Consider the following 57,671-nt stretch of genomic DNA (forward strand, 5'->3'; position numbering starts at 1 on the left):
CGTTAAACTAAAAGGATTAGAACTTTTACAAATGTTACTGGAAACACCGTCTTATGGGGAAAGACAAAACCAAGAAAAGTTTAACCTACAAGATTTTCGACTTCTTACTTTTAATTCCAACCCTCTTTTAACTAATACTATTTTTCAGGCTAATATCTACAGTTTTGGGGGATTCGTATTGCTTCTATTTATTCGGACTCAATTTAGTTAAATACAAACATTTTTTGAGTTAATAATCTTTTAATAGATGAATTTAAATTTTAGTTGCGACCAATTTATCAAGTTAGGCTTAACTTAATAAAGACTTACAAAGAATATGGCATCGATTCTTGATTTTTTTATTTTCAAATACTTAATTAATACTTTTAAAGTATTATGGAAATCCCTAGCTCCTTCCCGTGCTTATTCTTGGAAAACGTTTATTTATCTCAGTTTCTTTTCTTGGGTGATGTCATTTTTTGCAACTGACTTAGTACATGATATTATCACTCATTGCGGTTGGTTATTTTTAATTATTGGAGTGAGCTGGGCTACAACAGAGAATCCAATAAAAATTTGGGGTATTCCGATTGGTCCTTGGATTACGGGTGCCTTAATCTGTATGTTTTTATTTGGCGATTGGACTGGGAGTATCCCACCGATCGCTTTAATAGTTTGGCCTACGCTTTCATCAGTGATTGCTGTGTTTCCAACCTTTTTTGATGAAAGATTTAGATTAAAAGTACCGGCGCTGCAATTTCGTCAAAAAAGTGTTATTTTGATTGGCAGCAATATGGTAATTAGCTGCTGGATTCAATTTTATTTTATTAGTCAAGATTGGTTAGAACAATATCCTACCTTGCTGTCGGATCATTTTGGGAAAACCACGATGGTATCCCAATCAGCATCTCAATCAACAAGGACTCTTAGAGGTACGGTTATTTTAGAATTTATGGAACCCTTGATCGTACAAGAATTAGAAAATAAACCTTGGTCGGAAGTGGAGCGATGGCTGCTAGAACCACAACCGCGTATAGAAGCAATTCGGGCAGAAGCCGCAAAAAAAATTCCGCTTGTGGAAGAAGATTTTTGGTGGCGTTATACCTATAATATTGGTTCGGTTAACTCAGGATACAATTTACAATTACGCGCAATTTGGCAAGGTCCTCGTTCGCAAACCGAAGCATATTATGTTGAAAAAAACTGTCAAATTACTCAAAGTTATCAACCAATAGTAACTGGAGCAAGGACGACGCCTAGCCAGACAGCAGCACAAAATATTGCGGTTGCACAAGTCAATTGTCAGCCTATCAGCGAACTAAAAAGCTATGAATGATGAAGACTCTCTCTAAAAGTTATCAATAGAGCTAGGAAGTGGCTGCTCGTGGAAGATAGTTGATCGCATAAAGAATTAACTATTAGTAACAAAAAAGTTATTTTGTATTTGTGCAAAGGATAAAATATAAATCGTTGAGAGAAATCATCAATGATGATTTAGAAGGACGATGAGTTTAAGCACAGTAAAATCGAGGAAAATAAATGTGTTTCGGGCAGCAATCGAGAGTTTAAAGAGAATTTGGGCGATCGCAGTGAATGGGTTTCGGGAAGTCATCCGCGATCGCGTTCTCTATATCATCGGTTTGTTTGCGCTGTTAATGGTGGTGGCGTGGCGACTGTTGCCAGAAGTGGCAGCAACAACAGAAGATAAAATTCTTAAAGATGTTGGATTAGCAGCAATGGATGTACTGGGAACCATTGTTGCTGTATTTGTCGGGACTGGATTGATTAACAAAGAAATCGAAAAGCGCACTGTCTTAGTGTTAATTCCCAAACCGCTCAGTCGCGCCGAATTTATTATTGGCAAACATCTGGGGCTATCAGCCGTTTTAGGCGTCTCGATCGCTGCTATGACGGCAATTTATCTTGGCATCCTCAGTTTAAGTAAGATTTCTTACCCGCTAGGTAGCATTCTGATTTCGGCGCTGTACTTGTTTTTTAAGCTATCTTTACTGACTGCTGTCGCGTTGATGTTTGGCGTCTTTACAAGTTCGCTGTTAGCGACCTTGTTTACATTTGCAGTGTATTTGATGGGACATTCCAGCCGAGATTTAGTAGAGCTGGGAAAATTAAGTCGGAATGTAGACATCGAACGGATCGTAAATGCTTTATATGTGGTACTGCCAGATTTATCTCGGCTAGACCTCAAAAATCAGGCGGTTTATGGTCTTTTGCCTTCTTCCTCGGCGCTTTTAACCGATGCTTTGTATGGTTTGGTGTATACCGTCCTCCTCTTAGCGATCGCTATCATAATTTTTTCGCGACGTGAGTTTTGAGCTGCCTCGCGATACAAACTAGCTAGAAGAAGCGCGAAAGTAAAAGAAGCAAACCCGTCCCTAATCCTTCGTCCGTTACTCCTTGTTTCCAGCTCGTACTTCGCCTCGTGATGCCACAACTGCAACAAGCTCCGTCCCCAGATGCCCTCCGCCTCTTGATCGTGATAGCTTCAAGGGCGGATGTCGGGCTGATTACAAATCCACTGCGGGAAGCAGATATTGATTTTACTTACGAAATTGCCGCTACATCTGCCGCTTGTCGAGAACAATTGCAGCAAAACACCTACGATGCAGTGTTGTCAGTGCAGCGGAGCGGGGATGCTAGCTCAATGACAGATAGGAAGGCTGGGAGGCAGGGAAAACTAGAAAATTCCCCTTCTCACCCCCTCACAGATGCCCCAAGCTCCTTAGAAGCATTGGAGTTAGTCCAACAATCCGGGCAGTTTATTCCTTTGATAGCGATCGCGCCGGAAGCTGAAATCGCCGATGCTGGCTCAGAACAGATGAAACATCTGCCAGAGATTTTGATGCGATCGCTCCACGAATTTGAACAACACCGAATCGAGCGCGATCGCATTGTCAAAATTCAGCAGCAAGCTCAGCGAGAGGCAATTATCAACCGCATTGTGCAAGCAATGCGAGAAACGCTGGTTCTGGAGGAAGTGCTGCAAACCACCGTCAATTTGCTGCACGAAGCGCTCAACCTCAGTCGGTGTCTAATTTTTCTGCCCGATCCCAATCAACAAATGCAGGCTTGCCTTGCTAGCGAATCTACCCCTCAAAGGCAGAGCCTGATTGGCGTCTATTGCGGCTTCTACTCCTATTACCATTCCTCCCTTGCTCAAGGTGAGCCGCTGATATTCAACCAAATTGACGACCGCATCCCACTCAAACTGCAAGAATTAGCCAGAGAGTATGAAGTTTGCTCCATGCTGACGATGCCGATGTTGTATCAGCAATCCTTAGTGGGGGGGATTAGCCTGCATCAATGTGTTAGCGAACGGCAATGGACAGAAGATGAAATCGCTTTGGTAAGTGCGATCGCGAATCAATGCGCGATCGCCATCCACCAAGCGCAGCTGTTCGCTCAAGTTCAACAACAAGCAACGCGGGAGCGATTGTTAAATAATATCTGTCAGAGCTTAAATTCCAGCCTCGATCCACAATATATTTTGCAGGAAATTGTGAATCTAACTGGAGAGTTCTTCGGCGTTGAGCGAGTCGCTATCTTTGCCTTAGAACCAGAGGAAATTAAGATTCTCAAAGAATGGCGAGTCAGCGAACAAGTGGTTTCCGTCTTGAACCTCAAATTTCCTAGATCGGAAAACCCCGATGTATTAGCTCCTTCCTCTAACTATTCGGTTCATCAAGTTTTTCATGCCCCCAAAATTGCAGACATCCCCTCTTCTCCCAACCGCGAAGAGCAAATTCGGCAGCTACAAATCCTGTCTATGGTAAGAGTGCCAATTTTTATTCGCGGTCAGATTTTTGGTGGCATTTCGTTACAATCCACGACCCGTTACCGAACTTTCACCGAAGACGAAATTCACCTTCTCGAAAGAATTGCTGACCAAGTGGCGATCGCGCTTTACAATGCCCAAAGCTATGAAGCAAGCGAGCAACTTGTCAAAGAACGTACCCAACAATTAGAGCAAGAAAAACAACTCTCAGAAGCCGCGAATCGTGCCAAAAGCGAATTTATCGCTACGATGAGCCACGAACTGCGAACCCCTCTAACTAGCATTTTGGGGCTTTCTCGCTTGCTAGTCGATCAAATCGTGGGACCGCTCAATGACAAACAGCAAGAATACCTCACTTCCATTACATCCGGTGGCGAACATTTATTGGAATTGATTAACGACCTTTTAGATTTATCCATGATTGATGCCGGTCGAGAAGAATTCAGCCTAGAAATCCTGTTAGTGGAGGAAGTTTGTCAGGCGTCCGTTTCCGCCGTGCGCGAACAGGCGCAAAAGAAAGGATTGCAATTAATTGTAGATATTGCCCCAGACATCGCCACCTGCCTAGGCGACCATCACCGCTTGAGGCAGATTTTAGTCAACCTGCTCTCTAATGCGGTGAAATTTACACACTTTGGCTCAGTTACGCTAAAAGTGGAAAAAACCGCAGACACTATCTTATTTTCAGTGATTGACACCGGAATTGGCATCGCCAAAGCCAATCATGCCACCCTCTTTGAACCGTTCCTACAGATAGATAGTGGTTTAAATCGTCAATATGAAGGAACGGGTCTCGGCTTAGCTTTATCCCGCAAACTGGCATTCCTTCATGGCGGCAATATCACCGTAGATTCAGAACTGGGACAAGGCAGCTGCTTTACTTTACACTTACCGATCCAGCCACCAGACGAATTGAATCAACCCTAAAATTCGTTACGATCTGGAGAGTGCTGAGGACTTAGGACTGAGGACTGAGGGAAGGATGAAAAACTTCTCCTCATCTCTTCTGCACCATTTGGAGAGTGCTGAGGACTTAGGACTGAGGACTGGGGGAAGGATGAAAAACTTCTCCCCATCTCCTCTGCACCGGAAGCGCCTGAAACACCTGAAGCACCTTTGCGTCCTCTGTGATTCGATTTAAAAAAAACCATGATAAAGCAGAAACTTGAGCAACTAAAAACCCTCTTTGCAGAAATGGATCGGGCATTAATTGCCTATTCTGGGGGCGTCGATAGTACCTTGGTTGCCAAGATAGCTTACGACGTTTTGGGCGATCGCGCTTTAGCCGTTACCGCCGTTTCTCCCTCCCTCCTCCCGGAAGAACTCGAAGACGCCCAAATCCAAGCAGCCGCGATTGGAATTGCCCATCAAGTGATACAGACGCACGAAATGGACAATCCTAATTACACCTCGAATCCTGTCAACCGCTGCTATTTTTGTAAAAGCGAACTTCACGACAACCTTAAACCCCTGGCACTTCAACTGGGTTATCCCTATGTTGTAGATGGCGTGAACGCCGACGATTTGGGGGATTATCGTCCGGGAATTCAAGCGGCAAAAGAGAGGGGTGCGCGATCGCCTTTAGCAGAATTAGGCATTACCAAAGCTGAAGTCCGCCAACTTTCTCAACACCTCGGACTTTCCTGGTGGGATAAACCCGCCCAACCTTGCCTAAGTTCCCGCTTCCCCTACGGCGAAGAAATCACCGTCAGCAAACTGCAACGAGTCGGACGAGCAGAAATCTATCTGCGTAAATTAGGATTAAAAAATCTCCGCGTTCGTTCCGAAGGTGATACCGCCAGAATCGAGTTACCGTCAGAACAAATTAAAGAATTTGTTCTTACCACCGATTTATCCACCCTGGTTTCCGCCTTTCAAGAATTCGGCTTTATTTACGTCACCCTCGATTTAGAAGGCTACCGCAGTGGCAAACTCAATCAGGTGTTACCGCTGGCAGTAAAAGCCTAAAATTCTGGCGTTGTACAAAGTTAAGTTGTACAAAGTTAAATAGATTCTAGGGGATGGGGACGTGTCTACCCCCTCAACGCCGATCGAGATTACGATCCCCCATCCTCTCAAAAGTTGCGATCGCTTCTAGCAACTAAATTAGGTTTTAATACAAATCCATCAACAATAATCACTCATGCCATAAGATAGTAGTTTTCTCGCAGCATGGGCACGACGCCTAAGAGTGCGAACAAATGGCATGAAAGCTTCGGCTTTGTCTACATCATCTTCGATCGAGAACGAGCGATCGCTCTGGCAAGCAGAATCAGCTTGTAATCGGGAAGTATTGTACGTCAAAGTCTGACTTCTCAATTTACAACTCAACCAAAAAGTAGGGGTACCTGATTGACGTACCCTTAAAATTGAAATATACGAGGCGAAGTGCGGCGACGATACTACCCGATTATAAGCTTAGGCAAAAAGGCAATTCCAGCCAAACAACGATTCCTCATGAGTTAGCTGTGTGGCAACCAATGGAGGGCAAGGCTAGGGCAATGCATAAACTTTCAGAAATGGTATATTCGACTGTATTTTGGTTAATTTCCGGCTTACTTGTGTGGCTGGTAGTTCTGCCCGCAGCACTCATTACTTTTCCCATTATCTTACTGGGAAAAGTAGTCGAACAGCTACTTTTCAAGATACCTCAACAAAATCTGACAGAGGTCGAAATCCCATTAGAAAATCACTCCGAACAGAAACCTAAAAATGCAGGAGAATCGCTTTTGACTTCGTTGCTCATGACAACGCTTGTGGGAGTGCCTGCTCTACTCGCATCAGCCATTTCTTTGCAGCCAATGAGAGTTATTAAAAGACAACCAGAACTTGCCCCTAAGCCTACGCTACAGCCAACAACAGCACAGACAACCTCATGGATAGAGACTGAGGAAAGTGAAACTTAAACCAACCAGAAAGGCATCAGTGACATTGCCAGACACAGAAAAAATGCTAGTCATCTTATAAATTGGAAAGTCCAGTGTGAGGTACGGAACCCGGCATTTCCTGTATGAGGATGGCACAAAAACGATCTACTCAAAATCTCTTATATTTATTAAAATTTTGTGCAGCAAATTTAAATAACTTACTCAACTATCTAACCATCACCAAGTCAATTTTCCATCTTAGTTGGTTGATTACAGAGCCTTCAGTCATTTTATAATCAGCCAAGGAAAGTATGCGATCGCTCGAAAAAATGGGATTAAAACTTGAAAGCGTCATTCCTTGGGGACGTTCCCTGGCAGAATACATCAGGATGTTCAACTTAACGCCTGACGACCTCCAGTTAAAAATTCTAGATTGTGGCGGTGGCCCTGCCAGCTTCAATATTGAGATGACACGCTTAGGCTACAACGTCATCTCTTGCGATCCGGTGTATCAGTTTTCCAACCACGAAATTCGAGAACGTATCCAGAAAACCTATCAAAAAGTGATTGATGGACTCCAAGCCAACCTCGATAGCTACGTTTGGCAGGAGATCCAGTCACCAGAGGATTTGGGGCAAATCCGGATGTCAGCCATGCAGCAATTTTTAGAAGATTTTCCACAAGGAATTCAACAAGGACGCTATTTAACCGCTGAGTTACCTGTTTTACCCTTCAAGACTCAGCAGTTCGATTTAGCCTTATGCAGTCACTTGTTGTTCACCTATTCGGATTTCTTCTCAGAAGATTTCCACCTCGCCTCCATTGTGGAATTGTGCCGCGTTGCTGCTGCGGTACGGATTTTTCCTCTCTTAAATATTTCTGGAGAGGTGTCGCCAGTCCTTCAGCCAGTAATGGAGAAATTAAAAGCGCAAGGCTACAGTGTAGAAATCCAGCCCGTACCCTACGAATTCCAAAAAGACGGCAATCAAATGTTGCAGATAAAGTCAGTCGTGTAAATATGTACTGCAATCTGTCGCTCCTTTGAACCTAGATGATTCAAGAAGGCGAAATCCCCGACTTCTTAAAGAAGTCGGGAATCTGAAGGGCTAGTATTTCACAATTTAAATAGGATTGCTGTATATGCCTGCTACACATCATGCAGGTTAGCGGTAATGGATAAAAGGTCATACGATAACGTGAAATGGCATAAGAAACACTTTTTTCTCTAATTACCTATTCCCAAAAACCTATAAGTCGCGCATTTAGAGAGAAATACTCAAAAGGAGATACTATTTTTTCAAAAAAAAAGTTTCAGGGTGTTCTTATTGAAAAGAACACCCTGAATTAGGTTAATTATTTATTTAGCAGCCTTTGATATATCAAATAAAGCTGCTACACCACTATGCAAGCGAGATAATACAAAAAACTAACTCTAGCCGGTTAACTTTAGCTCAAACCTAGCTCAGCGAGGCACCGCTGCGGTCGTAGCTAGAGCGGAAGCTTGGGTGTGGTTGTCCTTGAATGTGATTCCAGTATTCAGATGATTCAACATCTAGACCCACTTCAGCAGCGGCGCGACCCAGCATAGACTGCTGACGGTTCTTGATGAGGTGATGATGACGCATCATGAGGGCGCGAGCTTGTTCTTGAGTAGACATACCAGGTTTCTCCGTACTGCTTCAGTGATGTTTGACTAACTTATTTTCTCTTACCTATTTAATATAACAGAAAATTCTGTATCTAAATTTACAAAATGCTTTTAAAAACAAAACTTTACAAAAAAATTAAGGTTAGGTGCGGCACTCATCCGATAGAGCGATTCTAAATGAGGAAAAAATCGGAATTGCTGATTCCAATTTTGCATAGGGGATAATAGCCAGACGCAGAAACTGTAAAATTTGACAAACATCCTGAAAGTTTAAACGGCTACATCCCCCAAAAGTGTGATTTAGTAGTTGCCTTGGGCAGGCTAAAAGCATCATGGATGATGTGGAGTTCGTGCGCCAATCAAAAACCAAAAGAGACAGCCGACCAGGAGATAAAAAAATGGCTACCCCCTGTCACATTCTTGTAGAAGGCAACCCGGTCATCATCTATGCTTCCCGGAATGGCAGCCCTAAAAAAGTTTTGCCTATCCTCAATCGCTTTTTAGAGAAGTTTTGGCAAGAGAGAGAAACCTGCGGAGAATACTGCGATACACCTGGGTGCTTAGTGGCTCAGATTCTGGTTCGCTTTGGCTACGAGATATGCGAAGATGATTTTTCTAACCTGCGAGTGGGAGTGAATTTTGACTCAGCGGTGGAATACATCTACTGGGTTTCTTTGGATTACAAAGTGAGTATCTGGGTTCCAGAGGTGTCCTACCGCAATAATCCCTCTTTGGGACTGCAAGGCTGTCGCCAGGATCTCGTTTTGAGTACTCTCTAAATACTGCGTGCGCGATCGCACATTTTGTTTGCATTTTATTATTTGCACTCCTCACCCCCATTCCTGACCTGGCTGCACGCCAGATAACAGCGAAAACGACTAATCTGTATACAGATGGATAAGACCCACAAACTCACAAATGTGGGCTTTCTTCAGCCGATTTTGATAAGCAGATAACTATCTAGCCGCCTAAAAGATACACATATTATGTTCGACGCACTTGCTGAACGCTTAGAATCTGCCTGGAAAAGCCTGCGGGGTCAGGACAAAATTTCCCAATCCAACATTCAAGATGCCCTGAAGGAGGTGCGTCGCGCTTTATTGGAGGCGGATGTCAATCTCCAGGTCGTCAAAGATTTTATTGCCGATGTTGAAACCAAGGCACAGGGAGCCGAGGTCGTTTCTGGGGTGCGCCCCGACCAGCAGTTCATCAAAATTGTCTACGATGAGCTAGTCCAGGTGATGGGGGAAACTAACGTCCCCCTGGCTTCAGTAGATAAGCCTCCCACGATTGTACTGATGGCTGGGTTGCAGGGAACGGGTAAAACCACAGCTACAGCAAAGCTAGCTTTGTACCTACGCAAGCAAAATCGCAGTACCTTGCTAGTAGCAACCGACATCTATCGCCCAGCCGCCATCGATCAGCTGGTGACGCTGGGACAGCAAATTGAGGTGCCAGTGTTTGAACTCGGCACCAATGCTAACCCGGTAGAGATTGCGCGGCAAGGGGTTGAGCGAGCCAAGGCAGACGGCATCGATACAGTCATTATTGATACTGCCGGACGCCTCCAGATTGACCAGGACATGATGGCGGAATTAGCCCGCATCAAACAAACCGTCCAGCCGCACGAGACGCTGCTGGTGGTCGATGCCATGACCGGGCAAGAAGCGGCAAATCTCACCCGAACTTTCCACGAACAAATCGGGATCACGGGTGCCATTTTGACGAAGCTGGATGGCGATAGTCGCGGCGGTGCAGCGCTATCAGTGCGACGGATTTCCGGTCAGCCGATTAAATTTGTCGGCGTTGGAGAAAAAGTCGAGGCGCTGCAACCGTTTTATCCAGAGCGCATGGCTTCCCGAATTCTGGGTATGGGAGACGTGATCTCCTTTGTGGAAAAAGCCCAGGAGGAAATAGACCTGGCAGATGCCGAGAAGATGCAGGAAAAAATGCTCTCGGCTAAGTTTGACTTCAGCGATTTTCTCAAGCAGATGCGGCTGCTGAAGAATATGGGTTCTCTGGGGGGAATCCTGAAGATGATTCCAGGGATGAATAAGATTTCTGACGAACAGCTGCGCCAAGGAGAAACCCAGCTAAAGCGGGCTGAGGCGATGATTAATTCCATGACGAAGGAAGAACGCCAAAACCCAGACTTATTAGCGAAGTCTCCCAGTCGTCGTCGCCGGATTGCTCGCGGTGCTGGCTATCAGGAGACGGATGTCAGCAAGCTGGTAACTGATTTCACAAAAATGAGAACCGTCATGCAGCAAATGGGTCAAGGCGGTTTCCCCGGTATGCCCGGAATGGGCGGTATGCCCGGAATGGGTGGTGGCAATCGTCCTTCTCAAGCCGGTTGGCGGGGCTACGCCCAAGGAAGTCCCGGCAAGAAAAAGAAAAAGGAGAAAAAGAAGAAAGGCTTCGGCACTCTCTAGCTGGAACCGTTAATCCAATTAGCTTTTAGCTTGGAGGGGTAGAACTTGATGCCAAAAAATGGTACAATCAATGACTCTGCGTCTAAAGTCTAAAAGCTAATCGCTAAAGAGCTGATAGCTTAAAATCCAAACAGGAACATTCTTCATCAACATGATCAAACTGCGATTAAAGAGATACGGCAAAAAGCGGGAAGCTAGCTACCGGATTGTGGTAATGCAAAGCACTTCCCGCCGCGATGGGCGTCCTTTGGAAGAACTGGGCTTTTACAACCCCAGAACCGATGAAGTCAGACTAAAGGTGCCAGAAATCCAACTGCGCCTCCAACAGGGAGCGCAACCTACGCCAACGGTGCGCCGGATTCTTCAAAAAGCTAATGTCTTGGAACAAGTCAGTGCCCCAACTACCGCATGAGTCCGAGTTGGATTCCCCAGATTCAACCAGCCAGCCTGTAAGGTCATCCCACGGGAGTTCCCTACCGGATTATGCTGCTCTGGTGAAATTTTTGGTGCAGCCGTTTTTAGAATCACCAAAATTGCTGAGCGTGGACTGCGAAATGTCGCAGGGAAATACTAAAGCGTGGGTGCGGCTGGCTTTTGAAGGCGAAGATAAGGGACGAGTTTTTGGTCGGGGAGGACGTAATATTCAGGCAATTCGGACGGTGATTGAAGCGGCTGCGAAAGCTGCCAATCAATCTGTCTACCTGGACATCTATGGGAGTTCGGCGCGATCGCTTGAAAGTACGTCAGGAAGTCCAGAAGTTGCGAAAAAAGATCCACCCCGCCGGTCTTCCCCAGTATCTGCTCCCAAATTCCGCTCCCGTTAAAACTTTAGACGGTTAGCATTGAGGAGGTGATGGATCGCCTCCGATTATGAATATCTCCTAAGTAAATCGCCTGTTATCTTTGGCAAAGGGGGCTATCAGTTTAGTATTGGCACTAACCAAAAGCTAGGGTTGATGGTTAACTTAAGCAAAAAACAGCGAGTGGCTGCAAGTCCGTTTGGTTGAACACAAGTTGATTAACTCGGCGAGAAGATGCAATCAACCAGAAAATCTAGCGATGCGGAATTTTCTGGGGTTAAATCTTGCCAACGGTACGAAAAGCCGAGTATTCGTCGAAAGCGGAAGCCTCCCGTCAGCGCCTACGCTCTCATTGAGGATCTGTAGCCAATTAAATTGGGACGCCTGAGCTGTTATGGAAAGTCATATATCGGGCGTCTTTTCGCATCAAAGGGACGGATTTTACTAATTAATTCCGTCCTCTCACCGACGAATGCTGTAAACTCGCCCATAATATTACGATGACCGAGGCATTTAAAACAATACATCTACCAAATGCTAATAGCGCGATCGCTTTAGCAGGCGATCGCGAAGAAAACCTCAAAACCCTGGCAAAAACGACTGGCGCAGTTCTAGTGTTGCGGGGTCAAGAACTGATGGTTTCTGGGACTCCTAAACAAGTAGACCGCACCAACGATCTGGTGAACGCCCTCAAACCTTTCTGGAAAGACGGGAAGCGGATCTCCAAAGTAGATATCCGCACGGCTTGCCAAGCCCTGGATACGGGACGCCAGGTGGAATGGCAAGCAATGCAAGAGGAAGTTCTAGCACGAAACCGTCGCGGCGAAGAAATTCGAGCTAAAACATTTCCTCAGTTGCAGTATATCCAAGCAGTACGCACCCACGACCTCACCTTCTGCATTGGCCCAGCAGGTACCGGCAAAACCTACCTAGCAGCCGTTCTGGCAGTTCAGGCGCTGCTTTCCGATCAGTACGAACGACTGATTCTCACCCGTCCAGCAGTGGAAGCTGGGGAAAAATTGGGCTTTTTGCCTGGGGACTTACAGCAGAAAATTGACCCGTTTCTGCGTCCCCTTTATGACGCGCTCTATGAATTTATCGATACAGATAAAATTCCTAGTTTGATGGAACGCGGGGTGATTGAAGTTGCTCCCCTGGCTTATATGCGGGGTCGAACTCTCAACAACTCCTTTGTAATTGTGGATGAAGCCCAGAACACCACCCCAGCACAGATGAAAATGGTGCTGACTCGCCTAGGGTTTCGTTCTCGCATGGTTGTCACGGGTGACATTACCCAGACCGATTTACCACTCAACCAACAATCTGGGTTAGCCGTTGCCCAAAAAATTCTCCAACGGGTTGAAGGCATTGCCTTCTGCAATCTCTCCAAAACTGATGTTGTCCGCAATCCGTTAGTTGAGCGAATTGTAGCGGCATACGAAAATGATGCGTTGTGAGGGATGAGTGAGGAGAACTCTTCGGATTTTCTAACCAGGAGAATGTCGGTTCGCAAACTATTTGAAAATTTGCTCGCAGTTCTCTACCCAAACAATCAGGGAAGAAGTTCTCGAATGCGTGCGTCGAGACTAAAGATAAAACTAGAAAATTTTGCCTTTTTCAGCAGCTGATAGAGGTAAAAAAAGTAAAAGAATGAACGATACCACAGTGCTATTTCGTCCGGTGGGTCAAAAAGAGCTAGATTTAATCGGAGAAAGCGGCTACACTGCCTTTCCACCTCGGCTTCCCTACCAACCGATATTTTATCCAGTGCTAACTGAGGCGTATGCCGTGCAGATTGCTAGAGATTGGAATACGAAAGATGAAGCTTCTGGCTATGTAGGTTATGTCACCCGCTTTTATGTCAAAACGGAATTTCTAGCACAGTATGACGTGCAGACGGTGGGTAGTTCTCAACACCAAGAGTATTGGATACCGGCGGAGGATTTAGCCGAGTTCAACCGGAATATTGTTGGGAAGATAGAAGCGATCGCTAAATTTCAACCCAAACCAGAAACCGCATCATAAAATGTTTTTGTCTTAGCAGATACGACCTCGCTTCCCTGCGGCTGAGTGACCCACAGGGTTGCTCCCCACCCATCTTTCATCCACAGGTTCCGAAGCTAGCTGATAACGGCTATCTGAAGAAAGCCGAATTTGCTGGGAGTGGTTATCTAAGCTGGCATGAATTGTAAACATACCGAAAATCAAAACATCTCCAGCTTTGAAATCGGCGGTTAGCCAACGTCCTCCGTATTTTTTTCGCAGAGAAACTGGTTTTTTTGATAACGCCCCATTCCACCACTTTTCACCCGATGCATACAATTGGGCAGTCTTTCGGTTGGAACAATAATTATCTACATCCTTGCGCCCATAATCGTTTTTAATCCTTTCCAGACGATGCGAGTTTTCTAAAATTATCAACCCTCCCATCTCCAGAGATACGTCGCCCAACGGTGTCCAAGTTGTGTAAAGGTCATGAGTTCCCCGTCCCATGTATACGATATCGCAATGGGCATAAGTACCATGACCGGGGGCAACTGCCCTTAACCAGGTGTAATCAAAAGGTCGAACATCTCTGCCTAAAAAAACTTGATAAAATTCCATCATTCGACCCGAATAAAGCAGTTTTTTAATTGCCTGACTTTGGGCTGCTAAATCGGGTCTAAAATGCATTTTCAATCCCGGCTTTGCCACGCATTCTAGAATCGGGTGTCCGGGTTTGAGACAATCTTCTGCGGCTAAGAGTTCGGCAATTTCCTGACGACTTTGCCAAACTTCTTGGGAATTTAGAAGTGCCGGAAGGTATAAGTAGCCGTCCTGTAGCATCCGCAGGCGCAGTTCATCGGGCTGATTGAGTAAATTTGAAGAATCGATTAAATAACCAAAAGCTTCGCTGCTGCAATCGAGTTCGTAACCTAAAGAAGTGAGGACGGTTTTCTCAGGTAAGAGGATCATCACTCAGTATTTAAAGTTGCTATTCTCACATCTTATTCTCGTTATCAGGCAGCAGCCCAGGAACGAGAGATGCGAGGCTACTGCCGCCCCAGCGCCAGCGCTCAGACGAACGTTATCAAATCACATAATTGGACAACCCACTTGCTTGAAGGATTGTATTGCTATCCTGTAAGTTAGTTGCCCTGCGCTTGAATCGCCCACTCACTAGAACCATGACCCAGCAACCTACACGCATTTGTATCCTCGGTGGCGGCTTTGGCGGTCTTTACACTGCCCTGCGCTTGAGCCAGTTGCCTTGGGAAAAATCGGAACGTCCGGAAATTGTCCTGGTGGATCGAGATGACCGCTTTTTGTTCACGCCGCTGCTGTATGAACTACTCACCGGGGAACTGCAAACTTGGGAAATTGCTCCACCGTTTCAAGAGATTTTAGCGAACACGGGTGTGCGCTTCTGTCAGGGTGTTGTGGCTGGAATAGATATTCAGGAAAAACTGGTACATTTGCATGATGGCCCTGCCTTCTCCTACGATCGCTTGGTGTTAGCCCTGGGTGGAGAGACGCCCCTAGATATGGTGCCGGGGGCGGCTGAATATGCGTTTCCTTTCCGGACGATTGCTCACGCCTACCGCTTGGAAGAACGGCTGAGAATTTTGGAAGAGTCGGAAACGGATAAGATTCGCATCGCCATTGTGGGGGCGGGTTATTGTGGGGTTGAATTGGCTTGCAAGTTGGCGGATCGCCTTGGCGAACGAGGTCGCATCCGGTTAATTGAACAAGCTGATATGATTCTCCGGACATCGCCAGATTTTAACCGGGAAGCGGCGCGAAAAGCTTTGGAAGAAAGGGGCGTGTGGATTGATTTGGACACGGCAGTGGAGTCGATGTCACCGACTACGATCTCGCTAGTGTACAAAGCACAGGTAGACCCAATCCCAGTGGATTTGGTGCTGTGGACGGTGGGAACCCAAATGGCAGAGGCGGTGCGATCGCTCGAACTCAAACACAATCAACGCGGTCAAATTACCACTACGCCGACTCTACAAGTGGTTGACTATCCAGAAATCTTTGCCCTTGGCGACCTTTCGGACGCTCGCGACGCTGACGGTCAGCAAATACCGGCAACTGCCCAGTCTGCCTTCCAGCAATCAGATTATACTGCCTGGAATATCTGGGCGTCGCTAACCGGGCGTCCTTTGCTTCCCTTCCGCTATCAGAGTTTCGGCGAAATCATGACCTTGGGGACGGATAACGCCACTTTCACCGGCATGGGAGTAAAGCTGGATGGTTCCCTTGCCTATCTCTTCCGGCGTCTGGCATATCTGTATCGGATGCCAACGCTCAACCATCAGTTGAAAGTCGGATTCAATTGGATTGCCCAACCTTTGTTGGAAATGTTCTCGAAGTAATCCGGAATGAGGGGTCATCGGCTTGGAGTCAAAGGTGGGCAATGCCCACTTATACAGTTTCACTATATTTATCTCTTAGATTCTCATGTAGGGGCGCGAGGCTTTGTCTCGTGCCCTTACGTTTAGGAAGGAATTGAGGAAGGAATTGACACTCCCACGGCTTTAGGGAAGTAGAGCGGTGGGAGCATCAATACTGAGATAGGATTTATGACATGATGATGAATCTAATCGGTGGTTTTGTTGGGTTTGCGATCTTGAGATGGAACGCTAAGGTAGCATGAAGCGCCCCAAAGTTATTTTTCTCGATGCCGTGGGCACCATGTTTGGTGTAAGAGGTAGTGTAGGAGAGGCGTATAGCGCGATCGCTAGTCGGTTTGGCGTTCAAGTCTCTGCTGAGGTGGTGAATCCAGCCTTTTACCAAAGCTTTAAAGCCGCACCGCCGCCAGTTTTTCCAAGCGCAGAACCCCAAGAAATCCCGGATCGGGAATTTGAGTGGTGGAAAGCGATCGCGCTTTCTACATTTGGACAAGTTGGCGTCTTGCCCAAATTTTCTAACTTTCCGAGTTTTTTTAACGAACTCTACGCCTACTTTTCCACTGCTGAACCTTGGTTTGTTTATCCCGATGTTCTTACAGCTTTGGAAAAATGGCGGGAAATGGAGATTGAGCTGGGTGTATTGTCAAATTTCGATTCCCGCATCTACTCGGTTTTGCAATCACTGAATTTAATTGAATTTTTTACCTCTGTCACCATTTCCTCGGAAATCGGTGCTGCCAAACCCAATCCCAAAATTTTTGCCGCTGCGTTGGAGAAACATAACTGTTCGCCTGAGGAAGCATGGCACATTGGCGACAGTCATAAAGAGGACTATCAAGGAGCAAAAGCAGCTGGACTCAAGGGCATTTTTTTAAAGCGCACTGAGTAGAGGGTTGGGACATGATGTAACAGTGTAGTTGTGGCAGCGAAAAGCCACGTATAGCGCGATACGGCCAGCGATCGTTTCTCTCAAGTGCTACTGCCTGTAGTTTCACCATCGTGACTCAAGAGCAACTGTGCTAATCGAGCCATGCTACTGCATCATTTCTACTTGCTTGGAGCGATCGCGTAACTCGTCAACAAGGAGTCATAGATGTCTTTTCTACCTTATGAAAATTTCACTATTACAACTAATCTAGATGCAGAGCAAGTCAAGAGAATATTGGCTGATGTCATTGAACCGCCTAAGACGTTTAGAAATTCTTGGTCTTCGGCATCAAGATCGCATAAACCCTATGAAGGTAAAATTTATGATGATAGTTTCCAAATATCTAGAATTATCCATACCCGAAATTCATTTTTACCAATTATTAAAGGCAAAATTTCCCCTCAAGTTATTGGTTGCTCAATTAATATAACGATGAAATTGCATATTTTTGTATTAATATTTATGGGCTACTGGTTGAGTATGACTGGCAGCATCGGAGTAGGATTTCTATTGGCATTGCTATCAGATAGTCGAATGGGCATAGCTGGTTTGATGCCCCTTGGGATGTTTGTATTTGGTTGTCTTTTATGCATAATTCCTTTTAAAATTGAAGCCAAAAAATCTAAGGAGTTTTTATACAAGCTGTTCAGCGCTTAGTTTTCATAAAAATCACACGACAAAAGCATCTAAGAAAAATCCTTCGTTCCATTTGACTAGGAAGAAAGAGCATCGACCAACATTAAAGCAGTTTGATGGGAGCGATCGCGCTAATTTTGTAGTCTTACTAGAACTTGATTTCTTGCGGGTGTTGCTTAAATGGTGCAAGGCTGACTGTTGCACTGCTGGATATAAAGTTGATCCACATAAGGTTTCTGCCACTTTAAGGGAATCTCTAGTAAATCTCGCGTACCAGTCATGCTTTGTCCTACAAACATTAAGAGTGCAATGCAGCTCAAAATGATGTGAATGGTGCGCCAGCGATTTAACCGATCTTTGTAGATATCTTCAATAATTGCTAACGAAAAAATCATCAGCATTGCCGCTGCGATGCCGATGTAGTAGTGAAACACCAACCACTCATTGTCTCGACGATAAACGCCTTCTTGGAAGCTGAGAATAATTAAACCTGCGCCGGTTAAAGTTGCAAAAACGCCGCGCCAGAGCCGTTGTTTGGCTTTGTAGAGCAATACTAAGGAGCCAATGGTAGCCGCAAACATTAGGACGATAAAGACAACTTGAAAAGGTTTCTGGCTCCAGATTTGCTTGCTCAAAATATGCTCAAAAATTGGATAAGCAAGTCCGATAAGGGTAACTCCAACAATGGCACCAGAAAGCCATTTGCCTAATTGGACGTGTTCTTGCCCAACTACTAGCGGAATTTTACTTTTGCCTTCTAAATTTTGCAAGCGGCGTTGGCGAGTCTGCCAAGCGCGGTTGACGACAATGCCAATCAGAGGGAAGACGACTGCAATTGCGATCGCAGGATGAATTAAAGCCGCCAAATCTGCAATTTCCATAACAACCTCAGTATGCGTTGATTTTTTAACTACTGAAAGGGGCAAAGCCAAAGGTAGGGTTGAATAAGCGACACCAAATCACCACCGATTCAAACTCTGCTGGATTGACACTAGCAGGAATAGCATAGCGTTGAACACCACTTATTTTTTGCAAGCGACCGATACTTGCATAATCTTTCTCTTTAATGCCATTTGTTGGAGGTTTTTCAGAACGATACAGAATGACGAATAAATCCAGGCCATTGTCAGTTTTGAAAGCTCGATCTAACTCCAGATAGCGTTTTCCATTTTCTGTCACCAAGCGCACAGTTCCTTGGGTATGATGTTCTGATCCCTGAAAAGTCCCAGATTTTGTAGGCGTCTGTGCTACCGATGTAGCAGATGAGCCAGTTAATGGTGCAGGCTGAACATTTGGCTGATTAAAATTGGCTTCTATTGTATTACCTTTTAGCTTCAATGATTACTAAGCTTATCTGGTGTTTAAACAGTCTTATTAACCCTTAGTAATTAAGTAAAACTTTAGAGCATAGATAAAAGTTGTAATTACTATAAAAAACGATATTACGTATTATCTAATATTTTTTTAATTTGTGTTTAATTGGAAATTAGTATATTACTATTAATTTCAATGAAACCTAAAATTAACTGATTATCAAACAACTTTGAATTAGGAAAGTACAGCGATGACGACTTCATACATTAAAAATAAAATCTCAAAGCTTCAAGTCCTAAAACGAATTTTCCGCCTTCGGATGGCAACGCTGCTCATGGTAGGAATTGTTGTCTTCGCAGCTGCGATCGCTACTGCGTGGTTTGCTGGTGAAGGGAAAATTAGTCAGATATTTGCCGAACTCAATACTTTACAAGAGAATCCACCCATGTGGCTGCAAGCGCCCATGAAGAGTGAATACTTGCTAGTTCCTACGGTTGCTCTGCTAGTAATTGTTTTGATAGTAATGAAAATCTCTCCAAAAACCGACGCTTGGTCTCGGTTTCTTGTAGTGGGGATTTTGCTGGGGTTAACGGGTCGATATATTGTATGGCGATCGCTCTCTACTCTGAATGTTGCTGACCCTCTAAATGGTGTTTTCAGCTTGGGATTATTTTTCCTGGAAATGTTGATGTTAAGTAGTAGTACGATCCAGCTTTTTTTGATGCTAAACGTAAAGGAGCGACATCGTGAAGCAGACCAGATGGCAAAAAGTGTGATTGATGGCAGCTTTATGCCAACCGTTGATATTTTTATTCCCACTTACAATGAATCTGTATTTATTGTTAAACGCGCAATTATTGGTTGCCAAGCTTTAGATTATCCCAATAAAACAGTTTATTTACTGGATGATACAAGACGCCCAGAAATGCGAACTTTGGCTGAAAGTTTAGGCTGCGAATATAAAACAAGACTTGATAATAGACAGGCAAAAGCCGGGAATTTAAATCATGCATTTCCTCAAACGAAGGGGGAATTAATTGTTGTATTTGATGCAGACTTTATTCCGACCAAAAACTTTCTCACTCGCACTGTAGGTTTTTTTCAAGATGAAACCGTTGCTCTGGTACAGACACCCCAAAGCTTTTATAACTCCGATCCAATTGCCTACAATTTAGGATTAGAAAACGTCCTAACGCCAGAAGAAGAAGTGTTTTACCGGCAAATTCAACCGATTCGGGATGCAGCGGGTAGTGTTATTTGTTCTGGAACTTCTTTCATTGTTAGGCGTAGTGCTTTAGAAGCAGCGGGTGGCTTTGCCACCGATTCCTTGAGCGAAGATTACTTCACTGGTATTTGTTTATCAGCCCAAGGCTACCGATTAATTTACCTAGATGAAAAGTTAAGTGCTGGATTAGCCGCAGAAAATATTGCCGCTTATGCTACTCAGCGGCTACGGTGGGCACAAGGCACTTTACAAGCATTCTTTATTAAGGAAAATCCGTTAACAATTCCGGGACTTAGCCCTTTGCAAAGACTGGCTCATTTAGAAGGATTATTACATTGGTTTACCAGTTTGTCGCGGGTTTATTTCCTGTTTATACCCTTGGCTTATTCGTTTTTCGGTGTTATTCCTATTCGGGCAATGACTGGTGAATTATTATATTATTTTTTCCCTTACTATGTCGTGCAAATTTCAGTTTTTTCCTGGTTAAATTATCGTTCTCGATCAGCTTTGCTCACGGATGTTTACACGTTGGTGCTTTGCATTCCTTTAGCACTAACTGTACTTCAAGCAATGCTGAAGCCTTTTTCTAAAGAGTTTAAGGTAACGCCTAAGGGAACATCACGCGATCGTTTTTCTTTTAACTGGAATTTAGCATGGCCTTTGATTATTTTGTTTATAGCAAGTGCTGTCAGTTTGTGGCGAAATTTAGGAATGTGCATAATAACGGGTAATTGGCAAAGGCTAGAAGCTTACGGAGCAACTGAAGTGTATAAAGGTATCGGTTTGGGTTGGATTTGGAGCGGTTATAACTTGTTAATGATTGGCATTGCGTTGTTAATTTTATTAGATGTCCCTAAACCAGATATTTATGAATGGTTTGATTTACGAAGGGTAATCCGCCTGAATGTTGCTGGGCAGAAGTTTTGGGGCATTACCACAATAATTTCGGAAGCAGGTGCCCAAATTGCCTTAACCAACGGAGGCCTAGCGAATGATACCAGTGAAATGTTGCCAGTGACATTAGAAATTATGGAAGAAAAATTAGAATTGCAAGGCAAAATTATCCACACAGGATTTAGAGATGAGTATCCAACGGTGCAAGTGGCTTTTGAGAAATTAAACCTCAAACAATATCGGCGTCTGGTAGAAATGCTATTTTGCCGCCCAGGTCAATGGAAACGCCGGGAGACTCCTGGAGAATTTGGTTCTTTGTTGCTGATTTTCAAGATTTTACTTCGTCCACGAGTTTTGTTTGATAGGGAGGGAGAAGTAAAAGCGATCGCGGTTTCTAAAATATAAATATTTGCTAATTTCAGAAGCGAGAGAGGGCTGTCCTCATAAACTCCCTCGCTCTTGATTAAAGGACTCAATGAAAACACAGTAGAGACACGATTAATCTTGTCTTTACAATCGTTAATAACTTGGGGGATATTCTTCGACCTATCTTACTTTAAAAGGTGAAGTGCATTCGTGGATCGAAAAGGGCGATCGCTATCGACCTTTCTGTATCTGATAAAAGGATATGCGAAATTAATTACACATTAAATGCTATTAAAAACCTTATGTAGCAAGATAAAGGTATGTAATTATTTCTGTACAGGCACTTACGATTCTGTTACTGGCAAGTCTACTGGCCAGATATCTATAAAACAAAAGAGATTTGTCCTAAAAATTGATAGGAGCAATCAAATATGCCAATGGAACATAAGGCGTTTGTATTTAACTATGATGCTTTTGTAGATGAATTGGGTAATATTCTAGAAAACGCCCTGCTGACTAATAATAATGAAAGGCTAGTGAACTTTATTAAGCAAAATCTAAATTTCCTAAAAGACCCCTATGAGGGTGAAGCTCTAAGCACTTCGTGGGAAACTATGGTGGAACCGAAAGATCCTCACCAGTATGGCGACTTCGCACTCACGAAGTTCTATGACCCTCAAGATGACATTGGTCTTGGAGCGATGTGGGAAAATATCCAAAATATTCTCAAAAGAGAATGCGGAAAAGATTTTGCCATTTTAGGTACTCCTTTTGGCCCTAAAGGTAATTATTTTGATGCCGGAAAAATGGGAGCTTATTTCCAGTCAACAAGGCAAGTTCAAGACAACTTACAATTACTAACAAAAATGCTTGAGATAAGACCGGCTCTTTTTTGTGAATTGAATGAGTCGTTAAAAATGATTTGGAAAGCTGCGGAGGCAGAAAAAGGCCTTTACATAACCTTTTGATCTGACCTACCAACCAGTTATTAGGAAGATAAAGAAAAACTTTTAATAATTAACTGTGCAAAATTAATTCAACAATCAGAGGCGAACGCTATGGCGAAGAGGAAGAAGTTCACTTGGCTAGCGTTGATTTTAGGTGCGCGATCGCAACCTTGTATGAAGATGTATTAGCGCTTGGTTGATCGCTGAGTTACCCGCCCGGTTAGCGATAAATTGATTAATTGGCTAACTCATCCAGCGCAGCCTCTTGCCAGCGCTAAGATCGTTAAGCACTGTTTCGCTCTGCCCTCATGTCTGACCGTGTCAATCTTTCGGATGCTTTACCAACTGAGTCCTCAAATGGGCACCATTCCACGGGTGTAAATCAAAACAGCCAGAACGCGATTCGCATTCGCGGCGCTAGGCAGCACAACCTGAAGAATATCGATCTGGAACTACCGCGCGATCGCTTAATTGTCTTTACTGGCGTCTCTGGTTCCGGCAAGTCTTCCCTCGCCTTTGATACCATCTTTGCAGAAGGACAGCGGCGCTACGTGGAGTCCCTGAGTGCCTATGCGCGGCAATTCTTGGGGCAGTTGGATAAGCCAGATGTGGATGCGATTGAGGGACTGAGTCCGGCAATTTCAATTGACCAAAAATCAACCTCTCACAACCCCCGCTCAACGGTTGGCACGGTAACTGAGATTTACGACTATTTGCGGCTGCTGTTTGGACGCGCGGGTGAGCCTCACTGCCCTCTGTGCGATCGCTCGATTGCACCTCAGACGATTGATGAAATGTGCGATCGCATCCTGGAACTGCCCGATGGCACCCGTTTCCAAATCTTAGCGCCTGTGGTGCGCGGCAAAAAGGGCACCCATCAAAAATTGCTCTCCAGCCTGGTTTCTGAAGGATTTGCTCGCGTCAGAGTTGATGGAGAGGTGTTTCAACTGTCGGATTCTATTGAATTAGATAAAAATTATACACACACGATTGAAATTGTCGTTGACCGACTGATTAAGAAACCCGGTATTCAGGAGCGTCTAACCGATTCTCTCAGCACTTGTCTGCGTCATGCCAGTGGAATTGCGGTCATTGAGGTATTAAATGATACATCAACACCAAAAGAATCCGACAAGTTAAATAATTCTTATGTAGAAAATACCACAAAAAACGAAACTGGGCAAGAAAATTCTCCAAAGGCTGATAATTCCTATCAAGAAAGCTCCAATGAATTAGTCTTTTCAGAAAACTTTGCTTGCCCGGAACATGGGGCGGTGATGGATGAACTTTCTCCGCGATTGTTCTCCTTTAACTCCCCTTATGGTGCTTGTCCTCAGTGTCACGGATTGGGTAGCTTGCGGACATTTTCACCAGAGTTATTGGTACCTTTTCCGGAGTCGCCGGTGTATGCTGCGATCGCGCCTTGGTCAGAAAAGGATAATTCTTACTATCTCTCCCTTCTATACAATGTCGGACAAGCGTATGGCTTTGAAATTCAGACACCTTGGAATCAGCTAACAGCAGAACAGCAGCACATCATTATGCATGGTGCTGACAAATCAATCTGGAACGAAAGTCGAAATGATTTTAGACGGTATGCAGGCGTTATTGCTATCCTCCAGAAACAATACGATGAAACCAGTTCCGAACTCATTAAACAAAAAATGGAGCAATATCTCGTCGAGCAGCCGTGTGAAGTGTGCGCCGGAAAGCGATTGAAACCGGAAGCCTTGGCTGTGCGATTGGGACAGTATCGGATGCTCGACTTGACAAGTGTTGATATTGGGGAAAGTCGAGAACGAATTAATAATTTGAAATTAAGCGATCGCCAGTTTCAAATAGGCGATTTGGTACTTAGAGAAATTAAAGCTAGGCTGCAATTTCTCCTCGATGTTGGCTTAGATTATCTGACGCTTGACCGTCCGGCAATGACACTTTCGGGCGGAGAAGCGCAACGAATTCGCCTTGCAACCCAAATTGGTTCGGGTTTAACCGGCGTCCTCTACGTGTTAGATGAACCGAGTATCGGACTGCATCAGCGAGATAATGGACGCTTGCTGCAAACTTTAATTAAACTCCGAGATTTGGGCAATACATTAATTGTGGTCGAGCATGATGAAGAAACGATTCGTGCGGCTGACCACATTGTTGATATTGGTCCTAGTGCGGGCGTTCATGGCGGAAGAATTGTTTCTCAAGGTGACTTGGAGACCTTGTTAGCAGCAGAAGATTCTCTAACAGGTGCTTATTTGTCGGGACGGCAGGTAATTGAAACCCCTGCACAGAGGAGAGAGGGAAATGGGCGATCGCTAATTCTCAAAAATGCCTACCGCAACAACTTACAAAATATAGATGTCGAAATTCCACTGGGTAAACTTGTCTGCATCACCGGCGTTTCTGGTTCCGGCAAATCTACTCTAATTAACGAATTACTTTACCCAGCCTTACAACACCACCTCACCCGCAAAGTTCCCTTCCCGAAACATTTGGAAGCCATCAAGGGATTGAACGCAATTGATAAAGCAATTGTCATCGACCAATCTCCAATTGGACGCACCCCTCGTTCTAATCCAGCTACCTATACGGGTATCTTTGATGCAATTCGAGATGTGTTTTCCCAAACAATAGAAGCAAAAGCGAGAGGGTACAAACCGGGGCAATTTTCTTTCAATGTTAAAGGTGGGCGCTGCGAAGCTTGTGGCGGACAAGGCGTGAATGTGATTGAGATGAATTTCCTGCCTGATGTATACGTGCAGTGCGAAGTTTGTAAAGGCGATCGCTACAACCGAGAAACTTTACAAGTCAAGTACAAAAACAAGTCGATTTCTGATGTTCTCAACATGACCGTAGAAGAAGCTTTGGAATTTTTTATAAATATCCCTAAAGCATCAACACGGTTGCAAACTTTAGTAGATGTGGGACTCGGTTATATCCGCTTAGGGCAAACTGCACCTACTCTTTCCGGTGGTGAAGCGCAACGAGTGAAGTTAGCCTCAGAACTCTCTCGTCGTGCTACCGGGAAGACGCTTTATTTAATCGATGAACCGACAACGGGTTTATCTTTTTACGATGTCCACAAGTTGCTAGATGTGTTACAGAGATTGGTAGATAAAGGCAATTCAATTTTAGTCATCGAACACAATTTAGATGTAATTCGTTGCGCCGATTGGCTTATCGATTTGGGACCGGAAGGCGGAAATAAAGGTGGAGAGTTAATTGCGGTGGGAACGCCAGAAAAAGTGGCAGAGAATCCGAGGTCTTATACCGGGCAATATTTGAAACAAGTGTTGCAGCAGCATCCCCCAAAATGACAACTTTTAATTTGTCAATCTACTAACCGCAATCGCGCAATACCAGTCTAAAAATTGACAGATTTTTAATGCTGGCTTTTCGCCAGATGCCTGTCTGGAAAAAGGTGAATTTTCTTAAGGAAGTAACTAAAGGAATTCAGCAATGGGCTTTGATAGCTGAAAATCTAAAACTTGCGTTGGTTGTTTTTTTTCCTTAACCCAAAACACATAAACAATGGTTGGGTTTCACCGTTGTTTAACCCAACCTACTCGCTAACATTTCGCTAACATTCGGTAGGGGCTTTTGATTGCCATACCCCTACAGATGTACCGCACCCAACCGAGAACTGCAATATTGAAAGCAAAGTAAGTCAAGTTTTTCTGCCAATTAGAAGATAAGTTGTCATCTCACCTTTGCCTTTGACATGGATAAGACCCCGTTCCTCAAAAACATATTCGTCTCGTAATAACTCATAGGTAGTGGCAGTGACTTGAATTCGACCCGCAAGACCGTGAGATTCCATCCGAGAAGCTGTATTTACCGTATCGCCCCACAAATCATAGATAAACTTTTTGATACCAATGACGCCAGCAACGACGGGTCCCGTACTAATGCCGACTCGAATCTGAAAATTTTTCGCATTTTTGAGGTTAAATAGCGCGATCGCATCTTGCATATCCAGCGCCATGTCAGCTATCGCCTGGGCATGATCGTTGTGGGGCATTGGCAAACCGCCGACAACCATATAGGCATCCCCAATTGTCTTTATTTTCTCCAAACCATGCAGTTCGGATAGGCGATCGAACGCAGAAAATATCTTGTTGAGTAATTCGACGAGTTCGGTGGGTGATGTATCGGCAGAAAGTTGGGTAAAGCCAACAATATCAGCAAACAAAACGGTAACTTCGGCAAAGCTATCGGCAATTGTGCTTTCCTGAAGTTTTAATCGCTCGGCAATCGGGGCAGGTAAGATATTGAGCAGCAGCAGTTCCGATTGTTCCTGTTGATAGCGCAGTGCTTCTTCTGCGACCTTGCGATTGGTAATATCTTGGACAGTGCCTTCGTAGTAAAGGATTCTCCCTTGAGAATTCTTAACCGTGCGGGCGGTTTCCAAAATCCAGATAGTGCTGCCGTCCTGGCGGTAAATTTGAGACTCAAACCGAGATACAGAATCATACTTTTGCATGGCAGCAATAAATTCCGTCCGTCGGTTTGGATCAACATAAAGTTGCCGCTCAACGCTCGTCACATTGGCGATTAATTCCTCCGGGGACGAGTAGCCATAAAGGCGTGCGAGGGCAGGATTCGCACTGATGAAGCGTCCATCCGGTGTCGTTTGAAAAATGCCTTCAACTGCGTTTTCAAAGATGCTGCGATATCGTTCTTCGGCTTGCCGAAGTGCGCCTTCCACTTGCTTGCGCTCGGTAATGTCGCGGGAATTAACAACGATGCCTGCCACGAAGGGATCGGCTAGCAAATTGCTCCCAGTTGATTCTAGAAAACACCAGGAGCCGTCTTTTCGGGGAAAACGATATTCGATGGAAAAAACACTCTGAGGGTTGTTAAGCGCCTCATGGAAAGCTTCTAAAACGCGGCGACGATCCTCTGGGTGAATCATGCCTAAGGTGTGTACCCCGGTCAATTCCTCTGGTTGGTAGCCCAAAATACTCACAATCGAAGGACTTTGATAGCGGGTAATGCCATCTGCGTCATAAATGGCGATCAGATCCGAACTGTTGAGAATCAGCGAGCGAAATTTCGCTTCACTGTTAGCGAGGGCGGTTTCTGCTTGTTTGCGATCGCTCGCTTCCATTGCCAAAGCAGCCATATACGCTAAATAAGTCGCAAAGTTCTGATCCTCCAACGCCCACTGCCTTTGCGTACTCATGTGTTCCAGACAAAGCACCCCCATCGTCCGTCCACCTACCCGAATCGGGACATCCAACATCGAAGCAATGCCTAAAGGAGCTAAATAAGCCGCGGAAAACTCCTTCGTCCGAGGATCGGTATGGGCATCAGAAGCCGCGATCGCGCGTTCCTCTTCTAGTGCTTGGAAATAGCCCGGATAGTCTACTCGGTACAGCTCCATGCCCCAGCTATGCCGCTCCTGAGTGACTTCGTACAAGTCAACACAGAGCAATTTTGGATTGGGTTGGGATGTGGTAGAAGCCGGTTCCTGAGTCTCAACGATTTCTTGTTGATAAAGCCAGATACTTGCTCGTGCGACGCCCAGTGTGTTTGTGGCTGTCTCGGTAATCTCCTGCCAAGCCGCGCTCAAATCGCCCGTGTATAAAGCCTGACACGTAGCCAGTTCCATCAGCGCCCGCTGCTGTCTGCAAAGCCGAGTCTCGCTTTCTTGGAGTGCGGCTTCCGTCTGCTTGCGCTGAATGACGGAAGCCAGCTGAGCCGCAACGCCCGATACTAGCTCCACCATCTGCCGGTCTTCTTCCTGGCTGTCGAAGCTGAAGAAAACCAGAACAGCTAGCACTTGTGGCTGCTGTAGGGGCACCCCAGCGCTTTGCCCGTCCTGAATCGGCAGGGGGGACGATTCCCAAAACGTTGCCGCAATAATCGGAATGGCGAAACTTGCTTTCAATCCGCTTTCTCGTGCAATTGCGACACGATCAAAAACGGCTGGTGGCTGAATTGAAACATCATCAATCCACTCTGGCTGCTGCGATGACCAAACTCGTCCCGGCAATCCGTTCCAGGATGCAAAAGTGAGCTTCTGGCTGAAGTGTCTGAATTTCTTCAAGGCGGGGGATACTTTCTCCTTACCGCCATACCAACCCCGACTGCATTCGAGAAAGTCACCCGTTGGGTGGGGAATCCAAGCTTCCCCAAAACTCCAGCCGATTGTCTCGCAAACCTTGCCCAGCGTGACTTGCAAAGCTGAGTGAAAATCTGAGGCATCCGCGATCGCTTGCGTCGTCGTCTGCAACAAACGGATTTCTTCTTGGGCTTGTTTGCGATCGCTAATATCTCGAACCACGCCACACACGACCTCTCTGCCACCATAGGAAATCGAGTTGGCACTCACTTCCACATCCACCAGCGTTCCATCTTTACGCCGGTAGCGTCGTTCGCCTAGGTAGTGCTGTTTATCAGCTAGGATTTGGTTGATATTTAAGTCAGCGCTGTCTTGGGTGTGGGGAATGAGATCGTAAAGGGTCAGCTGTAGAATTTCTTCATGGCTGTAACCGAGCAAGCGATTAAAGGCAGTATTGGCTTCCAGAATTTGAGAAGAGCGAGCATCAATCAGAACAATCCCTTCTGAAGCTTGCTCAACCACGGCGCGGTGACGTTCTTCGCTTTCAATGCGATCGCGTCCAGATTTTTCCAACGCTTCTAGCATCCCATTAATCGTCAGTGCCAAGCTGGACAATTCATCCTTTCCGGGAGTCGATACCCGCAGCGAAAGATCGCTACTCGCGCCAATTTTCCGAACTTCCCCACTCAAAGCTGCCAACCGAGATAGCACCAATCGCTCTATCAGCAGCAGCGTCACTCCACCAAATACCAGTCCTACTACCAACAGACACAAGATGAGATAGACTAGGCGAATCTTTCCTTGCCTGTAGATTTCTCTGGGGACATCCACCCGCAACAGCAAAGCCGGTTTGCCATAAATGTCTTTAATCCGGGCGTATCCAGAAATCGTGTCTTCATTGCGCGATCGCACCAGAATTGGGCGTTGTTCTGAAAAAGCAGAACGCACGGCTTGAAAGTCAGCAGGCATTTGAGAATCGTTCATCCCGTACATCATCACGGGCAAACGGTTAATTCTTGCCAACTTCTCGATCGTTCGATCGTCTATATAGCGCCCGAAGATCAAAGTTCCTCGGATAGAACCTTTGCCATTTGAAGGCAAAATCGGCTGCGAACTAACCAGCATTGGCCCTTCCGGAAGCAGAATGATTCCCGACAGGATGCGATGAGAATTGGGACGCTCTAAAAGCTGGTCGTTGAGAGCCAGGTGTTCTTTGAGGGCCGGTGGAATCGGTGTTTTTTTCTGACTTTTCAGATCGAACCCAGTCCCAAAGACAATTTCACCGCTGTTATTGATATACAGCACCAAGTTGATCTGCAAGTTGTAGAGCGATTCTGGATTTAGATTCGACTCCCGATAAGCTTGGTTTGGGTTGTTAATAAAGTTGTAGGTGTCATCCCACGCCGACCAATCGAGAAATCCAGAACTAAAGTCATCGCCAGTTTGGGCAAAAACATTCAGAACTGCCTTAACCATCTGACGGGTATTTTGATCCTCAGCGTGCTTGAGGCTCCGCAACAAAACGATGGAAGAGGTAGCATATAGCACCCCTACCAGACCGACGAGTGTCGCGCCAATGACCATTAGTGTCTTCGTTCGCAGTCTCATGCTTTAGTGCTGAGTCCGTCCTGTAAAGGCGGGTTGACCCGTCCTAGCTAAGTGTTGAGAGGGGAAGTCAAATTATCTCCTTTATTGTTCCTCGTAAACTCGGCATTCGATACGATTTCTGCCAAAATCTACCTCCAGACGTTTGACGAAAAGCGGGATCGCTAAATACTGCGTCAACAAGCTGTGTTCGAGAAGCACCCTGGATGGCGAAAACCCCGAAACCCAACAGGAGGAAGGTTAGGGTTGGATGCCAACATCCTAGCTGCGTTCAGAACGACAGCTACAGTCTCTAATCAATAACAACGAGAAACTACTTGACGATCCGGACGCGATCGCTCACTCTAAGTTGTTAACTGTAGGACTTCTCCTAGAGTTTTCTCTAGACGGAATCGATGAACGCTAAAGCTAGATATACCAATAGTGTAGTAATGGCTTGAAGGCGTAAGTCCTAAACTAACAGGTGTGAGTGAGTGAGGAGTGAGTCTAATGCTAAGTTGGGAGCCGACTCCTGTCGGGATGCCTTCCTCTGGGTACCCCAATCTTTCCCAAATACAGCGAGAAAATTTTACAGCGCTCAAGGAACGGGCTTGGGTAGAAATTGATTTAGCCGCTTTAGCTCATAATGTGCGGCAGCTGAGGCGTTTTCTCTCCCCAAAAACGGCACTAATGGCGGTGGTGAAGGCGGATGCTTATGGTCATGGTGCGATTACGGTTGCCGAGATTGCTTGCCAAGCCGGTGCAAGTTGGCTGGGTGTTGCCACGATTCCAGAGGGAATTCAACTGCGAGAAGCCGGGATTCAGGCACCGATTTTGATTTTAGGTGCCAGTAATACGTCTGAGCAAGTGCAAGCGATCGCTCACTGGGATTTGCAGCCGACTCTCTGCACGCCTCAGCAAGCTTTAGTCTTTTCCGAGACACTGGGCACTTTAAATCGTTCTTTAGCGGTTCATGTAAAATTAGATACCGGGATGTCTCGCCTAGGCACTCCCTGGCAGCAAGCAGCGGAGTTTGTCTCCTTGGTGCAGCGATTGCCCTATCTCAAAATTGCCAGTATTTATTCTCATCTAGCAACGGCTGACAGTCCAGATCCCACGGGAATGAGACAGCAACAAGACAGATTTGAGGAAGCGATCGCTCTTATCAAAACGACTGGAATGACGCCTCCCCGTCTGCACCTCGCCAACTCAGCTGCCGCTTTAAGCGACCCAAGCTTACACTACGACATGGTGCGAGTGGGTTTAGCAACCTACGGTCTTTACCCCGCGCCCCATCTAAAGTCTGTCATCGACCTCAAACCCGTCATGAAAGTAAAAGCACGGGTAACGCAAGTAAAAAATATTTCAGCAGGTACGGGAGTAAGCTACGGACATCAGTTCGTTGCTAGCCGGGATATGCGCCTCGCCGCGATCGCCATTGGCTACGCCGACGGGGTTCCCCGCAATCTCTCCAACAAAATGCAAGTTTTGCTCCGAGGTCAGCAGGTGCCGCAAATCGGCGCGATTACAATGGATCAGCTAATGCTGGATGTCAGCGCAATCCCCGATTTACAAACTGGCGAAGTCGTCACTCTGCTGGGGCAAGAAGGAAACGCCGAAATTTCTGCGGATGACTGGGCGGCGACTTTAGGCACGATTTCCTGGGAAATTCTCTGCGGCTTCAAGCATCGCCTCCCTCGCGTGGCAGTTGGTCAACCCCTGGAATCAGAACAGGCTACACCGTCTTGACGCAACTTGACAACTCGCAAGTCGTTCCTTCTAGATGTAGGGGTACGGCACTGCCGTACCCCTACCGAGAATAAGAATAGCCGAGAATAAGAATAGTGGCAGACAAAAATTCATTTCCTCTGCCCATTTTTATTCGTTAAGCTGGTCAAGATATGGTCTTGCCATTCACCTTGAATAAATAAATATTCTCTAGCATATCCTTCAACAACAAATTCTAATTTTTTCAGTAAATTAGCACTCCGGTGATTGTGGGGTAGATAATTTGCCATCACCCGGTGCATATCTAATTGTGCAAAGACATCATTTATGGCAAAGTGCAATGCTTCCGTCATATACCCTTTACCTTGTTCAAATTCTGCTAAATTATAGCCCAAATAACAAAATTGGGCAGCACCCCGCATAAACCCGTGAAAACTAACATTGCCAATAATTTCTGAGAAATTCCCATTCTTGAAAATAAATAATTTTAAAGAGCGATCGCATTCAAATTCTTTAATGTTTTTCTCAACTTGCTCTTGCCAAAACTCATGGGTTAAAAAATTATCAGGCCAAAAAGGTTGCCAGGGAGATAGATGCCCTTGATTATTCCGGTAAAATTTGACAATCTCAGGCACATCTTCTTGAGTTCCCATCCGTAATAACAATCTAGGCGTATAAATTAGCTTAAATTCCGAATTCATTCCAGTATTCTTATAAAAAAAGATATATTAATTGGAAGTGAAAAACGATTGAAAATGGATATTATTTCTGTTGAAGCTGCATCGCAGTTATGGAACTACCTGATTGGCCAAGCGTATTTTAAGATTCTACAGAACCTTCTCTGGGCAGCGACAATTCTGCTGCTCACCCGATTAGCTGTAGGTTGGGTAGGAGGTCTTACTCGCAAAGCGCTAAGTCGCACAGAGCCAACCTTACGCAAGTTCTTGATTCAGGTAGCCGAGATTTTCACGCTGGTCGTCGGGATGGTCGCCGTTCTCAACAGGTTGGGAATCGAGACGACCAGCGTTGTCGCGGTAGTGGGGGCGGCTGGTTTAGCAATCGGCTTAGCATTGCAGAATACCTTATCTCACTTTGCCGCTGGTGTGATGCTGATTAGTTTGCGCCCGTTTGAGGTAGGGGATTTTATTGAAGGGGCGGGGGCTGCTGGGGTAGTGGATGCCATCGGCATTTTCTCGACTACGCTAGTAACGCGAGACAACGTAGTAATTACAGTGCCGAACGGGCAATTATTCAGCGGGACGCTGAAAAATACCACCGTACTCGGCAAGCGACGAGTCGATTTAGACATTGATATTGGCGATCGCCCGATCGAACCGACTATCACCCTACTTTTGTCTTTAATTCAACCCCATCCCTTAGTTTTGGAAGAACCAAAAACGACCTGTCACGTTGCTTCCATCTCAGCAACCGGAACAATTTTATATCTCCGTCCTTGGTGTGCATCTGAAGCCTACGATCACGTCCGTTCCGAAGTACAACAGCTGGTGAAAGAAGCTCTGCGAGAGCCAGAATTGTCACTGTAGTCTTCTGCCTACTCCTGAAGGACGCGGGATCATTCTTGCTCCTTCATCTTCATTATTTTCCCGTGAATCGGCAGTTCAATCCGAAACTCTGTTCCTTGTCCTGGTTCAGACAGACACTTCAGTACCCCGCCATGCTTCTCAACGATAATCTGGTAGCTAATCGACAATCCGATTCCCGTGCCTTTCCCTAAAGGCTTCGTCGTGAAAAATGGATCGAATATCTTTGCCCTAATCTCTTCCGGTATGCCAGGGCCATTATCCGCAATGCGAATTACTACATGAGATCGGTCAGAAGAAAGGCTGGTGCTAATGCGAAGCCAAGCACTGCTAGTGGGTAGAGACACGATTAATCGTGTCTCTAGGTCAGTTGTTGTTTCACGAATGATTGACGGCTGACTATTGACCATTGACAACTCTAGAGCATCCACCGCATTACTCAAGATATTCATAAATACCTGGTTCAAGGGACCTGCGTAGCACTCAACGGGTGGAAGGACTCCGTACTCTTTAATCACTTCAATGCCGAGATTTTGGGCTGTGGGTTTAAGCCGATGCTGAAGGATTAAAAGCGTGCTATTAATCCCTTCGTGGATATCAACTCGTCTCATCTCGGCTTCATCCAATCGGGAGAAGTTTCGCAACGAAAAAACAATTTGATGGATTCGGTCAGTACCCACTTTCATAGAAGCCAAAGTTTTTGGTAAATCTTCTACTAGAAAGTTCACATCAATTGTTTCTGCTTTTTTTTGAATCTCGCCATCGGGATGGGGATATTGCTTTTTGTAGAGGTTTAGCAAATCGAGGAGATCCCGAACATAGGCACTAACATAGGGCAGGTTGCCGTGAATAAAGTTGACAGGGTTGTTAATTTCATGGGCGACACCAGCAACCAATTGACCCAAACTCGACATTTTTTCGCTCTGAATCAGTTGGGCTTGAGTATTTCGTAATGTCTTGAGGGTTTGCAACAGTCGTTGATTACTGCGGCGGAGTGCTTGCTCTACTCGCCGACTCTTGCTGACAGTCCGTTCTAATTTATCCAGATTAATCCGTAACTCCATCTGGCTGACCACTTGACGCCCCAACGCCCGCAGTGCCTCCATCTGTTCGGGGGTGAGATGACGTGGAATCCGGTCAATCGCGCAGAGGGTGCCGACAGCATAGCCATCAGATGTTACCAAAGGGGTACCCGCATAAAACCGGAGATTAGTGTCTGAGGTCACGAGCGGGTTGTTGGAAAACCGCCGATCTTCTAAGGCATTGGGCACAATCAACAACTCATCTGGTTGCACCAAGGCATGGGCGCAGAATGCCACGTCTCTTGGCGTTTCCGTTGCTTCTAGACCGATTTTTGATTTGAACCACTGCCGATTAGAATCGACGAGGCTGACTAAAGCAATGGGAGTGCCACAAATATAGGCTGCCAGAGCCGTCAAATCGTCAAATGCTTCTTCAGGAGCAGTATCAAGAATCTTGTAGCGATTCAGCGCTTTGAGCCTATCTGCCTCATTGATGGGGATGGGTGGGCTGCTGCTGATTTCCTCTGTCGGTTTCGATGGGGTGAGGTTGATTTGATTCAATTCAGAATCGATTGAGGCTTCTTGTCGGAGGGGCTGACGACGTAACTGGCGACGTTTTTTTCTAAAAAGACGACTGTAAATGGTTTGAATAGCGTTCAAAAGAAGGTTCCATGCTGTTGTAAATAGCCGTTTCACGCTGGTATTCTGCACGCTTAATTAGAGATTATCATAGGTCATTCATACCCTTTCTTTAATTGATTGTAAGTATATGAACGTAAGCACACGACTATGCGCTCTTACTAAAGTCACAAGTACAAAGTGAATTGGTATCAACGTTAATTGGTATCAACGTGAATTACTATCAACGCCACGAGCGGTACTGTGTTACTTGAGGTTAACACCATTTTAGGTTGAGGATTTTGGATGGGAAAAGGGAACTTAGAATCGGATTGTAAAATTTAAATAAAGTATATATATAACAACATCATCCAATTCCAACCCATTATTTTATTTATTCCATCACTAATAAATTGCAACCAATCTCCTCAAAATCCGGATAATTTGAGAGCGAGCAACACTCAAATGGTTGCTTTAAAAAGGGAATTTTTCTAAATAATCATTATGTAGATATAGAATAATTTTTATTTGGAAAAAAGTATACAGTAAAACAAAGGCTTCTAGTTGTACTAATCTTACTGGTACAACTAGAAGTCTTTGTAGGGTATTTCCAGGACAAGCTGCTGCGTAATTAGGCGCTGACTTGAGTGACCAATTCTAATTCTGGTGCAGGTTGTTCTTTCAATAACTGGGTGTAAAGGTCGCTTAGTTGAGTCGCTACGCCATCCCAACTAAACATCTTCTCTACCCGAACTCTTGCCTTCTCACCTAGCTGCTTGCGCCATTCTGGATTGGCGAGAATGCGGTCAATCGCGGCTGCAAACGCTACGGCATCTTTCGGGGGTGCCAGTAAACCCGTTTCTTCGGGGACGACGGTGAACTGGAGTCCGCCGACATCACTAGCAACGACGGGCGTTCCAGAAGCCATTGCTTCAATTGCCACTAAACCGAAGGGTTCGTAATGACTGGGTACGACACAAACATCAGCGGCGGCGTAGTAAGCGGGCAGGGTGTCGTCACCCAACCGTCCGGGGAAGGAGGTGATGTCTTGCAGCCCCAGTTCGCCGACAATTTTTTCAATGCGATCGCGTTCGATACCGTCACTTTGACCGGGACGAGAACCCCCGCCGATAAATAGTTTTAGGTTGCCCTGCTGGCGCATCTGGGACTTGCCAACGGCGCGAACGAGTGTTTCGATTCCCTTGCGGCGATCAAATCGACCCACATAGAAGACTACGTTGGTGTCGGCGTCGATTCCCAGTTTCTCTCGTGCTGCTTCGCGGGTGACGGAACCAAACTTGCGAATATCGGTGCCGCAGGGGATGATGTCGATGTTGCCTTTTGTAGAAACCAGCGATCGCATATGTTCTTTCTCTTGCGGACTGGTGGCAACAATCCGTTCCGCTGTCTCTAAAACCTTTCTTTCTACCTCTAGCCGCGTGGTAGCAATCAAGGGAATCGTCGAAACTGACTTATATTTGACGGCTCCCAAAGAGTGGTAAGTATGAATTTGTTTGATGGGTTGAACTTTCTTCAGCTCCATTCCCACCCAAGATGAGAGCCAGTAATTTGTGTGTACTATAGAATATTCAATGCCTTCTTGCTGCTGAAACTTGAGCATCTGTTCGACAAACACTGGCAGATACTCAAACAAATTGTCTCTTGGGACAAACTCTTCAGGACCAGCTGTCAAGCGAATTGTTCGACAATTCGCGCTATGTTGAACAATCGTGGGTTGATCGCCACTAACTTTGCGGGTAAACATATCTACTTGCCACCCCTGTTGAGCAAGTGCCTCACCCACCTGACGTACATAAACGTTTTGACCGCCAGCCTCTTCTTTACCGATTTCAATTGCTGGATCTCCGTGGACGGAAATTAGAGCAATGTGCTGGTTGTTTGTGGAAAGCATATATTTATATCGATTTTTTCACTCAACGACGTTCAGGGCGAAGCAGGGGTTGACTATTCTACTTAGTTGCCTGTTTAGCCCACCGGAACTTAAGGAATCTTTACTTGTGCTAATAGGATAAGCTTCGCCGTTGATGATGAACATCAACTACGGGAGAGAATCTACTACCTGACTATATTCAACCTTCCGGGGGACGGGTGGGTATCATTGGGTATCATGACCTCCCCCCAAAGAAATAAAATTTTAAGCCAAAGGGCATATAAATCGCCAGAGTAGCGAATGGATTCCCATTTTTCCGTCCTCCAACGGTCAGGGAAGTGAAGATTTATAGATTTAATTGTGAAACGCGAGAATATTTAAATCGCCCAAGCCTTAAAGAAAGCGGGTTGTAAGCATTTATTAGATTTCTTTGCCAGCCATAAGAAATTTAACAATAGGTAATTATACTAAGGCATTGGGAAAGAAGCAAACAACCACAACGACGAGGATGAATCATGGCTTTCCCTGCAACTGCGAAGACTCACTCGGAACGATCGGGCATCAAAAAAAAGAAAATTTTTTTGACAGCAGCACCAATTGATTAATATCTGCTATTATCTATATTTGTCACCTAGGAGAGGTGGCTGAGTGGTCGAAAGCGACAGATTGCTAATCTGTTGTACGGTTGGTAACTCCGTACCGAGGGTTCGAATCCCTCCCTCTCCGTTTTAAAAGCGAAAACAGACAAGTAGCGAAGCCCAATCGGGAAAAGCAAACGCCTCACTCTTGACGTCTCACAGCGATCGCTTCTGCTAGCTAAAATGTTGGCAGAAGTTATGGCTGTATTCTTAAACAACTGAGATCAATTAAAATATTTGATTTCAATCGTGGACTGTTGAAGAGTTAAACACCCAAATGAGCAGACCCGCTTCAGCCAAAAATATCAAACCGAGTTGGGCGATCGCCCTAGCAATTACCACCATTACGACAAGTTTTCTAACCGTTGCTTGCGAAAACCCCTCTCAAACAACGCCAGGTAATAACACGCCAACCAGTACAACCAGTAGCCCCGCCCAGACTACAGGTTCTACCCCAGCCACCAGCGGTTCCGGACTCAAGATTGGCTCACTGCTGCCGACCACTGGCGACCTATCTTCCGTAGGGCAACCCCTGCCAGATGCTATCCGCCTGTTAATAGACACCGTCAACAAGTGTGGCGGCGTCAATAGTCAGCCAGTCACATTTATTCCTGAAGATGACCAAACCGATCCCAACGCTGGCACCGCAGGAATGACCAAATTAACGGAAGTAGATAGAGTTGCTGGCGTCGTCGGTTCCTTTGCCAGCAGCGTTTCTAGTGCCGCCGTGCCTGTTGCTGTCCGCAACAAGGTGATGTTTATCTCACCGGGTAGCACCAGCCCAGTCTTTACCGAACGAGCCAAAAAAGGAGAATTTCAAGGTTATTGGGCGCGGACGGCTCCCCCCGATACCTATCAAGCTCAGGCTTTAGCAAAACTAGCTAGTGACAGAGGATTTAAGCGCGTTTCCACTGTCGTCATCAACAACGACTATGGGGTTGGCTTTGAAAGAGAATTTGTACAAGCCTTCAAAAAATTAGGAGGGACTGTCGTCAACGAAGGAAAGCCAACTCGTTATGACCCTAAAGCTGCCACTTTTGAAAGCGAGGCAGCAGCTGCATTTAATGGCAAACCGGATGCGGTAGCAGCGGTTGTCTACGCCGAAACCGGCAGCTTGTTCTTAAAATCTGCCTACGAGCAAGGTCTCAGTAAAGGCGTCCAGGTGATGCTAACCGATGGTGCTTATTCGGAAGACTTTCCCGAACAGGTCGGCAAAACCAGCGATGATAAATTTATATTAGCTGGGGCAATCGGTACGGTTCCCGGTGCTAATGGCCCAGCACTGGCTGAGTTCACCAAGATTTGGAAAGAGAAAACCGGAAGGGGATTGAGCGCCTATGTCCCTCATGCCTGGGATGCTGCCGCTTTGATGGTACTAGCAGCCGAAGACGCTAAATCAAATACCGGCGAAGGCATTAAAAGTAAGATTCGCGATGTCGCCAATGCCCCTGGCACAGAAGTAAGCGATGTTTGTCAAGCGCTAGAACTGGTACGGAAGGGTGAGGAGATTAACTACCAGGGAGCTAGCGGTAACGTAGATATTGATGCCAACGGCGATGTGGTGGGTAGCTACGATGTCTGGGCAGTAGAACCTACGGGTAGTCTAGCTGTGACCGGCAAAGTCAGCCCCCAAGTAGCAGTAACCAAATAAAAAGTAAGAAAGTACAAAGGCAAAAGAAACAGGAGAAACCAAATTTTTCTGTTATCTTTTGCCCTTGATTTTTACCTTCTCTAGAAACCAGGGAAGGTGTAACCCACACCCAGAATTAGTCCCACTGGCACTTCATCGCTTTGAAATCCGATATTTAGAGCTGCATTTGCTGTAAATTGCCGTGTCAAAGGTACATCGACGCCACCTGTAACCAGGAAACCAATGTCGCTGTCATCACCCGTGGAAATCGTGACACCGCCACCCACGTAAGGGGCGAATCTGACGGGTTCAAACGGATCTGACTGTCGGATGTTAAAGTCGTAAGTCACTGGAAGCAGAAAGGTCGTATCGTCACCGAGTAGCACGGAAGGGCGTACAGACAACGTATTGGTTAGACCAATTTTGCTGATCACGGCGAAACTACCATCGCCCAAAGCACTATCACCCCCGAAACCAATATTGAAGCCAACCCCGACGTAGCTTCGACCGGCACGGGTGGCTCGACCGAGTTCGATGTCGGTTTGAGCAATCTCAGAGTCATTGGGTAAGTTTGGAGTTTCAGCAGTTGGTTGCTGTGGTGCGGCGAGAGCGGCAGCAGAAGTGGTTACGCCGGGAAATGGTTGCGTAGTAGCAGTATCATCAGCCGCTGCCAAGGAGGAAGGCTCTGAAGCCACGGGCTTTGCGCTTTCTTCAACCAGCGTTGCATCTTGGTACTCCGAGAGAATGACCGGCTGTTGGCTCAGATTATATTGTGTTGAGACCGGGGCTTGCGGTGCAGCCGGGACTTGTGGTGCAGCCGGAACAGTTGATTGGGTAATCGGTGTGACATCTGCCGACTTGACAACTGGCTTGACAACTGGCATACCCATTACTGTTGGCTCAGCGATCGCCTCAGATGCGGCAGGTTCTGAAGTCTCAATGACCGCAGGAGTCTTTTGGTCAATGACTGTGGCAGTGGACTGGGCTGTAGCTGACAAGCCACCGCTGAAAACTGTCAGTGCCGTCAGACCTAGTAAGAAAGAAACACGCTTAGAAAAGATTGTATTCACGGTCACTCCTCAAAAACTTCCTCAAAAATCTACGAAAGCCAACCTTAATTGCCTATTCTCTCGGAAATTATATTTCCCTGTCGTCAATTTAGGAAATTTTAAAAGAATTTGCTACCCACCAAGGAAGGATTATGCGCTGAAAGTGGCTAGTATTCGACGAAATTGATGTTGACAGGTGAAATGGAATAAAGAGGGTCAGAAGGTGATAAAAGAGATTTTTATTCCCGGTTCCTAGGCTTTATCTCCAAAGCAGCGATCGCAATTTCTCTGATAAAGGCTTGGGATGCGACCAATCGCTCATTTTGATTTTGATGACGAAGAAACCCTTTTTTACAATAAAAAGGGTTTCTTCGTGATTGATGAAGCTCGCCTCTGTAACCGCAGATTGTACTAGGTAAGGCTGTCCATTGCCGCGACAACTTGCTGGGAAACAAAGGGGAGAATCGCTTTGTTTTTACTATTTGCTTTGCCTTCAGTGAACACAATCAACAAATAAGGGTGCCGTGATGGTAGCTCGATATAAGCGGCGTCGTGGCGAACTTGGCTTGTCCAACCGGCTTTAGACCACAATTGGGCATTTGGAGGCAGTCCGCCACCTAAGAAACCCCGCACCTGATTTTCCTCATCGGGGGCTTCATCGTCTTCTGCATGGAGGCTGCGTTTCATCAGTCCCATCATTGCTTGCGATCGCCCGGAGGAAACTGCAACGCCTCCGACAATGCTATGTATGAGCCTCGCCGTGGCATTGGTCGTCACCATATTGCGGTTTTCCCGCATCTCCCCTAAAAATGCCCGCTCTCGCCCATAGGGACCGTCACCCCAAGGTTTTTGATTGACATTGATGGTTTCCATCTCTGTCCAACCGAGGGATTGAAAGTAGCGATTCACGATATTGCGCTGCAACTGCCAGGTTTCAAACGGCCCTGGCGGCAACTCTGGACCGCTAGTAGTGCCAGTCAATACATCCAGCACTAAGCTGGTGGCGTCGTTGCTGGAATCAATAATCATGTCGCGGATGGCTCGCTCTAACTCCGAGGAAGTTTGGATCATTCCTTGTTCCAGCCACTCTTGTACAGCAACCAGATAAAACAGTTTAACGATGCTGGCAGGAAAGATTCGCTCGACGCCGCGATAGCTAAAGCCCCGGACTGGATATTTCCAAAATTCCTCTGAGCTAAGGGCACCGCCAGTATTGACGGGCACTGGGGGATCGTAGACTACCCAGGTTAAGGCAATTTGGTTGCGGGCTAATCCCGGAAATTCTGCCCAAGTTGCTTCTAAAATGCGATCGCCTAATTTTTCTAGTTGTTCGTCTTTGTGAAAAAATGTCATTTTTATCAGTTGTTATCAGTTGTCAGTTATCAGTTGTCAATTGTTCAATAGTTTGTACCACTGACCAACAACCACTGACCCATGACCCATGACTCATTCCGCGAGTACCAATGTCGAGTCAATCTAAACCTCTATGATTCCCCCAGTTGTACTCGTTTGGCAACTCAGGCAGCAACCGGGCGTCACTTGCGGATTTTGTCGCCAAAGACAGATTTAGATTCATCTATCCAGGTTTGTCTGTGTGAAGATGACTATTCCGGCTGGGTGGAAATTCAAGACCTCAAGGAGATTGAAGAGGCACAAACGCCCTTGCGAGCTTACACTATCTCCCCAACAGAAATTCAAAATCGCTTACCCCAAGTTATTGCCTTTATGCAAGCGGCGATGCAACAGCCGAATTATTATCTCTGGGGCGGAACAGTTGGGCCAAATTATGACTGTTCCGGGCTGATGCAAGCCGCCTTTTCTGCCTCTGGGATTTGGTTGCCGAGAGATTCCTATCAGCAGGAAGCTTTTACAGAATCGATTGCGATTCAAGAGCTACAATCAGGTGATTTAATCTTTTTTGGCATCGGAGATAGAACAACCCATGTGGGTTTATACCTGGGAGAAGGACGTTATATCCATAGTTCCGGTCAAGAACAGGGTCGCAACGGAATTGGAATTGATGTCCTTTCGGAACAGGGAGATTCGATTAGTCAGTCGTATTTTCGGCAACTGCGCTCTTGCGGGCGAGTGGTTGCCAGTTATCAACCACAACGACAATAAGACACCAAAAGGTGGGAGGCAATCGTGTTAATTCCTGAAAGACTGGTAACGCAAAGCGAAATGTCTGCTGACGAGATCCCCGATATTTCTGTAGTAGTGCCGGTTTATAACGAGGTGGAAAGTTTACCCCACCTAATTGAAGCGATCGCAACCACTTTAATTGAGACGAATCTGAACTACGAAATTATTTGCGTGGATGATGGTTCCAAGGATGGTTCAGCGGAATTGCTGAAATCTCTAGTGCAAACCCACAAAAACTTAAAAGCAGTGCTTCTGCGTCGAAACTACGGTCAAACTCCAGCAATGTCTGCGGGGTTTAACTATGCGCGAGGCAAGGTGATTATCACAATGGATGGCGATTTGCAGAATGACCCGGCGGATATTCCCCGGCTCCTGGCAAAGTTAGAAGAAGGCTATGACTTGGTAAGTGGCTGGCGTGAGAAACGACAGGACGCCGCCCTGACTCGTCTGCTTCCGTCTAAAATCGCTAACTGGTTAATTGGGCGAGTCACGGGTGTAGAGTTGCATGACTACGGTTGTTCCCTAAAAGCCTACCGCTCAGAATTGGTGGCGGATATGAATCTTTATGGGGAATTGCACCGATTTTTGCCAGCTTTGGCGTTCATTGAGGGGGCAAGAATTACTGAGCTGCCAGTGGGGCACCATGCCCGCCGCTATGGAAGCAGTAAGTATGGGTTGGGGCGGACATTCCGAGTCGTGATGGACTTGTTAACCGTCTACTTTATGAAAAAGTTCCTCACCCGCCCCATGCACGTCTTTGGGCTGTTTGGCATTATTGCAATGGCATTAGGGACGCTGCTTGGTCTGTATTTAACGATTTTAAAAGTGGGTTTCGGTCAGAGCATTGGCGATCGCCCGTTATTGATTCTGGCGGTCGTACTGCTAGTGACGGGTGTGCAATTGTTTTCTTTTGGACTGCTTGCAGAATTGTTAATGAGAACTTATCACGAGTCTCAGGGCAGACCAATCTATCGGGTGAGGGAAGTTGTTGGGGGGAATGTTAACAATAGTAAACAAAGGGAAGGCTAAAAGTGTAAGAAGGAATTAAGCTTTGAAAGTTTTTTGGACGCTAGAGCCGCCCAGTCGCCGCAATCTGTTGGTTTTATTTACGGCTGGGCTATTATTTTGGTCTAGTATGGCTTCTTTGCTCCCGACGCTGCCGCTCTATATCGAGGATGTGGGTGGCACGACGCAGCAGATTGGGATTGTCATGGGGTCATTTGCCCTCGGATTGGTTCTGTGTCGTTCGTGGCTGGGGCGTTTGGCAGATCGACGCGGTCGCAAGGTGGTCTTGCTGATTGGCATGACCGTGGCAGCGATCGCGCCTTTGGGCTATCTAGTTGTTAAATCAATTCCCCTATTAATGCTGCTGCGAGCGTTCCACGGGATTAGCATTGCGGCTTTTACGACGGGTTACAGCGCCTTGGTGGTTGATTTGTCTCCAGTGTCCAAGCGGGGTGAGTTAATTGGCTACATGAGCTTGGTAACGCCAGTTGGGATGGCGATAGGGCCAGCAGTTGGGGGTTATATCCAAGCTGGGATTGGTTACACGCCGTTGTTTCTGCTCTCTTGCGGACTAGGAGCGATCGGTTTAGTTTGTGCCAATCAAGTCAAAGAACCCCGAATCGTCCACGAGACAGCCGATTCCTCTGCCGATTCATCCGAAACTCAACAATTTTGGCGACTTCTGGCAAGTCCTCGTCTAAGGATTCCAGCTTTAGTGTTGTTGCTGGTTGGTGTAGCGTTTGGAGCGTTGAGTACCTTCGTCCCTTTATTTATTAAAGATGCCGAAGTTGACTTAAATCCGGGGTTATTTTACACAGCAGCCGCGATCGCGTCTTTTATTTCCCGCATCATCATTGGTCGCGCTTCTGACCGTTACGGACGCGGAATTTTTATCACTGGCAGTATATTCAGCTATGCATTGGCAATGCTGATGCTGTCTCATGCTTACACTGCCCGTAGCTTTTTAGTGGGCGGTTTTTTGGAAGGCGCAGGAGCGGGAACGTTACTGCCGATGATGATTGCCTTGATTTCTGACCGTTCCTCTCCCCAAGAACGAGGCAGAGTGTTTGCTTTGTGCATCACGGGGTTCGATGTCGGGATAGCGATCGCGGGTCCTGTTTTGGGTTCCATTGCCGAACCCATTGGCTACCGAGCAATGTTTAGTATTACAACAGTTATTTCATTCCTGGCGCTGATTATCTTCGCTACCCTATCCAGCAAAAATTTATCCCATTCCCTTCGCTTCGCCTTTGGCAGAGAAAAGGATGTTTATGCCTTGAATAAGGTTGGGCTACAAAGTGAGGCATAATTCAAAGAAAAAAGGCAAAAGAAAGAATCTTTTGCCTTTTTCTTTTTTACTTAGTAACGGGCTAGGAGGGATTCGAACCCCCGACACCGTGGTCCGTAGCCACGTGCTCTAGTCCACTGAGCTACAAGCCCTTGCCAGAAATTTATAATAGCATAGCCTAACCGTATGATGCAAAATTTTTCTCAAAATCAACCGCTCACTCATTTGGATGCCCACGGTGAGGCTCAGATGGTGGATGTTTCCGGCAAAGAACAAACTCGACGCCATGCTGTTGCTGCGGCACAAGTGCGGATGTTGCTAGAGACATTTGAGGCGATTCAGGCGGGGAACGCGCCGAAAGGAGATGTATTGGGAACTGCGAGATTGGCTGGGATTATGGCAGCAAAGCAGACTTCTCAGCTAATTCCCCTGTGTCATCCCTTGCCAATTCATAAAGTAGAAGTTCAGATCGTGCCTGACGCTCAGTTGCCGGGATATCAGATTCAAGCGGAAGTCGTCACCAAGGCGGAAACTGGCGTGGAAATGGAAGCGCTAACAGCCGTTTCTGTCGCTGCACTTACCCTCTACGACATGGCGAAAGTGTTGGAAAAAGGGATGGTGATTGAATCGATTCGCTTGGTGAGTAAGACGGGTGGCAAGTCGGGAGATTACCTTCGCCAAGGACAGGGTAGTTAGAGGCTTAGAATGAATTTAGTTGTTAGCGCTAACAACTCATAACTCATAATTTATAATTCATCACTTTCATGCCTCCTCGTTGGCCTCGAAAACCAGACCGTAATGACCCCGCCTATCGTCGCCTCGACGATAGAATGAATTTTGCCATCCATGTGGCGATTTTTGGTGCCTGTAATTCTGGCTTGTGGTTTTTCCACAACTTGCAGAATGCTACATGGCCTTGGGCAACCTGGGTGACAGGCGGATGGGCGTTAGTCTTAGCGACCCACGCTCTGTATATCTTTGCACTCGCAGATTATTCCGACCCAGTAACAGAATCTGCAAATACCAGTGCTGGTTTAGGATTCCAGCCCAAAACCAAAGAAAAATCCAAAAAAACTACCTAAAGATAGATCCCTGTTTCTTGCTTTTCGTGGATTCAAACTCGGACGGGGATCAATTGCAATGAAAGCATTAGATTCCCTATCCGCATAACCAAAGTAAATCCTATGGCTAGAACCAACACTTCCGAAGCAATTGAATCTCTCGCCGCTGAAATTGGCGAAAACGTTTACATCGATGTGGCTAAATGGCACCTTTATTTGCGAGATGCCAAGCTGCATACGGTTGTAGCAGAAAAGTTGTACCCCCTACTGGCTGATAATTCTGTAGATGAAAATCAGGTGTCGAAAGTCCTGCAAGGGATTCCTGTCAAGTTAGGCGGCGGGAAGCGGGAAGTTCCCTTAGTAGATTTGTTGCCTACGCAGTGCCAGGTAAACCTGATGGAGCTTCTGGAAGAATTCCAGCGCAATCTATAAACAAGCTGTCGCTTTTCCCTTCCCCTTCTCTGCCAGAGAGGGGGTTTGGGGGTTTCACCTGCTCGCTCATAAAAGGATTAGCAAAAGCGAGTTGCATGACTAAAAATGTTTAGTTTGATACGCAGAAGTTTTGATTAACTTGCGACGATAAGCGTATTGACCGTAAACACTAACTAGATAAGGCATTAGGTAGGTCAGCAATCCAGAAATCCAGCGATCGCGCGTCATTTCGCCTCGGAAAAAGGCAACCCCGTGATTGATCAAAAACAAAAGAGTCCCGACAAATAGAGCCGTTTTTAATCCGGTCGGGATAAACTCTTTGTCAAATAAGCTGACCAGATATGCTTTAAGTGTCTTCATTAGTTGCGATCGCGCGAGCTGGACGAGCCAAGCCTCAATACTCATCTCGGCTTAAGGATTAGATATCACACCTTCCTCCAGAAGTTTGGTATTGTTTCATACACCGGATTGAGTTTGCTGCAAGTGCGATCGCTACCTCCCAAAGCGTTGGCGAATCCGCGACACAAAAATATCAACTTCTGGCAAATTCAGCTGCTTTGCCAAGAAAGCATAAACGATCAAGCCAACAAAAGCGGCTAAACTTAGCTGCAATAACTGCACCAGCAACCCATTCGCATTCCAGACTTGTTGAAAACCTTTACTGACACCCCAACTCGCTAAACCAGCTACAAAGCTAGCACCTGTCAAACCCAAAATTGGCAAACTCCACTCTTGCCAAGGCAAGCCGTTAAGCTTGCGATTCAACATCCAAATGAGTGCCACGACTGAAATGGTATTGACCATCACCGTGGATAAAATCAAACCGGGTGCCCCAAAACGTTGAACAAGAATAAAATCTAGCAGAGCATTGAAGAAGATATTCACGATACTGATGCGAAAGGGCGTCTCTCCATCGCCCAAGGCATAAAATACCCGCACCAGTACATCTCGCCCCAAGTAGACAAACATCCCAATCCCATAAGCCATCAGCAATGAAGCAACCAACTCAGATGCTCTAGACTTAAAGGCTCCGCGTTGATAGATTACTTGGACGATGGGGACGGCTAGCGTCATCATCAGGGCACTCAAAGGCAACATAGTAATCGCAGTCAGCAGTAATCCTTGGCGAATTCGCTGCTTGAGTTCGGGCCAATCTTCAGGGGCAGCGAGTCGCGAAAAAACCGGCAGCAGGGGGACTAAAATGACATTCGAGATAATTCCTAGAGGCGTTTGAACGAGAAGCCCCGCATAGGTCATGGCAGCCGCTGCTGTGGGGATATACGAGGCGAAAAATAAATCGGTGTAGAGGTTAATTTGCAGCGTCCCGGAGGAAAGCGTCGCCGGTCCCATCACCTTCAAGACCTCCTTGACCCCCGGCTGATTCCATTCAAATCGCAGGCGTAACTTGCCCAAGCCAGCCCGCCACTGGGCAGTAAGTTGGACTAGCCACTGCAACACGGCACCGGCAAGGGTTCCCCCTGCCAACACCAGTCCTCCTACTTCAGCGTATTGGGGTAGGGTAATTTGGTTGCCGACTTGTAGCGCCAAAACTGCCAGTCCACCAATTACGGTAATGCTGGAGAATAAGGGGCTAACCGAGGGTAGCCAGTACATATCTGCCGCATTTAAGGTGCCAAAACCAATCCCAATTAGCCCAGCCATCAGCGCCATCGGAGCCATGATCTGTAACTGCTGAATTGCGATCGCTCTCACTTGCATTCCTTGCGGCGTCTCGCTTAAACCGGGTGCCACTAGGTTAATAAACACACCCGCAAACACGATTAAGACAATCGTGACGAGTAGGAGTATCCCGCCTACGAGTGTTGTAATCGTCTCCACGAGGGGCGCAGCTTCCGATTTGTCGCGCTGCTTGGCTAAAACGCTGACAATCGCACTGTGAAAAGGGCCATTGATGCCGCCCAGTAAGATCAGCAAAAAGCCAGGAATCACATAAGCGTAGTTGTAGGCATCGGCAACGACACCCACGCCAAAAGCGGCGGCGATCGCTTGTTGACGCACTAACCCAAAAATTTTACTAATCAGCGTAGCAATTGCCACAATTCCGGCAATGCTAGCGAGTGTCCGAGCGGTTTTCTGCTTTTCAGTCACGAACGGTTAACAATCCCTCAATTGGCTCATCTTATTTAAACGCAAAGGTTAACCCCAAGGTGCGCCAAGTTAAAATCTCCTGTGCGCTCCTTTACGATTTCCCTGGCTTACCTCTGCGTTAAAAATACTATGGATTGGCTCTACCGCTACCCGACTCTCTCATCCGGAATTTTGCTCAAACGCTACAAGCGTTTCTTTGCTGATATTGAACTAGCGTCCGGGGAGGTTATTACTGCCCATTGTCCAAATACCGGCCCAATGACTGGGGTTTCAACGCCCGGTAGTCCCGTGCAGGTGTCGTATAGCGACAATCCCAAGCGGAAATTGCCGTATACGTGGGAAATGATTCAAGTTGACGATACCGAACCGACTTGGGTGGGAGTGAATACCGCTTTGCCTAATCGGGTCGTTAAGTTAGCACTAGAAAAGTTCCTGTTCCCAACATTGGGCAATTACAGCCAAGTTCGTTTTGAGGTGCCCTATGGAGTCGAAAAAAATAGCCGGGTAGATTTTTTACTAACGGGTAATGACTCCGATTTACCTATTTATTTGGAAGTCAAAAGCACGACTTGGGCGCAAGGGAAACTGGTGCTATTTCCCGATACAGTCACGACAAGAGGACAAAAGCATCTGCGGGAATTGACCGCGTTAATTCCTCAGATGCGGGCGGTAATGCTTTATTTTGTGAATCGCGGCGACTGTACTCATTTTGCGCCTGGAGACACTACCGATCCGCTGTATGGAAAATTATTGCGTGATGCGATCGCCCAAGGGGTGGAAGTATTACCCTGTCGCTTTGAAGTTACCCCAGAAGGGATTCGCTACTTGGGCTTAGCAGATTTTCTGCCGTCAATGCCCGCAGAGACATTTTGCCTATCCTAGCCAGAATAGCGATGCCTAAACAGTGGAACCTCACCCCTAACCCCTCTCCGTGAACGGAGAGGGGAATATGGTTGCCCGTGAACGGGCAACGGCAGGGATAGGGTTAAAAAACGGAAAGGTAGCCCAAATGCAGGGTGATAGGTATCTTGAAAAATAGCTAACCTCGATTGAGTAAAGGCAAATTGGAGCTAAAAAACGTCATCATTGCACACAAGGCGGGAGATCCCCTCAGCCGCAGCTGGGCAGAAAAGTGCGCCAAACAACTGGAAAAACGCAATTGCCACGTACTGATGGGGCCAAGTGGGGCGAAGGATAACCCCTACCCAGTGTTTTTGGCTTCTGCAATGCATCCAATCGATTTGGCGATAGTATTGGGCGGCGATGGCACGGCTTTGGCGGCAGTACGGCATCTCGCACCCGAAGGAATACCGATTTTGGCGGTGAATGTAGGAGGACATTTAGGATTTCTAACCCAGCCGTTTGAGGAATTTGAAGATACTGACCGGGTTTGGGACAGGTTAAGCGAGGATCGCTATGCCCTTGAACGGCGGATGATGTTACAGGCGGCGTTATTTGAGGGGAACCGCACGAATTTAGAACCCGTGAGCGATCGCTACCTTGCACTCAATGAAATGTGCATCAAACCTGCCTCCGCCGACCGCATGATTACCTCGATATTAGAAATGGAAATTGATGGAGAGGTGGTCGATCAATATCAGGGAGATGGACTGATTGTTTCTACTCCCACTGGCTCTACTTGCTACACGATCTCTGCCAATGGCCCGATTGTCCACTCTGGCATGGAAGCGATTACCGTTACGCCCATCTGCCCGCTAAGTCTGGCGAGTCGCCCAATTGTCATCCCTTCTGGTTCTGTCGTCAGCGTTTGGCCTTTGGCTGACTACGAGTTAAACACTAAACTATGGATGGATGGCGTCTTGGCAACTGCCATTTGGCCCGGACAGCGTGTAGACATTCGCATGGCAAATTGCCTCGCAAAGTTCATTATTTTGCGGGAAAACTATTCCTATTACCAGACACTCCGTGAAAAGTTGCAATGGGCAGGAGCGAGAATCCGGTACAGTAACAATCACCGAAATTGAAATTCACTTTAAAACTCAGGCAGTCTAACACTCAATATCTACATGACAAAACAATTAGAGTTGCAATTTTGGGAAGTTGGATCGCCAGTCTCACCACCTTTCAATCCTGAATGCTTTAGCAACTTTTCAACTTTTGCGGACAACATGAAATTGCCAGTTCATCGCTGGTTTAGGTTCAGTGCGGGGTTCTCTGCTCAATGGGTTGAAACTATCATCACTAAAGCCAAGAAACAGGAAACGGTCACTGTCCTCGATCCATTTGCTGGTGCGGGTACGACTTTGCTAGCTGCTGAGAAAATAGGGGTCGAATGCTACGGGATTGAAGCGCATCCTTTCGTTGCTCGTGTAGCCAAAGCAAAGCTGTTATATCAAACTGACCTAGATGCTTTTATTCAACATACAACGAAGGTCATAAGATGTGCTGAAACTCTGCAAGGCTGTGTAGAAAATTATCCTCCCTTGATCCGTAAATGCTTCACCAACGAATCACTGGAATCTCTAGATTGCTTGCGTCAAGCTTGGGAGAAATTAGCAGATAATTCTCCGCAATCTCAGTTAACCTGGCTAACGCTCATTGTTATTCTCCGTCATGTTTCTCATGTAGGTACTGCACCTTGGCAGTACATTTTACCTCGCAAAACGAAAAGCTCAACTCTAGAACCAAAGTCAGCTTTTCAACTTATGGCAGAAACGATTGCCACAGACATGAGAATAGTAGGAAAAACAGCAGTTTCTCAGGCTAAGCTTATTCAGTCTGATGCTCGGACTTGTATTGGTGTCCCTGATAACTTTGCAAACTTGGTAATCACCTCACCACCCTATGCAAACAACTATGATTATGCAGATGCTACACGACTGGAAATGTGTTTTATGGGAGAAATTGCAGGTTGGGGAGACCTTCAGAAAACTGTGCGGCAATTTCTAATTCGCTCATGTTCACAGCACGTAACAAATAAGAGTGTAAATTTGGATAAAGTTTTAGCATCTCCTGAACTATTGCCAATCCAATCGAGTATTATTCAAATCTGCCACACGCTGGCTAAAGAACGTCATTTGCACGGTGGGAAAAAAAATTATCATCTGATGATTGCGTGCTATTTTTTGGACATTGCTAGAGTTTGGATAGCACTTCGCAGAGTCTGCCAACATCCTTCCACTGTTTGCTTTGTTGTTGGCGATTCTGCTCCTTATGGAATTTATATCCCGGTGATTGAGTGGATGGGTGCGCTAGCACAATCGGCAGGATTTGAATCCTTCACGTTTGAGAAGACTCGTGACCGAAATGTGAAGTGGAAAAATCGAAAGCACAACGTTCCTCTCTGTGAAGGTCGCTTGTGGGTTCGGGGATAAGTGTTACAACAAAAATATTTTTTAACAGCAAGAGTGGCAGAGTCATTTTCACATAAATGGGGTCAGATTCTTGGAAATCTAATCCAAGAATTTATTCGAGAGAGGCTTCAGGAAGTCGCTAATGAACAAGGTCTTTACTTAGACTATCAAAAGAAGCGCAAGGCAAGGTCTATTAAAAAGGTTTCATGGGAAGATCGCTATGGAAATTCTCATGACCTTGACTATGTACTTGAACGGGGAGGCACAGAACATACTCGTGGGCTTCCAGCAGCATTTATTGAGACTGCATGGCGACGCTACACTAAGCATTCTAGGAACAAAACTCAAGAAATTGAAGGAGCGCTTCTTCCACTTGCAGAAACTTATAGTCACCTGCGCCCCTTTTTAGGTGCTATCCTGGCGGGTGTTTTTACTCAAGGAGCGCTCAATCAATTGCAATCTAAAGGTTTTGAAATTCTTTACCTTCAGTATGGCAGCATCGTTGGAGCATTTGCATCTGTTCAAATTGATGCATCTTTTGACGAAAACACACCAGAAGCTGAGTTTAAAAAGAAAATTTCTCAGTGGAATACGTTATCAACGCAGGATATTGCAGAAATTAAGAATCACCTGCTCAGTCTAGAAAAAGTCAGAATAGATAACTTTATTAATACCTTAAACCAGTCATTTTCACGCCGGGTTCAGGGGGTAAGCGTTACTGTTCTACACGGGCTGATAAGGCAAATTTCCAATGTCGAACAAGCTATAGAATACATCCAGAATTACGCAGATACCCAACCTACACCCGCGCCTGTCTCAAAGTACGAGATTGACATTCGATATAACAATGGTGATATAATTCATGCCCTCTTCCAGCATAAGGCTGAAGCAATTAGATTTTTAGGAACATTCACTTGAAAGCTACCAGTTGGAACCCGCGCCTGTAATTAAATCAAGAGTGCGATCGCTATCTATTTAGAACGCATAGCAGCTTATTTCTTTTTCTCACGCTTCGGCTTTTCTGGTTTAACGGACTCACCACCTGATTTTTGAGCTAGCTTTTCTTTTTCCTGCTTCAATTGATCCTGCGATCGCTGTTTGCCTTCTATGGCTTGCTGGTAATCTGGCTTGTATCGAATCGCCTTGTCATAAGAGGCGATCGCTTCTTCATACCGCTTCACGTTAAACAACGCATTCCCCCGACTAAACCAGCTTTCGTAGTGATCTGGCTTGATAGCAACGGCTCGATTATAAGAAGCGATCGCTTCTTGATATTGTTTCAAGTTATAAAGTAAATTGCCTCGATTGTACCAAATGAGGTAATCGCCTCGATTAAATTTTATTGCTTGGTTATAGGAAGCGATCGCTTCTTCGTATCGTTGTAATTGATGCAGCGACCAACCAATCCCATACCAGCCTTTAGAGTAATTTGGCTGAATTTTAGTAACTTGGGTATACGAGTCAATTGCATCTTTATATTGCTGCAAATTTACTAACGCATTTCCCCGGCTATACCAAGCTTTGAAGTGATTCGGTTGAAATCTTACCGCCTTGTCATAAGATTCAATCGCGTCTTGATAACGTTGCAAGCTCATTAGCGAGTTCCCCCGATTGTACCAAGCTTGGGAGTAGTCGGATTTGGATTCTACAGCTTTGTCATAAGACGCGATCGCTTCCTCATATTTTTGCAAATTATGCAACGTCCAGCCCCTACTGTACCAAGCTTGATAGTAGTCTGGCTTAAATTGCACCGCCTTATCAAAAGATTCAATTGCTTCTTGATATTGCTGTAAATTCGTCATTGCTTCGCCGCGACCATTCCAAACTTCTGGCGAATTGGGATTAATAGTTAAAGCTTTCTCGAAAGAATCAATTGCCTCTTTGTATTGCTCCAATTTATCCAGCACATAGCCGCGACCCGCCCAGGCTTCAAAGGATTCTGGGCTAATCTGAATGGCTTTGTCGTAAGCTTCAATCGCCTCTTTATATTTATTCAGATTGAATAGAATTTGACCGCGACCATTCCACGCTTCTAGGTATTCCGGTCTAATTTTAAGAGCTTTGTCATAAGCATTCAGCGCTTCCTCATTGCGATTTAATTCTGAAAAGGTTTTGCCTCGGTTATACAAGTCAGTCGCATTAGAAGAGTTAATAAAATTGACCATAAAAATGGCTGCGCCCGTTCCCAATCCTAGGACAATTGTTGAGATTAAAATTTTCCAAGGAAGGGAACGCGATTTTTTACTTTTTTTCTGACTTGTTGGACGAACGGGTGATTTTACAGAAGGTGCAACCATCATTGTGACACCCGTCGGGATTTTCAAATCTTTGAGAGCTTGCAACGCTTCAGCAGCAGATTGGTAACGCTGCCGAAAATCATAACGCACCATTTTATCTAAAACATTTGCCAGAGTGGTGCTGACTGATGAATGGTTACGCCAAATGATTTCACCCGTATTGGAATCTTCTGGTAATTCGTTAGGAAATAAGCCGGTGAGAGCTTGAATTCCTATCATGCCTACCGCATAGATATCACTGCTTAACTTGGGGTTTCCGTTCGCTTGTTCGCTTGGTAAGTAGCCTGGAGTACCAATGGCAACCGTAAAGCTAGTTTTTGCTCCCTTAATTATTTGAGTGCTAATTCGCTTAACTGCACCAAAATCAATTAAAACTAACTTGTTATCTTCCTTACGTCTGATTAAATTTCGAGGGTTGATATCGCGGTGGATAACATTTTGTTGATGGACAAATTCTAATATTTCAAGAATCTCTTGTAACAGAGAAATTACTTCATCTTCAGATAGTGGCGGGGTGGCTCCACTGCTACCGCCTGTGGGGAGTTCCTGGCTAAGATCGCCACCTTCAATGAATTCTTGAACTAGATAAAACTCTTGATTTTCCTCGAAGTAAGCAAAAAGTCGCGGAATCCGATCGTGATTCCCTAACTGGTGGAGAACTTTTGCTTCCGTCTCGAAGAGGCGTCTCGCAGTTTGCAAAGTCTGGGGATCGGTTGCTTGAGGCTTGAGTAGCTTAACAACGCATCGCGGGGTGCCAGGAAGATACATATCTTGGGCAAGATAAGTTTGACCAAACCCTCCTCCTCCCAAGGCGTTAATGATTTGGTAATGACCTCCCAGTGTTTGTCCGATAACTAAGTTCATGGAGTTTCGTGGCAGATAGCGTTAGGAAAGCGTCTTTGCAGAAAAATCGCGCAATCGTTGAAATCGATTTTGGCACAGAAGAACTTGTCTAACTCCACCTACATAGGTGAAAACAATCCATCAGGTGATTTGATGCGATCGCTTCGCTGGAAACACCGCAGCTTCCAGTCAACCCCCCCAAAGTGCGATCGCTCTCAGCTCAAACGTCTTTCTTAGGGTAGGCGATTGACTCTACCCATAGCAAGGGGATTGCTGGTGAGCTGAAACATACTTTTGTCAATATGCAACCAGGCTCTTTTGATAAAACTTAACCATAGGCATCTACCCAAATGATAAGAAAGTTTGTCTTTGCTACTCTTCTAGCCTTTTCAGCGCCCGTCGCTATCTCCACCTCAGGTCTTGCCCAATCTAACGCCCCAGGCACATCGACCACACCAGGCGTCACCACACCGACCACACCAGGCGTCACCACACCGACCACACCAGGCGTCACCACACCGACTACACCAGGCGTCACTACGCCAACTACACCAGGTGTAACCACACCAGCCACACCAGGTGTAACCACACCAACCACACCAGGCGTCACCACACCAACCACACCAGGCGTCACCACACCGACACCGCCGACCGCACCAGGCGTAACCACGCCGACTATACCTGGTGTAGCCACACCAACCACACCAGGCGTCACCACCCCAACCACACCAGGCGTAGCAACACCAACCACACCAGGCATAACACCGCCTGCTCTACCAGGGGTTCCGCCCGTGATACCCGTAATACCGCCGGTCACACCAGGCGTAACACCGGCAATCCCGTCGATTACACCAGTCACACCACCCACGCCACCATTACAGTGAGCGAACGGTAAATCGGTGTCTGGAGATTAGTCTGTCAATGTTTATCTGAAAAGTAGGGGCTTTCCGACCCGAAAGCCTCTACAGACTGTCAAAACATTTTTGACACAGCAATAGACTTGATTTTTTTGACCCACAACAGGGGCGCAAGTTGAGAAATGCGCTCCTTTACTGTAGGCTTCTAAACGGTGTAGCGACGCTCAGCATGAGCGTATAGGCACAACAAAACTGTAAATAGCTCTGTGGTCGAGAAACTGAGTTTCTGGTATCCGGGCGCGATTTTACATTGATTTGCGCTTAGCTGTACAGTACGTGTCACTGGCTTCCGGAAATAGATGTGAGTTGCTGAAAAAATTATCTAGATGTGTTTTTAAAATTCACTAGATAAAAAGCTGGCAATTTACTCCATGATCGGGAAACTACTAAAAGGGCGTTACCAAATTGTCCAACTCCTGGTATCTGGAGTTTTTGGACAGACCTATATTGCCGAAGACATTCACCAAGTAGGCAAGCCAAAATACGTTGTCAAGCACTTTAGTCTTGCAAGTTCAGACCCCAACAGTTTGGAAAGTGCAAGGCGTCGGTTCGTCAACGAAACAGAAATATTGACAAAACTTGGCACCCATAATCGAATTCCTCAGTTGTTAGACTCCTTTGAAGAAAACCAGGAATTCTATTTGGTACAAGAATTTATTCAGGGACATCAGCTGAGTGCGGAACTGCCCATAAGCCAAGGCTGCGTCAAACGCTGGACGGAAACCCAAGTCATTGAAATGCTGGAAGAAGTCCTGCGTATTCTGGCATTTGTTCACAGTCACGGCATCATTCATGGCGACTTGAAACCGAACAATTTAGTCAGACGCGGCGAGGATGGCAAGTTATTTCTAGTAGATTTTTGTGTAGCGCAGCCGCAGCATTCAGCTCCCGATCTAGCACAGAGTAATACGACTTTGGCTGTTGGTAGCTTAGGTTACATTCCCTCAGAGCAACTCATCGGACATCCCCGCCGTAATAGCGATATCTATGCTTTGGGAGTAATTGCCATCCAAGCCTTAACTGGCGTGGAACCGGCACAATTAAAAGAAAATCCTGAGACGGGTGAGCTGATCTGGCAGCACCTTTTTATCAGCAGTCTCTCGATGAGTGTCTTGAGCGATCGCTTAGTTTCTGTCCTGAACAAGATGGTACGCTACCACTTCAAAAGCCGCTACCAGTCAGCTTCGGAGGTACTGCAAGCTCTCCAGTCGTTAGACGGAAGCCAGAAGCCAGCAGTAGAGACAACCAACCAGCCACCCGTACAGAAGGCAGTTTTTAATCGTCAAAAAAAAGAAACTCACAAAGCCACAATTAAAGAATTTCCAACTCAAAAATCAAGGAAAGGCGAGAGAAATACTCGCTCTTACAAACCTCAACATTCTCCAATACTGACTGGGCTTGGAATCGGGATTGCAGCGAATAGTTTAGTAATAACAGGCGGACTTTATTCTCTGCTGAATGCTTTTCCGTCAGAGTCTTCATCAAACATTTTAGTTACCGCGAAGGACAAATATCAGACAGGAGATGTTCAAGGCGCGATCGCACTAGCACAATCTATTCCCTCAGAAAGTTCTATCTATCCAGAAGCTCAAGCCACCGCACGCGAGTGGAGCCAAGAGTGGCATACCGCTGCTGCTCAATTTCAATCCGCCGAACAAGCATTTAAAGAAAGCCGGTGGTTAGATGTGCTAGAAGCAGCTCGTAAGATTCCTAAAATTTCCTACTGGCAAGAAAAAATAGCGCCACTTGTTCAGGAAACTCAACCCAAAATTGAAGCGGAATCTCAACAATTACTAAAAAAAGCCTACCAGCGAGCAGCAGAAAAAGATTTTACCAGCGCCCTAAACTATCTCAAGCTCATTCCCCAACAAACGCCTGCTGGGGCAAAAGTTCAGACAAAGATTGCTGAATATACCCAAAAGCAACATATCAAAGCTGATTATCTGTTACAACAAGCCTACGAACGAGCATTCAGAACAGACTTTGCGGGTGCGTTAAATTATCTGCAACAGATTCCCCAAGACACCCCTACCTACGCCAGAGCTTTAGCCAAGAGTGCAGAATATACCGAAAAGCAGCACCTCCAAGCTGAAGCCGAAAAAAAGGCGGAAGCTCAAAAAGCAGCAGCTCAATCTGCTTCCCAGATTTCAGCAGAACGCCAAGATGCTAGAAGTCGGAAAGTCGGTGCAACGTATCGAGATATGAACCCTGGTAGCCGCCTCCAAGAAGTTACGCTAAGACTCATTCCCTAGCTCCCTCCAGAGTCTATTGCAAC

At 46.0% G+C, this 57,671-nt stretch carries 49 protein-coding genes and 2 tRNA genes (1 of these 51 only partly in view); 35 read left to right on the forward strand and 16 right to left on the reverse strand.

Annotated features, from left to right (window positions below; translation table 11 throughout):
* The 5 genes from fraC to larE all read left to right on the forward strand — a co-directional run.
* On the forward strand, nt 1–211 hold the final stretch of the coding sequence (gene fraC, locus NDI33_RS17895; RefSeq protein ID WP_190673344.1) for a filament integrity protein FraC. The gene continues 326 nt to the left of window position 1, outside the view; the window shows 211 of its 537 coding nt (coding positions 327–537); its start codon lies off the left edge, out of view; it ends in the stop codon at nt 209–211.
* A 105-nt stretch (nt 212–316) separates the two neighbouring features.
* Nucleotides 317–1,315: a DUF5357 family protein gene (locus NDI33_RS17900; RefSeq protein WP_190673347.1), complete on the forward strand. Its 999-nt coding sequence runs from the start codon at nt 317–319 to the stop codon at nt 1,313–1,315.
* 205 nt (nt 1,316–1,520) lie between these two features.
* Nucleotides 1,521–2,312 carry an ABC transporter permease gene (locus NDI33_RS17905; protein ID WP_347275854.1) on the forward strand — a complete coding sequence of 264 codons (792 nt, stop codon included), beginning with the start codon at nt 1,521–1,523 and terminating at the stop codon, nt 2,310–2,312.
* A 110-nt stretch (nt 2,313–2,422) separates the two neighbouring features.
* A complete protein-coding gene (locus NDI33_RS17910; RefSeq protein WP_190673350.1) occupies nt 2,423–4,699 on the forward strand; it encodes a GAF domain-containing protein in 2,277 nt (758 codons plus the stop codon).
* Between the two features lie 222 nt (nt 4,700–4,921).
* Nucleotides 4,922–5,740: an ATP-dependent sacrificial sulfur transferase LarE gene (larE, locus tag NDI33_RS17915; protein WP_190529883.1), complete on the forward strand. Its 819-nt coding sequence runs from the start codon at nt 4,922–4,924 to the stop codon at nt 5,738–5,740.
* Between the two features lie 159 nt (nt 5,741–5,899).
* Here larE and NDI33_RS17920 read toward each other — a convergent pair whose 3' ends face one another.
* Complete coding sequence (locus NDI33_RS17920; RefSeq protein WP_190673353.1) at nt 5,900–6,076, reverse strand: hypothetical protein; 177 nt, start codon at nt 6,074–6,076, stop codon at nt 5,900–5,902.
* 197 nt (nt 6,077–6,273) lie between these two features.
* On the opposite strand from NDI33_RS17920, the gene NDI33_RS17925 reads away from it, so the two are divergent.
* Together NDI33_RS17925 and NDI33_RS17930 are read left to right on the forward strand one after the other, a co-directional pair.
* The gene (locus tag NDI33_RS17925; RefSeq protein WP_348245654.1) at nt 6,274–6,678 is read left to right on the forward strand and encodes a hypothetical protein; all 405 of its coding nucleotides are present in this window, start codon (nt 6,274–6,276) and stop codon (nt 6,676–6,678) included.
* Between the two features lie 290 nt (nt 6,679–6,968).
* Complete coding sequence (locus NDI33_RS17930) at nt 6,969–7,655, forward strand: SAM-dependent methyltransferase (protein ID WP_190673434.1); 687 nt, start codon at nt 6,969–6,971, stop codon at nt 7,653–7,655.
* Nucleotides 7,656–8,096: 441 nt separating this feature from the next.
* Here the strand turns inward: NDI33_RS17930 and NDI33_RS17935 are convergent, their stop codons facing one another.
* The gene (locus NDI33_RS17935; protein ID WP_190413235.1) at nt 8,097–8,297 is read right to left on the reverse strand and encodes a hypothetical protein; all 201 of its coding nucleotides are present in this window, start codon (nt 8,295–8,297) and stop codon (nt 8,097–8,099) included.
* Between the two features lie 388 nt (nt 8,298–8,685).
* Here NDI33_RS17935 and NDI33_RS17940 point away from each other — a divergent pair, with 388 nt between their 5' ends.
* The 6 genes from NDI33_RS17940 (at nt 8,686) to NDI33_RS17965 (ending at nt 13,544) form a co-directional block, all read left to right on the forward strand.
* Nucleotides 8,686–9,066 carry a histidine kinase gene (locus NDI33_RS17940; protein ID WP_190430189.1) on the forward strand — a complete coding sequence of 127 codons (381 nt, stop codon included), beginning with the start codon at nt 8,686–8,688 and terminating at the stop codon, nt 9,064–9,066.
* Nucleotides 9,067–9,273: 207 nt separating this feature from the next.
* Entirely contained in the window at nt 9,274–10,719 is a 1,446-nt protein-coding gene (ffh, locus tag NDI33_RS17945; protein ID WP_190430190.1) for a signal recognition particle protein, read from the forward strand.
* A gap of 151 nt (nt 10,720–10,870) precedes the next feature.
* Entirely contained in the window at nt 10,871–11,131 is a 261-nt protein-coding gene (gene rpsP, locus NDI33_RS17950) for a 30S ribosomal protein S16 (protein WP_190533223.1), read from the forward strand.
* Nucleotides 11,094–11,543, forward strand: coding sequence for a KH domain-containing protein (locus NDI33_RS17955; protein ID WP_190413227.1), 450 nt, complete (start codon nt 11,094–11,096; stop codon nt 11,541–11,543). The genes rpsP and NDI33_RS17955 overlap by 38 nt, the downstream gene beginning before the upstream one ends.
* Nucleotides 11,544–12,019: 476 nt before the next feature.
* A complete protein-coding gene (locus NDI33_RS17960; protein ID WP_190437647.1) occupies nt 12,020–12,976 on the forward strand; it encodes a PhoH family protein in 957 nt (318 codons plus the stop codon).
* Nucleotides 12,977–13,169: 193 nt separating this feature from the next.
* Nucleotides 13,170–13,544, forward strand: coding sequence for a hypothetical protein (locus tag NDI33_RS17965; protein WP_190529875.1), 375 nt, complete (start codon nt 13,170–13,172; stop codon nt 13,542–13,544).
* Nucleotides 13,545–13,556: 12 nt separating this feature from the next.
* Here the strand turns inward: NDI33_RS17965 and NDI33_RS17970 are convergent, their stop codons facing one another.
* Nucleotides 13,557–14,474: a phytanoyl-CoA dioxygenase family protein gene (locus tag NDI33_RS17970; protein ID WP_190673360.1), complete on the reverse strand. Its 918-nt coding sequence runs from the start codon at nt 14,472–14,474 to the stop codon at nt 13,557–13,559.
* A gap of 212 nt (nt 14,475–14,686) precedes the next feature.
* Between NDI33_RS17970 and NDI33_RS17975 the strand changes: the two genes are divergently transcribed.
* From NDI33_RS17975 to NDI33_RS17985, 3 genes are all read left to right on the forward strand, one after another.
* Complete coding sequence (locus NDI33_RS17975) at nt 14,687–15,880, forward strand: NAD(P)/FAD-dependent oxidoreductase (RefSeq protein WP_190673362.1); 1,194 nt, start codon at nt 14,687–14,689, stop codon at nt 15,878–15,880.
* Nucleotides 15,881–16,157: 277 nt separating this feature from the next.
* Nucleotides 16,158–16,805 carry an HAD family hydrolase gene (locus NDI33_RS17980; RefSeq protein ID WP_190667499.1) on the forward strand — a complete coding sequence of 216 codons (648 nt, stop codon included), beginning with the start codon at nt 16,158–16,160 and terminating at the stop codon, nt 16,803–16,805.
* Nucleotides 16,806–17,009: 204 nt separating this feature from the next.
* Entirely contained in the window at nt 17,010–17,501 is a 492-nt protein-coding gene (locus NDI33_RS17985; RefSeq protein ID WP_190673365.1) for a hypothetical protein, read from the forward strand.
* Between the two features lie 155 nt (nt 17,502–17,656).
* Here the strand turns inward: NDI33_RS17985 and NDI33_RS17990 are convergent, their stop codons facing one another.
* Both NDI33_RS17990 and NDI33_RS17995 read right to left on the reverse strand, forming a co-directional pair.
* Entirely contained in the window at nt 17,657–18,361 is a 705-nt protein-coding gene (locus NDI33_RS17990; RefSeq protein WP_190673367.1) for a DUF4079 domain-containing protein, read from the reverse strand.
* A gap of 25 nt (nt 18,362–18,386) precedes the next feature.
* Complete coding sequence (locus NDI33_RS17995) at nt 18,387–18,818, reverse strand: DM13 domain-containing protein (protein WP_190673370.1); 432 nt, start codon at nt 18,816–18,818, stop codon at nt 18,387–18,389.
* A 226-nt stretch (nt 18,819–19,044) separates the two neighbouring features.
* Here NDI33_RS17995 and NDI33_RS18000 point away from each other — a divergent pair, with 226 nt between their 5' ends.
* The 3 genes from NDI33_RS18000 to uvrA all read left to right on the forward strand — a co-directional run bounded on the left by NDI33_RS18000 (nt 19,045) and on the right by uvrA (nt 25,537).
* Complete coding sequence (locus NDI33_RS18000) at nt 19,045–21,318, forward strand: glycosyltransferase (RefSeq protein WP_190673373.1); 2,274 nt, start codon at nt 19,045–19,047, stop codon at nt 21,316–21,318.
* Nucleotides 21,319–21,710: 392 nt separating this feature from the next.
* Entirely contained in the window at nt 21,711–22,247 is a 537-nt protein-coding gene (locus NDI33_RS18005; protein ID WP_190673376.1) for a hypothetical protein, read from the forward strand.
* Between the two features lie 287 nt (nt 22,248–22,534).
* Nucleotides 22,535–25,537: an excinuclease ABC subunit UvrA gene (gene uvrA / locus NDI33_RS18010; RefSeq protein ID WP_190673379.1), complete on the forward strand. Its 3,003-nt coding sequence runs from the start codon at nt 22,535–22,537 to the stop codon at nt 25,535–25,537.
* A gap of 350 nt (nt 25,538–25,887) precedes the next feature.
* Here the strand turns inward: uvrA and NDI33_RS18015 are convergent, their stop codons facing one another.
* A complete protein-coding gene (locus tag NDI33_RS18015; RefSeq protein WP_190673382.1) occupies nt 25,888–29,895 on the reverse strand; it encodes a PAS domain S-box protein in 4,008 nt (1,335 codons plus the stop codon).
* Between the two features lie 486 nt (nt 29,896–30,381).
* On the opposite strand from NDI33_RS18015, the gene alr reads away from it, so the two are divergent.
* The gene (alr, locus tag NDI33_RS18020) at nt 30,382–31,620 is read left to right on the forward strand and encodes an alanine racemase (protein ID WP_190673384.1); all 1,239 of its coding nucleotides are present in this window, start codon (nt 30,382–30,384) and stop codon (nt 31,618–31,620) included.
* A gap of 110 nt (nt 31,621–31,730) precedes the next feature.
* Here the strand turns inward: alr and NDI33_RS18025 are convergent, their stop codons facing one another.
* The gene (locus NDI33_RS18025; RefSeq protein WP_190673387.1) at nt 31,731–32,300 is read right to left on the reverse strand and encodes a GNAT family N-acetyltransferase; all 570 of its coding nucleotides are present in this window, start codon (nt 32,298–32,300) and stop codon (nt 31,731–31,733) included.
* Nucleotides 32,301–32,354: 54 nt separating this feature from the next.
* Here NDI33_RS18025 and NDI33_RS18030 point away from each other — a divergent pair, with 54 nt between their 5' ends.
* Nucleotides 32,355–33,143 carry a mechanosensitive ion channel family protein gene (locus tag NDI33_RS18030; protein WP_190413201.1) on the forward strand — a complete coding sequence of 263 codons (789 nt, stop codon included), beginning with the start codon at nt 32,355–32,357 and terminating at the stop codon, nt 33,141–33,143.
* Between the two features lie 29 nt (nt 33,144–33,172).
* Here NDI33_RS18030 and NDI33_RS18035 read toward each other — a convergent pair whose 3' ends face one another.
* Complete coding sequence (locus NDI33_RS18035; RefSeq protein WP_199302316.1) at nt 33,173–34,822, reverse strand: ATP-binding protein; 1,650 nt, start codon at nt 34,820–34,822, stop codon at nt 33,173–33,175.
* Nucleotides 34,823–35,411: 589 nt separating this feature from the next.
* Nucleotides 35,412–36,692: a glycosyltransferase family 1 protein gene (locus tag NDI33_RS18040; RefSeq protein ID WP_190673390.1), complete on the reverse strand. Its 1,281-nt coding sequence runs from the start codon at nt 36,690–36,692 to the stop codon at nt 35,412–35,414.
* 613 nt (nt 36,693–37,305) lie between these two features.
* Here NDI33_RS18040 and NDI33_RS18045 point away from each other — a divergent pair.
* Both NDI33_RS18045 and NDI33_RS18050 read left to right on the forward strand, forming a co-directional pair.
* Nucleotides 37,306–37,397, forward strand: a tRNA-Ser gene (locus tag NDI33_RS18045).
* 189 nt (nt 37,398–37,586) lie between these two features.
* Nucleotides 37,587–38,960: an ABC transporter substrate-binding protein gene (locus tag NDI33_RS18050; protein WP_190673393.1), complete on the forward strand. Its 1,374-nt coding sequence runs from the start codon at nt 37,587–37,589 to the stop codon at nt 38,958–38,960.
* An 80-nt stretch (nt 38,961–39,040) separates the two neighbouring features.
* Here NDI33_RS18050 and NDI33_RS18055 read toward each other — a convergent pair whose 3' ends face one another.
* Both NDI33_RS18055 and NDI33_RS18060 read right to left on the reverse strand, forming a co-directional pair.
* Nucleotides 39,041–40,009, reverse strand: a complete 969-nt coding sequence (locus NDI33_RS18055; protein ID WP_190673395.1) for a hypothetical protein — start codon at nt 40,007–40,009, stop codon at nt 39,041–39,043.
* Between the two features lie 390 nt (nt 40,010–40,399).
* Nucleotides 40,400–41,341, reverse strand: a complete 942-nt coding sequence (locus NDI33_RS18060) for a serine hydrolase (RefSeq protein WP_190673398.1) — start codon at nt 41,339–41,341, stop codon at nt 40,400–40,402.
* 81 nt (nt 41,342–41,422) lie between these two features.
* Between NDI33_RS18060 and NDI33_RS18065 the strand changes: the two genes are divergently transcribed.
* Genes NDI33_RS18065 through NDI33_RS18075 form a run of 3 tightly spaced genes read left to right on the forward strand, consistent with a single transcriptional unit; the run spans nt 41,423 to nt 44,444 of the window.
* On the forward strand, nt 41,423–42,109 hold the full coding sequence (locus NDI33_RS18065) for a C40 family peptidase (protein WP_190673401.1): 687 nt from the start codon (nt 41,423–41,425) through the stop codon (nt 42,107–42,109).
* A gap of 60 nt (nt 42,110–42,169) precedes the next feature.
* On the forward strand, nt 42,170–43,159 hold the full coding sequence (locus NDI33_RS18070; RefSeq protein WP_190426314.1) for a glycosyltransferase family 2 protein: 990 nt from the start codon (nt 42,170–42,172) through the stop codon (nt 43,157–43,159).
* A 22-nt stretch (nt 43,160–43,181) separates the two neighbouring features.
* Nucleotides 43,182–44,444, forward strand: coding sequence for an MFS transporter (locus NDI33_RS18075; RefSeq protein ID WP_190673404.1), 1,263 nt, complete (start codon nt 43,182–43,184; stop codon nt 44,442–44,444).
* Between the two features lie 57 nt (nt 44,445–44,501).
* Here NDI33_RS18075 and NDI33_RS18080 read toward each other — a convergent pair.
* Nucleotides 44,502–44,575, reverse strand: a tRNA-Arg gene (locus tag NDI33_RS18080).
* Nucleotides 44,576–44,609: 34 nt separating this feature from the next.
* Here NDI33_RS18080 and moaC point away from each other — a divergent pair.
* From moaC to NDI33_RS18095, 3 genes are all read left to right on the forward strand, one after another.
* Nucleotides 44,610–45,119, forward strand: coding sequence for a cyclic pyranopterin monophosphate synthase MoaC (gene moaC, locus NDI33_RS18085; protein ID WP_190673407.1), 510 nt, complete (start codon nt 44,610–44,612; stop codon nt 45,117–45,119).
* Between the two features lie 68 nt (nt 45,120–45,187).
* Complete coding sequence (locus NDI33_RS18090; RefSeq protein ID WP_190525817.1) at nt 45,188–45,505, forward strand: 2TM domain-containing protein; 318 nt, start codon at nt 45,188–45,190, stop codon at nt 45,503–45,505.
* A 102-nt stretch (nt 45,506–45,607) separates the two neighbouring features.
* A complete protein-coding gene (locus NDI33_RS18095) occupies nt 45,608–45,916 on the forward strand; it encodes a DUF3181 family protein (RefSeq protein WP_190427939.1) in 309 nt (102 codons plus the stop codon).
* Nucleotides 45,917–46,015: 99 nt separating this feature from the next.
* Here the strand turns inward: NDI33_RS18095 and nrtS are convergent, their stop codons facing one another.
* A complete protein-coding gene (gene nrtS / locus NDI33_RS18100) occupies nt 46,016–46,321 on the reverse strand; it encodes a nitrate/nitrite transporter NrtS (RefSeq protein ID WP_242033032.1) in 306 nt (101 codons plus the stop codon).
* 87 nt (nt 46,322–46,408) lie between these two features.
* Complete coding sequence (murJ, locus tag NDI33_RS18105; protein ID WP_190673410.1) at nt 46,409–48,025, reverse strand: murein biosynthesis integral membrane protein MurJ; 1,617 nt, start codon at nt 48,023–48,025, stop codon at nt 46,409–46,411.
* Nucleotides 48,026–48,154: 129 nt separating this feature from the next.
* Between murJ and sfsA the strand changes: the two genes are divergently transcribed.
* From sfsA to NDI33_RS18125, 4 genes are all read left to right on the forward strand, one after another.
* Complete coding sequence (gene sfsA / locus NDI33_RS18110; protein ID WP_190413178.1) at nt 48,155–48,907, forward strand: DNA/RNA nuclease SfsA; 753 nt, start codon at nt 48,155–48,157, stop codon at nt 48,905–48,907.
* A gap of 182 nt (nt 48,908–49,089) precedes the next feature.
* Nucleotides 49,090–50,010: an NAD(+) kinase gene (locus NDI33_RS18115; protein WP_190413733.1), complete on the forward strand. Its 921-nt coding sequence runs from the start codon at nt 49,090–49,092 to the stop codon at nt 50,008–50,010.
* 42 nt (nt 50,011–50,052) lie between these two features.
* A complete protein-coding gene (locus tag NDI33_RS18120) occupies nt 50,053–51,360 on the forward strand; it encodes a DNA methyltransferase (RefSeq protein ID WP_190673413.1) in 1,308 nt (435 codons plus the stop codon).
* Complete coding sequence (locus NDI33_RS18125; RefSeq protein ID WP_190673416.1) at nt 51,361–52,257, forward strand: DNA methylase; 897 nt, start codon at nt 51,361–51,363, stop codon at nt 52,255–52,257.
* A gap of 74 nt (nt 52,258–52,331) precedes the next feature.
* Here NDI33_RS18125 and NDI33_RS18130 read toward each other — a convergent pair whose 3' ends face one another.
* Nucleotides 52,332–54,500, reverse strand: a complete 2,169-nt coding sequence (locus tag NDI33_RS18130) for a serine/threonine-protein kinase (protein WP_190673419.1) — start codon at nt 54,498–54,500, stop codon at nt 52,332–52,334.
* Nucleotides 54,501–54,569: 69 nt separating this feature from the next.
* On the opposite strand from NDI33_RS18130, the gene NDI33_RS18135 reads away from it, so the two are divergent.
* The gene (locus tag NDI33_RS18135; protein ID WP_190673422.1) at nt 54,570–54,716 is read left to right on the forward strand and encodes a hypothetical protein; all 147 of its coding nucleotides are present in this window, start codon (nt 54,570–54,572) and stop codon (nt 54,714–54,716) included.
* 91 nt (nt 54,717–54,807) lie between these two features.
* On the opposite strand, the gene NDI33_RS18140 is transcribed toward NDI33_RS18135, so the two are convergent.
* Nucleotides 54,808–55,338, reverse strand: coding sequence for a hypothetical protein (locus NDI33_RS18140; protein WP_190673425.1), 531 nt, complete (start codon nt 55,336–55,338; stop codon nt 54,808–54,810).
* A 429-nt stretch (nt 55,339–55,767) separates the two neighbouring features.
* Between NDI33_RS18140 and NDI33_RS18145 the strand changes: the two genes are divergently transcribed.
* The gene (locus NDI33_RS18145; protein WP_190673427.1) at nt 55,768–57,648 is read left to right on the forward strand and encodes a serine/threonine-protein kinase; all 1,881 of its coding nucleotides are present in this window, start codon (nt 55,768–55,770) and stop codon (nt 57,646–57,648) included.
* Nucleotides 57,649–57,671: the final 23 nt, after the last annotated feature.

Origin of the sequence: Trichocoleus sp. DQ-A1 (assembly GCF_039961955.1) — a bacterium.
Taxonomy (GTDB): domain Bacteria; phylum Cyanobacteriota; class Cyanobacteriia; order Cyanobacteriales; family FACHB-T130; genus FACHB-T130.

Bases quoted from the DNA above. Each gene is read 5' to 3' on its own strand.
- NDI33_RS18005 (WP_190673376.1), top strand. From the start codon at position 21,711: ATGCCAATGGAACATAAGGCGTTTGTATTTAACTATGATGCTTTTGTA.
- NDI33_RS17940 (WP_190430189.1), top strand. From the start codon at position 8,686: ATGGCTACCCCCTGTCACATTCTTGTAGAAGGCAACCCGGTCATCATC.
- NDI33_RS17965 (WP_190529875.1), top strand. From the start codon at position 13,170: ATGAACGATACCACAGTGCTATTTCGTCCGGTGGGTCAAAAAGAGCTA.
- ffh (WP_190430190.1), top strand. From the start codon at position 9,274: ATGTTCGACGCACTTGCTGAACGCTTAGAATCTGCCTGGAAAAGCCTG.
- NDI33_RS17935 (WP_190413235.1), bottom strand. From the start codon at position 8,297: ATGTCTACTCAAGAACAAGCTCGCGCCCTCATGATGCGTCATCATCAC.
- NDI33_RS17955 (WP_190413227.1), top strand. From the start codon at position 11,094: ATGTCTTGGAACAAGTCAGTGCCCCAACTACCGCATGAGTCCGAGTTG.
- NDI33_RS18015 (WP_190673382.1), bottom strand. From the start codon at position 29,895: ATGAGACTGCGAACGAAGACACTAATGGTCATTGGCGCGACACTCGTC.
- NDI33_RS17985 (WP_190673365.1), top strand. From the start codon at position 17,010: ATGTCTTTTCTACCTTATGAAAATTTCACTATTACAACTAATCTAGAT.
- NDI33_RS18050 (WP_190673393.1), top strand. From the start codon at position 37,587: ATGAGCAGACCCGCTTCAGCCAAAAATATCAAACCGAGTTGGGCGATC.
- NDI33_RS18120 (WP_190673413.1), top strand. From the start codon at position 50,053: ATGACAAAACAATTAGAGTTGCAATTTTGGGAAGTTGGATCGCCAGTC.
- NDI33_RS18030 (WP_190413201.1), top strand. From the start codon at position 32,355: ATGGATATTATTTCTGTTGAAGCTGCATCGCAGTTATGGAACTACCTG.
- NDI33_RS17910 (WP_190673350.1), top strand. From the start codon at position 2,423: ATGCCACAACTGCAACAAGCTCCGTCCCCAGATGCCCTCCGCCTCTTG.
- NDI33_RS18130 (WP_190673419.1), bottom strand. From the start codon at position 54,500: ATGAACTTAGTTATCGGACAAACACTGGGAGGTCATTACCAAATCATT.
- NDI33_RS18065 (WP_190673401.1), top strand. From the start codon at position 41,423: ATGACCCATGACTCATTCCGCGAGTACCAATGTCGAGTCAATCTAAAC.
- NDI33_RS18070 (WP_190426314.1), top strand. From the start codon at position 42,170: ATGTCTGCTGACGAGATCCCCGATATTTCTGTAGTAGTGCCGGTTTAT.
- NDI33_RS17960 (WP_190437647.1), top strand. From the start codon at position 12,020: ATGACCGAGGCATTTAAAACAATACATCTACCAAATGCTAATAGCGCG.
- larE (WP_190529883.1), top strand. From the start codon at position 4,922: ATGATAAAGCAGAAACTTGAGCAACTAAAAACCCTCTTTGCAGAAATG.
- rpsP (WP_190533223.1), top strand. From the start codon at position 10,871: ATGATCAAACTGCGATTAAAGAGATACGGCAAAAAGCGGGAAGCTAGC.
- NDI33_RS17975 (WP_190673362.1), top strand. From the start codon at position 14,687: ATGACCCAGCAACCTACACGCATTTGTATCCTCGGTGGCGGCTTTGGC.
- NDI33_RS17980 (WP_190667499.1), top strand. From the start codon at position 16,158: ATGAAGCGCCCCAAAGTTATTTTTCTCGATGCCGTGGGCACCATGTTT.
- moaC (WP_190673407.1), top strand. From the start codon at position 44,610: ATGATGCAAAATTTTTCTCAAAATCAACCGCTCACTCATTTGGATGCC.
- NDI33_RS17970 (WP_190673360.1), bottom strand. From the start codon at position 14,474: ATGATCCTCTTACCTGAGAAAACCGTCCTCACTTCTTTAGGTTACGAA.
- NDI33_RS17900 (WP_190673347.1), top strand. From the start codon at position 317: ATGGCATCGATTCTTGATTTTTTTATTTTCAAATACTTAATTAATACT.
- alr (WP_190673384.1), top strand. From the start codon at position 30,382: ATGCTAAGTTGGGAGCCGACTCCTGTCGGGATGCCTTCCTCTGGGTAC.
- NDI33_RS17990 (WP_190673367.1), bottom strand. From the start codon at position 18,361: ATGGAAATTGCAGATTTGGCGGCTTTAATTCATCCTGCGATCGCAATT.
- nrtS (WP_242033032.1), bottom strand. From the start codon at position 46,321: ATGAGTATTGAGGCTTGGCTCGTCCAGCTCGCGCGATCGCAACTAATG.
- NDI33_RS18145 (WP_190673427.1), top strand. From the start codon at position 55,768: ATGATCGGGAAACTACTAAAAGGGCGTTACCAAATTGTCCAACTCCTG.
- NDI33_RS18025 (WP_190673387.1), bottom strand. From the start codon at position 32,300: ATGAATTCGGAATTTAAGCTAATTTATACGCCTAGATTGTTATTACGG.
- sfsA (WP_190413178.1), top strand. From the start codon at position 48,155: ATGGATTGGCTCTACCGCTACCCGACTCTCTCATCCGGAATTTTGCTC.
- NDI33_RS18090 (WP_190525817.1), top strand. From the start codon at position 45,188: ATGCCTCCTCGTTGGCCTCGAAAACCAGACCGTAATGACCCCGCCTAT.
- NDI33_RS18060 (WP_190673398.1), bottom strand. From the start codon at position 41,341: ATGACATTTTTTCACAAAGACGAACAACTAGAAAAATTAGGCGATCGC.
- NDI33_RS18000 (WP_190673373.1), top strand. From the start codon at position 19,045: ATGACGACTTCATACATTAAAAATAAAATCTCAAAGCTTCAAGTCCTA.
- NDI33_RS17925 (WP_348245654.1), top strand. From the start codon at position 6,274: ATGCATAAACTTTCAGAAATGGTATATTCGACTGTATTTTGGTTAATT.
- NDI33_RS18040 (WP_190673390.1), bottom strand. From the start codon at position 36,692: ATGCTTTCCACAAACAACCAGCACATTGCTCTAATTTCCGTCCACGGA.
- NDI33_RS18095 (WP_190427939.1), top strand. From the start codon at position 45,608: ATGGCTAGAACCAACACTTCCGAAGCAATTGAATCTCTCGCCGCTGAA.
- NDI33_RS17930 (WP_190673434.1), top strand. From the start codon at position 6,969: ATGGGATTAAAACTTGAAAGCGTCATTCCTTGGGGACGTTCCCTGGCA.
- uvrA (WP_190673379.1), top strand. From the start codon at position 22,535: ATGTCTGACCGTGTCAATCTTTCGGATGCTTTACCAACTGAGTCCTCA.